The sequence below is a fragment of the Algorimicrobium echini genome (assembly GCF_900115185.1).
Classification (GTDB): Bacteria; Bacteroidota; Bacteroidia; order Flavobacteriales; family Flavobacteriaceae; genus Algorimicrobium; species Algorimicrobium echini.
Genome location: NZ_FOVN01000008.1, coordinates 1 through 56,545 on the forward strand (window position 1 = coordinate 1; position 56,545 = coordinate 56,545).

68 protein-coding genes (1 of these 68 cut by a window edge) are annotated in these 56,545 nt (G+C 33.3%); 46 read left to right on the forward strand and 22 right to left on the reverse strand.

What is annotated here, in order from left to right; translation table 11 throughout:
- The 3 genes from BM239_RS14170 to xerA form a co-directional block, all read right to left on the reverse strand.
- The coding region (locus BM239_RS14170) for a hypothetical protein (RefSeq protein WP_218151659.1) at positions 1–318 on the reverse strand (318 nt) is incomplete at its 3' end.
- 3 nt (positions 319–321) lie between these two features.
- Positions 322–900 carry a Panacea domain-containing protein gene (locus BM239_RS14175; RefSeq protein WP_245758246.1) on the reverse strand — a complete coding sequence of 193 codons (579 nt, stop codon included), beginning with the start codon at positions 898–900 and terminating at the stop codon, positions 322–324.
- A 66-nt stretch (positions 901–966) separates the two neighbouring features.
- Positions 967–2,097 carry a site-specific tyrosine recombinase/integron integrase gene (gene xerA / locus BM239_RS14180; RefSeq protein WP_092209795.1) on the reverse strand — a complete coding sequence of 377 codons (1,131 nt, stop codon included), beginning with the start codon at positions 2,095–2,097 and terminating at the stop codon, positions 967–969.
- Between the two features lie 84 nt (positions 2,098–2,181).
- Between xerA and BM239_RS14185 the strand changes: the two genes are divergently transcribed.
- Positions 2,182–2,574 (forward strand): hypothetical protein, encoded by a 393-nt coding sequence (locus BM239_RS14185; RefSeq protein WP_092209798.1) that lies wholly within the window; start codon positions 2,182–2,184, stop codon positions 2,572–2,574.
- A gap of 563 nt (positions 2,575–3,137) precedes the next feature.
- Here BM239_RS14185 and BM239_RS14195 read toward each other — a convergent pair.
- From BM239_RS14195 to BM239_RS14205, 4 genes are read right to left on the reverse strand one after another with little or no spacing between them, the layout of a single operon-like run.
- Positions 3,138–5,534, reverse strand: a complete 2,397-nt coding sequence (locus tag BM239_RS14195) for a DUF2309 domain-containing protein (protein ID WP_092209800.1) — start codon at positions 5,532–5,534, stop codon at positions 3,138–3,140.
- Between the two features lie 5 nt (positions 5,535–5,539).
- Positions 5,540–6,970, reverse strand: coding sequence for a proton-conducting transporter transmembrane domain-containing protein (locus BM239_RS14200; protein ID WP_092209802.1), 1,431 nt, complete (start codon positions 6,968–6,970; stop codon positions 5,540–5,542).
- Between the two features lie 44 nt (positions 6,971–7,014).
- On the reverse strand, positions 7,015–7,182 hold the full coding sequence (locus BM239_RS15460; RefSeq protein ID WP_177209056.1) for a hypothetical protein: 168 nt from the start codon (positions 7,180–7,182) through the stop codon (positions 7,015–7,017).
- 12 nt (positions 7,183–7,194) lie between these two features.
- The gene (locus BM239_RS14205) at positions 7,195–7,512 is read right to left on the reverse strand and encodes a hypothetical protein (protein WP_092209968.1); all 318 of its coding nucleotides are present in this window, start codon (positions 7,510–7,512) and stop codon (positions 7,195–7,197) included.
- Positions 7,513–7,615: 103 nt separating this feature from the next.
- Between BM239_RS14205 and BM239_RS14210 the strand changes: the two genes are divergently transcribed.
- Positions 7,616–8,539, forward strand: a complete 924-nt coding sequence (locus tag BM239_RS14210; RefSeq protein WP_092209804.1) for a LysR family transcriptional regulator — start codon at positions 7,616–7,618, stop codon at positions 8,537–8,539.
- Positions 8,540–8,670: 131 nt separating this feature from the next.
- Here the strand turns inward: BM239_RS14210 and BM239_RS14215 are convergent, their stop codons facing one another.
- Entirely contained in the window at positions 8,671–9,180 is a 510-nt protein-coding gene (locus BM239_RS14215; RefSeq protein ID WP_092209806.1) for a GreA/GreB family elongation factor, read from the reverse strand.
- 76 nt (positions 9,181–9,256) lie between these two features.
- Positions 9,257–10,222 carry a tRNA dihydrouridine synthase gene (locus BM239_RS14220; RefSeq protein ID WP_092209808.1) on the reverse strand — a complete coding sequence of 322 codons (966 nt, stop codon included), beginning with the start codon at positions 10,220–10,222 and terminating at the stop codon, positions 9,257–9,259.
- A 110-nt stretch (positions 10,223–10,332) separates the two neighbouring features.
- Between BM239_RS14220 and BM239_RS14225 the strand changes: the two genes are divergently transcribed.
- Entirely contained in the window at positions 10,333–12,189 is a 1,857-nt protein-coding gene (locus tag BM239_RS14225) for a B12-binding domain-containing radical SAM protein (RefSeq protein WP_092209810.1), read from the forward strand.
- A 185-nt stretch (positions 12,190–12,374) separates the two neighbouring features.
- On the opposite strand, the gene BM239_RS14230 is transcribed toward BM239_RS14225, so the two are convergent.
- From BM239_RS14230 to BM239_RS14245, 3 genes are all read right to left on the reverse strand, one after another.
- Positions 12,375–13,067, reverse strand: a complete 693-nt coding sequence (locus BM239_RS14230; protein ID WP_092209812.1) for a CPBP family intramembrane glutamic endopeptidase — start codon at positions 13,065–13,067, stop codon at positions 12,375–12,377.
- 313 nt (positions 13,068–13,380) lie between these two features.
- Positions 13,381–14,244: a TraB/GumN family protein gene (locus tag BM239_RS14240; protein ID WP_092209817.1), complete on the reverse strand. Its 864-nt coding sequence runs from the start codon at positions 14,242–14,244 to the stop codon at positions 13,381–13,383.
- A gap of 5 nt (positions 14,245–14,249) precedes the next feature.
- Entirely contained in the window at positions 14,250–14,843 is a 594-nt protein-coding gene (locus tag BM239_RS14245) for an FMN-binding negative transcriptional regulator (protein WP_092209819.1), read from the reverse strand.
- Between the two features lie 78 nt (positions 14,844–14,921).
- On the opposite strand from BM239_RS14245, the gene radC reads away from it, so the two are divergent.
- From radC to BM239_RS14265, 4 genes are read left to right on the forward strand one after another with little or no spacing between them, the layout of a single operon-like run.
- On the forward strand, positions 14,922–15,620 hold the full coding sequence (gene radC / locus BM239_RS14250; RefSeq protein ID WP_092209821.1) for a RadC family protein: 699 nt from the start codon (positions 14,922–14,924) through the stop codon (positions 15,618–15,620).
- Positions 15,620–16,921 carry a polysaccharide deacetylase family protein gene (locus BM239_RS14255; protein ID WP_092209823.1) on the forward strand — a complete coding sequence of 434 codons (1,302 nt, stop codon included), beginning with the start codon at positions 15,620–15,622 and terminating at the stop codon, positions 16,919–16,921. Before radC ends, BM239_RS14255 begins: the two co-directional genes overlap by 1 nt.
- Positions 16,911–17,600 (forward strand): YjjG family noncanonical pyrimidine nucleotidase, encoded by a 690-nt coding sequence (locus BM239_RS14260; RefSeq protein WP_092209825.1) that lies wholly within the window; start codon positions 16,911–16,913, stop codon positions 17,598–17,600. The genes BM239_RS14255 and BM239_RS14260 overlap by 11 nt, the downstream gene beginning before the upstream one ends.
- A 32-nt stretch (positions 17,601–17,632) precedes the next feature.
- Complete coding sequence (locus tag BM239_RS14265; protein WP_092209827.1) at positions 17,633–18,397, forward strand: hypothetical protein; 765 nt, start codon at positions 17,633–17,635, stop codon at positions 18,395–18,397.
- Here BM239_RS14265 and BM239_RS14270 read toward each other — a convergent pair.
- Positions 18,394–19,671: a replication-associated recombination protein A gene (locus BM239_RS14270; RefSeq protein WP_092209829.1), complete on the reverse strand. Its 1,278-nt coding sequence runs from the start codon at positions 19,669–19,671 to the stop codon at positions 18,394–18,396. The two genes, BM239_RS14265 and BM239_RS14270, sit on opposite strands and share 4 nt — an antisense overlap.
- 143 nt (positions 19,672–19,814) lie before the next feature.
- Between BM239_RS14270 and BM239_RS14275 the strand changes: the two genes are divergently transcribed.
- The gene (locus BM239_RS14275) at positions 19,815–20,573 is read left to right on the forward strand and encodes a rhomboid family intramembrane serine protease (RefSeq protein WP_092209831.1); all 759 of its coding nucleotides are present in this window, start codon (positions 19,815–19,817) and stop codon (positions 20,571–20,573) included.
- Here BM239_RS14275 and rlmB read toward each other — a convergent pair.
- From rlmB to BM239_RS14305, 6 genes are all read right to left on the reverse strand, one after another.
- On the reverse strand, positions 20,565–21,302 hold the full coding sequence (rlmB, locus tag BM239_RS14280) for a 23S rRNA (guanosine(2251)-2'-O)-methyltransferase RlmB (RefSeq protein WP_092209833.1): 738 nt from the start codon (positions 21,300–21,302) through the stop codon (positions 20,565–20,567). The genes BM239_RS14275 and rlmB overlap by 9 nt on opposite strands.
- Positions 21,303–21,373: 71 nt before the next feature.
- Entirely contained in the window at positions 21,374–22,372 is a 999-nt protein-coding gene (locus BM239_RS14285) for a hypothetical protein (RefSeq protein WP_143094934.1), read from the reverse strand.
- Positions 22,373–22,389: 17 nt separating this feature from the next.
- Positions 22,390–23,298 (reverse strand): hypothetical protein, encoded by a 909-nt coding sequence (locus tag BM239_RS14290; protein WP_092209837.1) that lies wholly within the window; start codon positions 23,296–23,298, stop codon positions 22,390–22,392.
- An 18-nt stretch (positions 23,299–23,316) separates the two neighbouring features.
- Complete coding sequence (locus BM239_RS14295; protein ID WP_092209838.1) at positions 23,317–24,801, reverse strand: SusD/RagB family nutrient-binding outer membrane lipoprotein; 1,485 nt, start codon at positions 24,799–24,801, stop codon at positions 23,317–23,319.
- Between the two features lie 9 nt (positions 24,802–24,810).
- Positions 24,811–27,885: a SusC/RagA family TonB-linked outer membrane protein gene (locus BM239_RS14300; protein WP_092209840.1), complete on the reverse strand. Its 3,075-nt coding sequence runs from the start codon at positions 27,883–27,885 to the stop codon at positions 24,811–24,813.
- A gap of 120 nt (positions 27,886–28,005) precedes the next feature.
- Positions 28,006–29,703, reverse strand: coding sequence for a BamA/TamA family outer membrane protein (locus tag BM239_RS14305; protein ID WP_245758247.1), 1,698 nt, complete (start codon positions 29,701–29,703; stop codon positions 28,006–28,008).
- 178 nt (positions 29,704–29,881) lie between these two features.
- Here BM239_RS14305 and rpsL point away from each other — a divergent pair, with 178 nt between their 5' ends.
- The 38 genes from rpsL to BM239_RS14495 all read left to right on the forward strand — a co-directional run bounded on the left by rpsL (position 29,882) and on the right by BM239_RS14495 (position 54,016).
- On the forward strand, positions 29,882–30,256 hold the full coding sequence (gene rpsL / locus BM239_RS14310; protein ID WP_092209842.1) for a 30S ribosomal protein S12: 375 nt from the start codon (positions 29,882–29,884) through the stop codon (positions 30,254–30,256).
- A gap of 23 nt (positions 30,257–30,279) precedes the next feature.
- A complete protein-coding gene (gene rpsG / locus BM239_RS14315) occupies positions 30,280–30,756 on the forward strand; it encodes a 30S ribosomal protein S7 (RefSeq protein WP_092209843.1) in 477 nt (158 codons plus the stop codon).
- A gap of 3 nt (positions 30,757–30,759) precedes the next feature.
- Positions 30,760–32,886: an elongation factor G gene (fusA, locus tag BM239_RS14320; RefSeq protein WP_092209845.1), complete on the forward strand. Its 2,127-nt coding sequence runs from the start codon at positions 30,760–30,762 to the stop codon at positions 32,884–32,886.
- A gap of 11 nt (positions 32,887–32,897) precedes the next feature.
- Positions 32,898–33,203, forward strand: coding sequence for a 30S ribosomal protein S10 (gene rpsJ / locus BM239_RS14325; RefSeq protein WP_010181931.1), 306 nt, complete (start codon positions 32,898–32,900; stop codon positions 33,201–33,203).
- Positions 33,204–33,371: 168 nt separating this feature from the next.
- Positions 33,372–33,989 carry a 50S ribosomal protein L3 gene (rplC, locus tag BM239_RS14330; protein ID WP_092209847.1) on the forward strand — a complete coding sequence of 206 codons (618 nt, stop codon included), beginning with the start codon at positions 33,372–33,374 and terminating at the stop codon, positions 33,987–33,989.
- Positions 33,989–34,618 (forward strand): 50S ribosomal protein L4, encoded by a 630-nt coding sequence (gene rplD / locus BM239_RS14335; protein WP_092209849.1) that lies wholly within the window; start codon positions 33,989–33,991, stop codon positions 34,616–34,618. The genes rplC and rplD overlap by 1 nt, the downstream gene beginning before the upstream one ends.
- Positions 34,619–34,625: 7 nt before the next feature.
- Entirely contained in the window at positions 34,626–34,916 is a 291-nt protein-coding gene (gene rplW / locus BM239_RS14340; protein ID WP_066252504.1) for a 50S ribosomal protein L23, read from the forward strand.
- A gap of 16 nt (positions 34,917–34,932) precedes the next feature.
- The gene (gene rplB, locus BM239_RS14345; RefSeq protein ID WP_092209851.1) at positions 34,933–35,760 is read left to right on the forward strand and encodes a 50S ribosomal protein L2; all 828 of its coding nucleotides are present in this window, start codon (positions 34,933–34,935) and stop codon (positions 35,758–35,760) included.
- Between the two features lie 6 nt (positions 35,761–35,766).
- Positions 35,767–36,045, forward strand: coding sequence for a 30S ribosomal protein S19 (gene rpsS, locus BM239_RS14350; RefSeq protein ID WP_092209853.1), 279 nt, complete (start codon positions 35,767–35,769; stop codon positions 36,043–36,045).
- 6 nt (positions 36,046–36,051) lie between these two features.
- Positions 36,052–36,459 carry a 50S ribosomal protein L22 gene (gene rplV / locus BM239_RS14355; protein WP_092209855.1) on the forward strand — a complete coding sequence of 136 codons (408 nt, stop codon included), beginning with the start codon at positions 36,052–36,054 and terminating at the stop codon, positions 36,457–36,459.
- A 6-nt stretch (positions 36,460–36,465) separates the two neighbouring features.
- On the forward strand, positions 36,466–37,185 hold the full coding sequence (gene rpsC, locus BM239_RS14360) for a 30S ribosomal protein S3 (protein ID WP_066252512.1): 720 nt from the start codon (positions 36,466–36,468) through the stop codon (positions 37,183–37,185).
- 20 nt (positions 37,186–37,205) lie between these two features.
- Positions 37,206–37,625, forward strand: coding sequence for a 50S ribosomal protein L16 (gene rplP, locus BM239_RS14365; RefSeq protein WP_092209857.1), 420 nt, complete (start codon positions 37,206–37,208; stop codon positions 37,623–37,625).
- A gap of 13 nt (positions 37,626–37,638) precedes the next feature.
- Positions 37,639–37,830 (forward strand): 50S ribosomal protein L29, encoded by a 192-nt coding sequence (gene rpmC, locus BM239_RS14370; protein ID WP_092209859.1) that lies wholly within the window; start codon positions 37,639–37,641, stop codon positions 37,828–37,830.
- 12 nt (positions 37,831–37,842) lie between these two features.
- Positions 37,843–38,100 carry a 30S ribosomal protein S17 gene (gene rpsQ, locus BM239_RS14375; protein WP_040492188.1) on the forward strand — a complete coding sequence of 86 codons (258 nt, stop codon included), beginning with the start codon at positions 37,843–37,845 and terminating at the stop codon, positions 38,098–38,100.
- 2 nt (positions 38,101–38,102) lie between these two features.
- The gene (gene rplN, locus BM239_RS14380; RefSeq protein ID WP_066252521.1) at positions 38,103–38,471 is read left to right on the forward strand and encodes a 50S ribosomal protein L14; all 369 of its coding nucleotides are present in this window, start codon (positions 38,103–38,105) and stop codon (positions 38,469–38,471) included.
- An 11-nt stretch (positions 38,472–38,482) separates the two neighbouring features.
- Positions 38,483–38,794 carry a 50S ribosomal protein L24 gene (gene rplX, locus BM239_RS14385; protein ID WP_066252580.1) on the forward strand — a complete coding sequence of 104 codons (312 nt, stop codon included), beginning with the start codon at positions 38,483–38,485 and terminating at the stop codon, positions 38,792–38,794.
- Between the two features lie 2 nt (positions 38,795–38,796).
- Positions 38,797–39,348 carry a 50S ribosomal protein L5 gene (gene rplE / locus BM239_RS14390; protein ID WP_092209861.1) on the forward strand — a complete coding sequence of 184 codons (552 nt, stop codon included), beginning with the start codon at positions 38,797–38,799 and terminating at the stop codon, positions 39,346–39,348.
- A gap of 3 nt (positions 39,349–39,351) precedes the next feature.
- The gene (gene rpsN / locus BM239_RS14395; RefSeq protein WP_092209864.1) at positions 39,352–39,621 is read left to right on the forward strand and encodes a 30S ribosomal protein S14; all 270 of its coding nucleotides are present in this window, start codon (positions 39,352–39,354) and stop codon (positions 39,619–39,621) included.
- A gap of 75 nt (positions 39,622–39,696) precedes the next feature.
- Positions 39,697–40,095 (forward strand): 30S ribosomal protein S8, encoded by a 399-nt coding sequence (rpsH, locus tag BM239_RS14400; protein WP_092209867.1) that lies wholly within the window; start codon positions 39,697–39,699, stop codon positions 40,093–40,095.
- A gap of 19 nt (positions 40,096–40,114) precedes the next feature.
- Complete coding sequence (gene rplF / locus BM239_RS14405; RefSeq protein ID WP_092209870.1) at positions 40,115–40,657, forward strand: 50S ribosomal protein L6; 543 nt, start codon at positions 40,115–40,117, stop codon at positions 40,655–40,657.
- A 10-nt stretch (positions 40,658–40,667) separates the two neighbouring features.
- Positions 40,668–41,024, forward strand: coding sequence for a 50S ribosomal protein L18 (gene rplR / locus BM239_RS14410; protein WP_092209873.1), 357 nt, complete (start codon positions 40,668–40,670; stop codon positions 41,022–41,024).
- 6 nt (positions 41,025–41,030) lie between these two features.
- Complete coding sequence (rpsE, locus tag BM239_RS14415) at positions 41,031–41,555, forward strand: 30S ribosomal protein S5 (protein WP_092209876.1); 525 nt, start codon at positions 41,031–41,033, stop codon at positions 41,553–41,555.
- Positions 41,556–41,560: 5 nt separating this feature from the next.
- Positions 41,561–41,743, forward strand: a complete 183-nt coding sequence (gene rpmD / locus BM239_RS14420) for a 50S ribosomal protein L30 (protein ID WP_092209880.1) — start codon at positions 41,561–41,563, stop codon at positions 41,741–41,743.
- Positions 41,744–41,755: 12 nt separating this feature from the next.
- Positions 41,756–42,208: a 50S ribosomal protein L15 gene (gene rplO / locus BM239_RS14425; protein ID WP_092209882.1), complete on the forward strand. Its 453-nt coding sequence runs from the start codon at positions 41,756–41,758 to the stop codon at positions 42,206–42,208.
- Between the two features lie 14 nt (positions 42,209–42,222).
- The gene (secY, locus tag BM239_RS14430) at positions 42,223–43,569 is read left to right on the forward strand and encodes a preprotein translocase subunit SecY (RefSeq protein WP_092209886.1); all 1,347 of its coding nucleotides are present in this window, start codon (positions 42,223–42,225) and stop codon (positions 43,567–43,569) included.
- A 7-nt stretch (positions 43,570–43,576) separates the two neighbouring features.
- Entirely contained in the window at positions 43,577–43,792 is a 216-nt protein-coding gene (gene infA / locus BM239_RS14435) for a translation initiation factor IF-1 (RefSeq protein WP_007094967.1), read from the forward strand.
- A gap of 19 nt (positions 43,793–43,811) precedes the next feature.
- Positions 43,812–43,928 carry a type B 50S ribosomal protein L36 gene (gene ykgO / locus BM239_RS14440; protein ID WP_013305171.1) on the forward strand — a complete coding sequence of 39 codons (117 nt, stop codon included), beginning with the start codon at positions 43,812–43,814 and terminating at the stop codon, positions 43,926–43,928.
- A gap of 2 nt (positions 43,929–43,930) precedes the next feature.
- Entirely contained in the window at positions 43,931–44,305 is a 375-nt protein-coding gene (rpsM, locus tag BM239_RS14445; RefSeq protein ID WP_092209890.1) for a 30S ribosomal protein S13, read from the forward strand.
- 106 nt (positions 44,306–44,411) lie between these two features.
- Positions 44,412–44,795, forward strand: a complete 384-nt coding sequence (gene rpsK, locus BM239_RS14450; protein ID WP_066252543.1) for a 30S ribosomal protein S11 — start codon at positions 44,412–44,414, stop codon at positions 44,793–44,795.
- 177 nt (positions 44,796–44,972) lie between these two features.
- Positions 44,973–45,578 (forward strand): 30S ribosomal protein S4, encoded by a 606-nt coding sequence (gene rpsD / locus BM239_RS14455; RefSeq protein WP_092209894.1) that lies wholly within the window; start codon positions 44,973–44,975, stop codon positions 45,576–45,578.
- Positions 45,579–45,671: 93 nt separating this feature from the next.
- Positions 45,672–46,664: a DNA-directed RNA polymerase subunit alpha gene (locus tag BM239_RS14460; RefSeq protein WP_092209896.1), complete on the forward strand. Its 993-nt coding sequence runs from the start codon at positions 45,672–45,674 to the stop codon at positions 46,662–46,664.
- Positions 46,665–46,722: 58 nt separating this feature from the next.
- On the forward strand, positions 46,723–47,199 hold the full coding sequence (rplQ, locus tag BM239_RS14465) for a 50S ribosomal protein L17 (RefSeq protein WP_092209898.1): 477 nt from the start codon (positions 46,723–46,725) through the stop codon (positions 47,197–47,199).
- Between the two features lie 87 nt (positions 47,200–47,286).
- Positions 47,287–48,003, forward strand: coding sequence for a hypothetical protein (locus BM239_RS14470; RefSeq protein ID WP_092209900.1), 717 nt, complete (start codon positions 47,287–47,289; stop codon positions 48,001–48,003).
- Positions 48,004–48,176: 173 nt separating this feature from the next.
- Entirely contained in the window at positions 48,177–48,917 is a 741-nt protein-coding gene (locus tag BM239_RS14475; protein WP_092209902.1) for a hypothetical protein, read from the forward strand.
- Positions 48,918–49,004: 87 nt separating this feature from the next.
- Entirely contained in the window at positions 49,005–50,108 is a 1,104-nt protein-coding gene (gene carA, locus BM239_RS14480) for a glutamine-hydrolyzing carbamoyl-phosphate synthase small subunit (RefSeq protein ID WP_092209904.1), read from the forward strand.
- A gap of 156 nt (positions 50,109–50,264) precedes the next feature.
- Positions 50,265–51,560, forward strand: coding sequence for a phosphopyruvate hydratase (gene eno, locus BM239_RS14485; protein WP_092209906.1), 1,296 nt, complete (start codon positions 50,265–50,267; stop codon positions 51,558–51,560).
- Between the two features lie 194 nt (positions 51,561–51,754).
- Positions 51,755–53,044, forward strand: coding sequence for a citrate synthase (locus BM239_RS14490; protein ID WP_092209908.1), 1,290 nt, complete (start codon positions 51,755–51,757; stop codon positions 53,042–53,044).
- Between the two features lie 57 nt (positions 53,045–53,101).
- The gene (locus tag BM239_RS14495) at positions 53,102–54,016 is read left to right on the forward strand and encodes a dimethylarginine dimethylaminohydrolase family protein (RefSeq protein ID WP_092209910.1); all 915 of its coding nucleotides are present in this window, start codon (positions 53,102–53,104) and stop codon (positions 54,014–54,016) included.
- A gap of 8 nt (positions 54,017–54,024) precedes the next feature.
- Here BM239_RS14495 and BM239_RS14500 read toward each other — a convergent pair whose 3' ends face one another.
- The 3 genes from BM239_RS14500 to BM239_RS14510 form a co-directional block, all read right to left on the reverse strand.
- Positions 54,025–55,191 (reverse strand): M28 family peptidase, encoded by a 1,167-nt coding sequence (locus BM239_RS14500; protein WP_092209912.1) that lies wholly within the window; start codon positions 55,189–55,191, stop codon positions 54,025–54,027.
- Between the two features lie 67 nt (positions 55,192–55,258).
- Positions 55,259–55,789, reverse strand: coding sequence for a YceI family protein (locus BM239_RS14505; RefSeq protein WP_092209914.1), 531 nt, complete (start codon positions 55,787–55,789; stop codon positions 55,259–55,261).
- Between the two features lie 168 nt (positions 55,790–55,957).
- Positions 55,958–56,545, reverse strand: partial view of an HD domain-containing protein gene (locus tag BM239_RS14510; RefSeq protein WP_092209916.1) — the 3' portion only. Its footprint extends 3 nt past the window's final position; 588 of the gene's 591 nt are visible here — the last part of the coding sequence; the start codon falls outside the window, past its right edge; the stop codon is at positions 55,958–55,960.

The following is a 56,545-nucleotide window of genomic DNA, read 5'->3' on the forward strand; positions in this document are numbered from 1 at the left end:
TAGATTTTTTAATATTATTGCCATCATTCCAATTACATTAGCAGTAGTTGTAATTAGTAGGGTATTTAACACACTATCACTTAATTTATAATTATAAGTATTTCCTACTAAAAGTAGTAACACAGCCAATAACCAAAAAGTTATTATTATAGTGAAAGCAATTGCTAAATTCTCACGTAATATTGTTTCTCCCTTATATCGCTCATCTTTTGGTGATATATCATTGTTCCAATCTTTAACATCCGATATTGCTTCATCTATATCTGCGTCATTAAATTGGTCAGGTCTGTCGTCTGGAAGTTTATTTAAATCAGCCAATATTTATGCAGTCTTTAATTTTGGTTTGTAGTGGTTGATTATAGACTCATCAGGTATTTCAGAGTTACAATCTCTACAATAAACTTCTCTCCAAGGTGTTCCTTCTGCGTGTGTCATTGCACTTAATTCAACTCCATTATATTTTCCGTATAGTTCCCAAATCCTATCTAAAAATTCTGCATCTTCAGATACAATCACCTCTTCTTTACTATTTGGTAAAGGTTTGTCTATATTTATTTTTCCCTCTTGCTTTATAATTTTATAAAGGGAAGGGAAAACAGGCCCATATTTCCAAGCTTGACTTTTTTCCTCTGTAAGTCTTTTTTCTCCGTTTGATAGTGTTATATACCAAGCATAAGCTAAATAAACTAACTTAATTAATTTCATTGAGGTTAGTGTTCCAAGTTTAGCTTTTTCTTGAATATAATAATTCGCTATTGTTGTTGGACTGTAAGCCATAATATCATTAGTTTTTTGTACCGTTTTTTTTAAGTAAACTATTTTTTCTTTAGTTCGCTCAATAACATACAAATATACGAAAATTATAGTTGATAAAAGTAATATTATAGTTAACGTGTTCATTTTGTTCTAATTACCGCCAACGTATGTGTATGTATAATGGTGTGTATATATCTATTATATCTACACCTACAAATCTAACGGATTTTTAATAGAATCAAAACTACTTTTTGCAACATGGGTGTAAATTTCTGTGGTTTTTGTTGAACTGTGCCCTAATAAAATTTGAATGTAACGTATGTCTGTTCCTGCTTCAAGTAAGTGTGTTGCAAAACTATGTCTTAAAATATGTGCACTAACTTTCTTTTTTATTTTTGCTTTAATGGCAGCAGTAGTTACAATTTTGCCAACACTGTTCGGGCTATATTTGCCTTTGTTGGGACTTTCAAAAAGGTAGTTTGTTGGTTTCCATTGTTTATAATAGGTTCTTAGATCATGTAAAGTATTCTTCGATAGCAGTGTGTATCGTTCTTTATTGCCTTTAGCATCCTTCACATGTATCAGCATTCGCGAGCTGTCAATATCACTAATTTGCAGATTTAGTAGTTCACTTCTACGCAGTCCCGCAGAGTAAAGTAAACTAACAATACAACGATGTTTTATGTTTGGAGTGCAGTCAATCATTCTTTTAATGTCTTCCTTAGCAAGAACAACAGGTAATTTCATTTTTACTCGTGGTCGTTCTATTCTATATAGCCTATTGGGCATTCCTAGGACAATTTCGTAATAAAATTTTATGCTATTTATGGCAATGTTATTATAGGAATTTGAGCGTTTTTCTTGAGTTAATACTTGTAAATATTCTCTTATATCATTTTCGTTTAGATGATCAATCTCTTTATCATAATAATAATTAATAAATGCTTCAAAGGCCTTTATATAGGACTTTACAGTGTTATTAGCATACTTCTTTAATTCAAGTTTTTGTAAATAGGATTCAGGACAATATTTATAGTTTTCAGACTTTCCGCGCTTTCTGTACCAATCAATATTAAACGTTTCATCTAATTGTTTTGAGCGTGTATGTTGGAAAAAATATTTGGAGTCTATCCACGCCACTCCCTTAAATATGTTATAAATGTTATCTAAATTGGGTTTGTTGTTCGGCACGTAGTACATGTTGAATTCTTCACTCCATTTAATATCTTGAAGCTCTTTAACAAGTATGTCCAGTGCCTTATTTGCGTAAAATTGAAGACCAATGAACTTTTTATCATCAATTAAAATATGCTTTAGGGTAATGTGTTGACTGAATTTCATTTGGTTTTATTTATTAAAGCTACTAATTTCAAATCATCAAGTAGTTTCTTATTCGTATATTAAACGTTTAAATAACGCTTATATATGAATAACAATGAAAACCCAAAATCATGTCTTTCTTGTGAAAAATTAATTGTTGGACGTTCTGACAAAAGGTTTTGTGACTCTTATTGTAGGAGTTCGTATCACTATAAAAAAAATTTAGATGAAGCTCCTCGATTTTATAATTTGGTAGATAATCAGTTAAAGAAGAATCGGCGCATACTTAAAAGTTATAATAAATCAGGTTTGGCTACAGTTAGAAGTCAGATATTATTAGGTCAAGGATTCAATCCAAATTTTTTCACTCATTATTGGAAGAATGCCAATAACGATATTTATCTATTTGTTTACGAATTTGGGTTTCTTAAAAAGGACGAGAAATTTATTCTCATTAAGTGGCAGGATTATATGCTAAAAAAAGTACCTTTGGGTTAATATATTGTACAATCATGTGAACAAAATCAGGAACACGATTTGGAACACGATTTCATGAAAGTAACAGCTCGAACCACCAGTGTTTGTGTTGAAAAAGCGGTCGAGGTCGGGCTCATAACCCGAAGGTCACTGGTTCGAGTCCAGTTCCCGCTACAAATTTTAATCGTATTGAAAACAGCGGTTTGACGAAAGTCAAACCGTTTTTTTATGCATACAATTTTTGATTATCTTGCAGGCGAATTGCAAAGTGAATACGATTTCCATTTGAAAAAAAATTTTCCGCTCCAAAATCTACTTGGCCAACGGCAATTTAAAAAAGTTTTGGTACATCTTTTTTTCTTATCGCGACTCCAATTCTGGGAAACTTGTTAGGTAAACTCTGGTATTTGCCAATAAATTTAAAAAAGACACATTTTAATTCTATTCGGAAAACTCCTTATTTATACACAACAAAAAAAACCAGAGATAATAGCTTCTCTGGTTTTTTTTGAGTTTATTCATATTTGTCTCCCTATTTTAGGACGACTCACTAATAATTATACTAAATTATATTAACGTTATCCTCATATGAGAACTTCTATTTTCTTATTTACAAAATTGTTTTTTAAGGAAACCTTGTTGTTTTTCTTTTCAGTTGCAGTTTTCCAAACTAAATTTTTATGATAAGTATGAATTATGTTTTCAGATTCAGGGTCCATTACCATTAAATAAATCCATTCATTATCTATTAAGCTTTTTAGATTTCCGTTTCTTTCAAGGATAGAAGTTACCCTATCTAGAGGTGCATGAATAACGACTGATAATCGAAGTGGTTGATGATACATTTCTAGATCTGTTTGGTTTATGGATTGCAGGGGAAGTCCCATTTTAAGGTCGCCTCCATTTCCTTGAACAACTCCAAATTTTCCAGTGATATTATGTGTTATTTTTGTTCCACTTCCAAATAGCTGGTTGTCAACGGTTGAAAAATAGTAGTGGTTATTTATCCACTGCGTTACTACCATGGGGCCTTGCATAATTCCTTCCAGTGCTTTCCCGGTTTGATCTAATTCCCAATTGTAAGAGTGTAGAAAACAACGTCCATCTAAATTATGATTTTTTGATAAGTTTCTTGACCCAATAATAAATCCAGCATTTTTAGCCAAACCCCATTCAGGTCTAGTTTCTCCCCAATTGTTTGCTTTTGTATGTGCTTCACGTACACTGTTGCTTGTAACCCCTAATCTTTCTTCTGTAGCTGTTTGTTGTGCTTTTTTTAAATTTGTTTTTAAGGTTTGCAAAGCATTTTTGTGAGAATCTGGAACATCTGAATCAAATAATAAAATCTCATCTGTGGTAGTATTGTGCTCACCTCCAATAAATATGGTGTTGTTCGGAATGGCAATACCTTCTTGAGCTCTTAATGCATGTTTAACTTCTGGAAGGTTTGCTAATTTTGCAAGCATTCTAGCATTATGTCGACCTGGACTAGCCGCACAGGCTCCACAATCTAAACTTGATCCAAAGGGATTGTTAGCAGTGTGACTACCATGACCCACAAAAAGGATAATTGGTGCAAATTTGTCCCATCCCATCAAATCAAAAGCAGATTTTACAATGGCTACCTTTTCAGTTAAAGGAATATCAATTTCAGATTGAGGTACGTTGCTCGCTTTTTTAATTTCTGGCTCACAAAGCGTTTCGTGTACAGGTATTTGTTTCGTGTTTATCTTGTTTGTAAAACTAGGAAATAGCGTTCTAGCTAATAAAGAGATACCATAAAATAATCCAGAACCTTCTACATAACCAAAGGCTGATGGCAACATGTTTTTCATTCTTTTGAAAAAATACGTGCTAAATTTTATAATTTCATTTTTTTGTTTGTATTTAATTATTTTATCGGATTGATATTCACTAGGTGTTTCCGAAACATGATAAGCTGAACTTACAATAGGTGGGCATGACTTTCTAGTTAGTCCATTGTTTAGATTTTGATAATCCATGGCAATTCCAAAAAAGCCTGCATATCCAAAAGTTTCGTATGCTCCATTTTGCTCCACATGTCTTCTAATTAATTCCGATCTGGTATCGATACAGAAAACAAATTGGGCATCCAGATTATTTTGAGTTTGTTTGCGAGTCTCTGAAAACGCTATTTGTTTCGTTTTTAAAATGGTTCCCAATTCGTTTTGCCAACTTTTTTCCCAAGCTTTTAGCCAAATATGTTGCAGTTTAGATATCGTAGTGGGTGTAGTAGTTAAAGCATTTTCAGGTAAAATAGTTGCTTTAATTTTTTTGGCAATCCACAATCTTACTGCTAAATAATCTTTTAAGGATATAGGGTAGCTCTCTTGCCATTTTGATTGCGAGGTGCTTCTATAGTTTATGTATCCTGTCCAACCTGGTAAGGCGGCTAAATGGTAAGTAAATATTTTAAGATATTGGCTGGGTTTATAATGTTTTAAAATGTCTTCAAGCGCTTCATCACTTGTGTTTGGAATATCCTTAATGCTTGTTTTTGGTAATTGGTTATCAAAAGAGGCAAGTTTTCGCCAGGCTTTATAAAAACCTTCACGTTTATTTGGCATATCCCATTCGGCTAAACCCTCATCCATAAATGCTGCTAACCATTTAGCAACGATGTTGTCTAAAGTGTTGTTTTCATTTATTTTTTCAACTTTTTTGAAAGATACCATTTCATTTAAATATGACTCGGGAGTATCAAAAAATTGGTTTTCTTCAAGTAAAAGTATTAATTCTTTTCTATCAATAAATCCCTTTTGTAAGGCCTGACTAAATTGTGCAGATTCTGGAAATACTTTCGCATTCAAAAGCTCTTCAGCTTGTTTAGTGGCCTCTTTAAAAGATTTTTGTTCATAACCAGATAATGGGTTTGACGTAACAAATGCATATAATGGCCATGTTTTTCCTATAACATGCGAAGCTTCTTCAATATTTTTTTGAATAATTTGATTTATCATGATGCTTAAGATTTATACATTAAAACAGTTTTTTTGTTAGGCTGAGAGATGTTCAGCAATTTGACATAGATCCATGGGTGTTTTCGGTAAATACCCAGTTTCATAATAAAGAACCCAATTAAGAATATTAGTCCAAAAGTAATTTCTAAATAGGATACAGATGTTGGTACGTGTACCATTGGCATATCATTCATTAAAACTGTTACACCGTTGTACATTAAAGCATAGGTAGCCATTCCAGAGATAAATAAAATAGGTGGTAAAATTGATTTTTGCAGAATGCTTAAGCTAGGCTCTTTAACAATGTTGTAAGTCAGTTGTCCGACGGTTATTGCAACAATAAGCGTTAGGAAAATACTACTGTTAACATCAAAACTTTTACCTGTTAAATAGATAAAAAGCACTGCTCCTATTGCACTATATATAAGGACAGCTATAGCTTGTAAAGGTTTTATAGTTATGTTTGTAGGGGATTGAGGCTCTGAATGTGCTATATTTTCTCCAGAGGATAGAAACAAGTACGCTTTGTAAAACCCATGAAGGATTAAATGGACTATTGCTGCATTGAAAAAACCTAAACCACATTGCATTATCATAAAACCCATTTGCGCTATAGTGGAGCAGGCTAGCTTCTGTTTTACATTAACTTGTATAAGTTTGGTAAATTGTGCTATGATAGCAGTAAATCCGCCAATTATAAATAAAATAATTAAGGTGTTAGAGGTAAATAATACCGTAGAGAAAAGTGCTAGAAGAATACCTGAACCATTTACAAAACCTGCATGCATGAGTGCTGATGCAGGTGTTGGAGCTGTCATGGCAGAAAGCAACCAGCGATGAAAAGGATATATAGCCGATTGAATGATAGCCGAAATAATAATACAAATACCAGATATAACCGTAATGGAATAGGGAATTTGATTGACTTTGGAAATCATGCCATTTAATGTAAAATCTTGCGTTTGGTATGCTAATAAGAAAACCGCTATACTTAAAAACAGACTACTAATAAGAAAATATTTAAGTGCCAGTTTTGAGGCTTCTTTAGCTTCTCCCCATGCAGCATCAACGCCTATTAGTCTGGACATAAAATAGCCCATCAACAGCCAAAAAGCGATTAAAAGTATCATATGGTTGGTCATTACAAAAAGCATTATAGACATAATAAAGCCCAAGCTTAATGTCATGAAGCTAGCGTGATACCTAAACCCTTTAAGATAATTCTTTCCAAAACTACTTATTAAAGCACTAAAAAAAGTAACAAGTGTCCAGATTAGCAGCGTAAAGCCATTAATTTTAAAAAAAGAACCGTATTGCCATTCTGGAATATGTGGGTAATTAAGTACTAAGAAAGAAAACAAACCAATACACAAAAACCATTGTATTTTAGTTATGAAATTTGAGGTGGTTTCTAATTGTAGATATTTTGATGTCATTTTTAAAAGTTTGATTGTTTATAAAGAAATCAGTAATTCTTTTTTTATTGAAACTTACTTCGTAATCTAGAAATGTATATGGTTGTTACAATAAAACCGCAAACTAATAGCTTATCAAGAAAAACAGATTCACGTACATACGCTAATATTATAAACATGATTAAAATTAGCATACCAAAAGTTGGTAAGGCATAAGGTTTCAAATTGCTCATATTTTTATAACTTTAATTGTTGGTTTCGTCTATACTTATTTCAATAATGCCATTAATATTTAAATTGCGGTTTTGGCTAATAGAGTCCGCAATAAACGCTCTAGCAATTTCTTTTTCTTTAATGAGTTGTGTTATACGGTTGTCCAAATCGACAGTATCGCTTTTATAATTACCTTCCCATTTTTGAAGTCTTTGAATTTTATGAAAATTAATTTTCTCATCAATAAGAGACATAATAACATGAGATGCTTCAGAAGGTGTAAAAGCCCCTTTTACAAGTTGAATTTTTTGTGTTTTTTTTTCGATTTTGGTTAATTCTTTTGTTTCCATTGTAATTGTTTTAAAGATTAATTTTTTATTTCCGATGCAAATATTAAACATTGAATTCATAAATTTTTATTTATATTTGTTATAGTATACATTAAAATTATTTATGAATTATACGTTGCATCAGCTTCAAATATTCCTTAAAGTGTCTGAATTAAAGAGTGTTACAAAGGCTTCTGAAGCGCTTCATCTTACACAGCCAGCTGTGTCTATTCAGTTAAAAAATTTTCAAGATCAGTTTCCTATTCCACTTACAGAAGTTGTAGGTAGAAAACTTTATATCACAGAGTTTGGTAAAGAGATTGCTCAAGCTGCTGATAAAATATTACAGGAAGTAAATGCCATTAATTATAAAACGTTATCCTATCAAGGTGCACTTTCTGGAAGGTTGAAAATATCTATTGTTTCTACAGGAAAGTATGTAATGCCTTATTTTCTTTCAGAGTTTATGAAGCTGAATTCGGGTGTAGATCTCATAATTGATGTTACCAATAAAGCTAGAGTGATTGAAAGTTTAGAATTGAATGAAGTAGATTTTGCTTTGGTTTCAGTTTTACCTAATAAATTACAAGTTCAGAAAGTAGAACTTATGAAAAACAGCCTTTATTTAGTAGGGAGTAGTCAATTAAACTTAAAAAAAGTAAAAAGTAAAAAAAACTTGTTTGAAAACACCCCTTTAATTTATCGTGAACAAGGTTCCGCAACTCGAAATGCCATGGAGCAGTTTATTACTAAAAACAACTTTTCTGTAAATAAAAAAATTGAGCTTACATCAAATGAAGCAGTTAAACAAGCAGTGTTATCAGGATTGGGATGTTCTATAATGCCTTTAATAGGAGTGAAAAATGGTATCAAAAATAATGATCTTCAAATTATACCAGTTAAAGGTCTGCCAATTGTTACTAACTGGAATTTAATCTGGTTGAAATCAAAAAAATTGTCTCCTGTTGCTGAAGCCTACCTGCGTTTTATAGATGAAAAAAAAGAGGCAATCATCCAAGAAAAGTTTTCATGGATTGCCCAGCACTAATCTCATATATAAGCCTCTATGATACAATTATTATAAACCAAATGGATTTTGGAGATGCTTCACACGTTAAATTTTAAAAATAGCATGTATTAACTTTATTAAAGTCCATTGTTTTATAAAGTAAAAAATAATTAATTATTGAGGTAAGCAATGTTTAAAATTTCAAAAATCCGATCCTCTTTGGCGAGTTTTAAAATGGCTTTTTCGCCTATTTTTTTATTAGTTAACAATTTTGCAATTGGTGAGATAAAAGAGATTTTGCCTTTAGCAATATCGGCTTCATCCACACCTACTATTTGATATTTTTGAGGTGTTTTAGCGCCTCCAACTTTAAGGGTTACCCATGCGCCAAAACGAATTTCATCTTGTGGCTGTTTGGATAAATCAACAATTTTTGCCGTTGCTATTCTGTTTATGAGTAATTGCAATTTGGCGTTAATATGGTTTATGGCTATACGCCTTTCTTTTTCGTTGGTAATGTTTAAGTCTTCTTTCTCATCAGAAAAAGCTTGTTTCTCCAATAACAGCTCATTCATACCATTTTGTGTTACATAGTTGGTTATGCCTTCCGGTAGGTGAGCTCGTGGCGCAACAAATGGTATGTCTTCTTGATCCTCTTCTTTTACAAACCCTCTACTCATGATATGTTTTGTTTTTAATTGACAAGCTATCAAACTAAAGAATTATTCTGAATAATCAAACCGAATCAAACTAATATTATAATTTGCTGGCAAGTGCCATTTCATTAGTTATAATTTTGTCAACGGCTTGTCTGTATTTTACTGGATTTGAAGCTTTTTTTATAGCTTTATAGACTTTCTGTGGGTTGGAAGTTGACTGTGAAAAGAATTCCCAAAAGCCGAGCATTTTCATTTTTATAGGTGTTGGTCCAGACAAGTATTCATCGTATTGCTGATAAATAGTATCATGAAATTTGGAGAAAATTTCCCATCTATTTTCAGGGTATGCAGTGGTGTTGTTTTTTATCATGCTGGGTAAAAATGGATCGGCAATTAGACCACGACCTATCATAAAATGATCAATACTCGGAAAGCGTTTTTCCATAGCTTTAAAAGCGGATACACTGGTAATATCACCATTATAATACAATTTGTGTTTGGTGCTACTAATGCATCTTTCAAACGCATCTAAATCTACAGGGCCTTTATAAAGTTGCTTGCCAATTCTGGCATGAATTGCAATATTTTTAAGCGGATAGTTGTCTAAAATAGGGAAGGCATTTAAAATTTCTTCAGCATGTTCATAACCCATGCGCATTTTCATAGAAACCAAAATATCCGTTTCATTATGTGCTTTATGTAAAACTTCGTCAATTCGTGATGGGTTACAAATTAAACCAGAACCCATTCCAGATTTGGTAACCATGGGATATGGGCACCCTAAATTCCAATTTAGTTCTTTGTAACCTAAACTTTGAATATATTTGGTAACAAATAAAAACTCATTAGGATCGTTAGTCATTACTTGCGGAATCACTTCTATAGTAGCATTGTTTTCTGGCAATAAATCGTTTTGATAAGATTGTTTAATCTTCAGTTTACCATTAAGCTTAATATATGGAGCATAAAAAGTGTCAATACCACCAAAGTACTCATTAAAAGCATTGCGAAACCTGAAATCTGTAAAACCTTGTAAAGGCGATGAAAGAAGCGTATGAGCCATGATGTTATTTAGTTGGGCAAAGATAGGTTTTTTGCTTTATGGTTTGGATTTATAGACATAATATGATACCATTTTAAGCAACTTATTTTAAAGTACGCTATCTTTGCAGGATGCAATCTAAAATCCTCTTTATTACGCCACCCTTTACGCAGTTAAACACAGCTTACCCTGCTACTGCCTATTTAAAAGGGTTTTTAGAAGAACATCAGATATCTGTTACACATTGCGATTTGAGTATTGAGCTGTTTACCGCTATTTTTACAGGCAAATTTCTACGTGTTATGTTTCAGGAAGCAGCAGACATGGAGAATTATTACTATCCTGAAATGAGAAGGATGAAAGAGCACTACATTTCAAGAGTTGATGTTGTTATCGCATTTCTTCAGAAGCAAGATATTAAAGTGGCTCATGAAATTTTGGAACCAAATTTTTTACCAAAAGGCCATCGGTTATCCAGAGTAAATACAGAAATTATTTGGGATGTAGGAGACATTGGTATTATAGATAAAGCCAAGCATTTTGGAACCCTTTTTATTGAAGAAATTGGCGATTTTATACAAGCCAATGTAGACGAGTTTTTCGCGTTTACTAAATATGCAGAACAAATAGGAACTTCGGCTAGCAGTTTTGATCAGCTCGATGAATTTTTAAGTTACCAACCGACAATCATTGAAGAGAAAATGCTGGATATTTTGGTCGAACAAATTGAAACCGAAGCACCTAATTTGGTTTGTTTTACCATTCCATTTCCAGGGAATTTATTTGCAGCTTTGCGTTGTGCGCAATTTATAAAACAGCTTTTTCCAGATGTTCATGTAGCTTTTGGTGGTGGCTATTGCAATACCGAATTACGATCGCTTACCGATTCACGGATTTTTGAATTTGTAGATTTTATTTCATTGGATGATGGCGAAGGTCCTTTACTTAAAATGGTTAATTATCTGGAGGGTCATATTTCTATAGATGATTTAGAACGGACATTTGTTTTGGAACAAGGTAAAGTGGTTTATAAAAATAAAATACCAAATACCATTTACCATCATAAAAATTTACCAGCACCCGACTATTCTGGTTTACCCTTTGATAAATATGTCTCTTTTTTAGATGTTGTAAACCCCATGCATAGGATGTGGACAGATGCCAGATGGAATAAACTAACCATTTCCCATGGCTGTTACTGGAAACAATGTACATTTTGTGATGTTACGTTAGATTATATTGGTAATTACCAAAATACAACAGCCCACGATTTAGTCGATAAAATAGAAAAAATAATAAACGACACTGGTATAACCGGTTTTCATTTTGTAGATGAAGCGGCTCCACCCAAAATGCTCCGTGCTTTATCCAATGTATTATTGGAGAGAGGTGTGAAAATTACTTGGTGGACAAATATCCGATTCGAAAAAACTTTCAACTTTGACTTGTGTCAGCTTATGGCAAAATCGGGTTGTATTGCGGTAACTGGTGGATTGGAAGTGGCTTCTGATAGACTACTAGCGAAAATGAAAAAAGGTGTTGATATTGCTCAAGTAACACGGGTAACTCATAATTTTTCTCAAAATAACATTATGGTTCATGCGTATTTAATGTATGGGTTTCCTACTCAAACTGAACAAGAAACAATAGACGCTTTGGAAGTGGTTAGGCAATTGTTTGAACATAACTGTATTCAATCGGCATATTGGCATCAGTTTACAACGACCATTCATAGTCCTATTGGGCAAAATCCGGAAGCATTTGGTATAGAAATAACGGGACCTGCTTTTGAAGGATTTGCTCAAAACGATTTATACCATCAAGATCCACTAGGTGCCAGTCATCCTAAATATACCAAAGGTTTAAATTTGGCCTTACACAATTATTTAAATAAGCTAGGTTTTGAAAAAAGTATGTCTAGTTGGTTTGAATTTCCAGTTCCTGATACAACCCATCCAAAAGATTTGATTGCCGGTTTTTTGGATTGATAAACTATTTTGAATATGGCTTGCTGCGTGGTTTCTCAACTAATTTAGTGAATAAATAGTACTTAATTACCGGTAGCAGATAAATTCCAATTACTATCCAACATTTTGAAGTTATTACGAAACGCGCTTATTTTTTTGTAATTAGGTTAAACTATTTTTAAATATTCTCGATGATAAGCATATTGTTATTTTGTTTCTGTCTCCTCTTTTACAAAAAATATCACATAAATTATAACAAAAATAGGAGCCATAACTAGTCCACTAGTAAAATTTAATAATGAAGCCCAATCGGTCAATTCAGTTCCACCTTTGGAAATTAGGACTAATTCGCCCAAAGGGCCTTTTGAAAAAAGCGTGTTATGAATAAAATTCCAACCTAAATGAAGTCCTAAAGGTAGCATTATTGATTTAGTTTTTGAAAATGCCCAAGCCCAAGCGTAACCCATTAATCCAGTTCCAATAAAAACTAAAATCATTGCCATAACATTACCTAAAACTCCGTATGAGAACCAATGATAAATTCCGAATGCAATTGCAGAAATTAAAATGCTTTTTCTGGAGCCTATTTTTTGAATGAGAATATACAATACTGCTCCACGAAAAATTAATTCTTCTGTCATTACAGATTTAAAATCCCACCAAAACGATTTTAGTATAATTCGGGCTGTAATATCTTTATTTAAAATCCAAGTCGAAGATGTAAGATATGATTCTAAACATTGAACAAGCACGCAAAGTATTCCAGTAATTAAAAATCCGAATAAGAATTGTTTTAATCTTTTTCCAATTGGAAAAAAACCTAATGCCAAAATGTGCTGCTTTTCAATCAGGTATAACAGCAACCACGAAATGGTAATTATGACTAAAATTCCTATCATTTACTTGGTTATTTTTTCTTTAAGTGAAAAATCAGTGTATATATCAACATTATCATTGTCGATTTCGAGAAGTTGAAAACCTAGATATCCTTTTTTATCATTACTTGAGTCAATGTCTTTCCGAGTACATTTTCCATTCATATTTTGTCCAATTATTGAATTAAAAGTCCATATTAATAATTTAAATATTAGTGTTTTTCTAATATACACTAAAACAAAAGAATACAATCAGTTAACAATACCCATCTAATCAATTTACAGCAAAAAAAAACTTATAGTTGTAATTGTTATACAACGTCACTTATAACAACTATTAATCATTACTTTTCAGTACAACAGCCTCTACTAAAAAGCCATGTTGGCTTAATTGTTCTAAAAGGCCGCAGCTATTACGTAGATGTGCATAACCAACAGCTATAAAGGTGTTTTTTGTTTTTAATAAATCTGGTATCAAATTTAGCCAATCTGAATTACGCTGTTTTATGAGTATGCTTTCTGGACAAGGGTCCTCAAACTTATAATCAAGTTCAAAATTCCTGTATTTGTTGGCAAACTCACAATAATTTGTGTTAGGTTTATTGGTGGTAAGTTCTTGTATAAGCTTTGAAATTGTTTTGCGTTCTTGTTTCCAATTAGGGTTTTTATTTTCCTTTGTTATAAATTCTAGTTGTAAACTATCCGTTTCTAAACCTAAAACTGGAATAGTATTACTTTTAGCAATATGGATCAAGTAATTATCAAAATGATCCCAAGTATCAGTAGGTTTAACAGTTTTACAGATTTCTTTTTGATACTCTTGTTGTAGTTTCCAGCGTAATTCTAATGGTTTAAGCTTATATAAATCTACCTTCCAATTTTCAGCAATTGTTTTAAGTTTTTTTAGGTCACGTTTTTTTAAACCAGATTCAATCTGGTTTGTTGCTTGCCGAGAATTAATCAGGTTACGTGCGCTATCGGTATTATCAATAGATTCAAAAACACACAGTTCAGATGCTAAAAGTGCTTTCTGTATCTGTGGAATACTATCTACAAATGAATTACCAAACTGATGAAATGTTCCAACAATGTATGAGGTTTTTTGGTTTAGCGTATCGCTTACTTTCCATAGAATGGTGTTTTGAGAGTATGCCGTAACGCATAATGTTAACAGCAAAATGATACAGACAGTTTTTTTCATCGATATTATTCGATTATTTCGTTTAAAAAACTTGTAATGTCAACTTGGTTGCGTTTTATCATTTCAGTTTTGGCTCTATTAAAGTCTTCAATACTTTTATTTTGTGAGAGTTTAAATTTGCCCTCCCAGTTAGTAATAACAACCTTAAAACTCTTAACATAAGGCAGATATTTTTCCATTCTTGGGTCTTGATAATCTAACTGAAATTTATGTTCTGGAGATTCTAAAAAAGTTGTCATGTCCACCATACTTTGCTTTATAATATTGGGATCAGTAATTTCAGTAACAGTACCTTCAATATGTACTTTTACATAATTCCAAGTAGGTAATTGTTTAGAAGAGTAAATACTAGGCGAAATATAACATTGTGGTCCTGAAAAAATAATGGTGACTTTATTTTGGTTTTTTAACAATTCTGTGTGTGGATTATTAGCGTCCAAATGACCAATTAATTCATTATTTTGTAATATTAAAGGAATATGGGTTATTACAGGCTCATGGTTAGAAACTGAAATTACGGTTGCCAGCGGATAATTTTTTATCACAGTCATAACATGCTGGATATTTGTTTCTTGATGCTCTTTTGGTGGATAGTTCAAAATTTAAGTTGCTCTTTTAATTACTATTTATGTTATTAATTTATTGCAGTTGAAATTTACAATATTTATCTTTAACAGATGCCAGAAAAAGCACCATCATTCTCCATAAAAAATTGGTCTCAAGACGATCAGCCTCGCGAAAAATTGCGGGATAAAGGCAGATCTGCTTTAAGTGATGCCGAGCTTGTGGCAATAATCATTGGTTCAGGTAGTAGAAACGAAAGTGCTTTAGATTTATGCAAGCGTATTTTAGCGAGTGTAGATAATAATTTAAATCAGTTGGGGAAATTAAGTATCAAACAACTCATGGATTTTAAAGGAATTGGTGAAGCCAAAGCTATTTCAATTGCAGCTGCTATGGAATTGGGAAGGAGACGTCGGGGAGAAGATGCTCTAGAACGAAAAAATATTACATCGAGTGCATCCGTTTTTGAACTTATGCAGCCCATAATTGGTGAATTACCACATGAGGAATTTTGGATAATTTATTTAAATAATGCGAATAAAGTTATTCAGAAACAGCAGTTAAGTAAAGGTGGTATTACAGGAACTTTGGTTGATGTACGTTTGGTACTTAAAAATGCTTTAGAGTTTGGAGCAGTAGGGCTTATTTTAGCTCATAACCATCCATCTGGAACTTTAAAACCCAGCGAAGCTGATAAACACATTACTCAAAAATTAAAAAAAGCTGGCGAAAGTTTAGATATTAAAGTATTAGATCATCTTATAATAACGGAAAAGGCCTATTTTAGCTTTGCAGATGACAACCTACTGTAATGATTCTCATATACACACATAAAATAACACCAAGAGTAAAATATGCATTTAAGCATGTTTTTACACGTATATTGAATATTCCTGTAACCTTTACAACAACAGTAGAAGAGTTTATTTCACATAATTCTATCAAAATCTCCTATGCTAAACAACCCTTAAGCAATGAGTTGTTTATAAAAAGTCATGAATTACTTTTTGAGCAAGGCTTATCCGATGTTGAAATTCAAGTTCATGATTGGGAAGATACTAAATGTTTTTTCACTACAAACGATAAGAGTTGTATGCCATTTGATATGTTTGCAGCCACTTTTTATTTGTTGAGTCGGTATGAGGAGTATTTACCGCATGTAAAAGATGAATTTGGCCGTTTTACAGCTGAAGAAAGTTTGGCATATAAATTTGGTTTTCTTCATCAGCCGGTAGTAGATATTTGGGCTTATAAATTCAAACAAATTTTACAAAATCAATATCCAGATTTTGTTTTTCCTGATAAAACGTATTCAATAAAACCAATTATAGATGTACCTTCTGCATTCAGCTTTAAATCTAAAGGTTTAATGCGGACTGTGGGTGGAACCCTTAAGGACGTTATAGGATTTAAATTTCATAGACTGTATATGCGATTTATGGTTTTATTAGGCCTTAAACATGATCCCGATGATACCTTCAAGTATATTATAAACAGACAAAAGCAACATAAAAATAAGTTTTTATTTTTTTTCTTGATCGGAGATTATTCAACTTTCGATAAAGGTATAAATGCTCAAAAAAAAGAATTTATTTCGCTTATAAAGCAAGTTGCAGACTACAGTCATGTTGGCCTAAAAGCATCTTATTTTGCATTGGATAATTTAGCTATTTTAAAAAAGGAGAAACGGCGCATGGAATCTATAGTAAACACCTCGTTAGTAGCCTCTAGACAATCGTTCTCTAAATTAAATTTACCTGTTTCCTACAGAAATTTGGTGGAATTGGAAATCCTTGAAGATTATACCATGGGTTATGTTAATCACAGTGGTTTTCGAGCCGGTACATGCACACCTTTTTTCTTTTATGATTTAGATTTTGAAATTCAAACACCTTTAAAAATAACAGCATACCATGTAATGGATTATACACTTTTAAAGCATCATTCCTTGTTAGATAAAAAGGAATCACTACAACGTGTTATTAATCAAGTAAAAGCTGTAAATGGTGAATTTGTTTCTGTTTTTCATAATTATACGTTTAGTGATATTGAACGTTGGCGTGGTTTTAAAGAATTGTTTAATATGATATTAGATTCAGTACATGAAGATTAAAGGTATAACAGATATTTTTTTTGATTTAGATCATACGCTTTGGGATTTTGATAAAAATTCAGCTTTAACATTTAATAAAATATTTAAAGCGCATAGTATTGATGTTGATTTACAAAAATTTTTAAGTGTTTATGAGCCTATAAATTTAAACTACTGGAAATTATATAGAAACGATAAAATTGATAAAGAATCTTTAAGATACAAGAGACTCAAAGAAAGTTTTGATTCTATTAAAATGATAGTTCATGATGACGTTATTAATCAATTGTCAGCAGACTATATTGTTAATTTACCAACCTTCAACCATTTATTTGATGGCACTTTGGAGTTGTTAGACTATTTACAACCTAATTATCGTTTACATATAATTACTAATGGTTTCCATGAAGCACAGGAAAAGAAAATGAATCAATCCAAAATTTCAAATTACTTTAAAACTGTTACTAATTCTGAACTAGCAGGTGTTAAAAAACCCAATCCCATTATTTTTGATTATGCACTTAATCTGGCCGTAGCCAATAAGACAACGAGTTTAATGATAGGTGATAATTTAGAGGCTGATGTATTAGGCGCTCTAAATTTTGGTATGGATGCTATTTGTTTTAATTATCATGGCTTGAAAATTGATAATAGCATTAAGCAAGTTACAAACTTGAAAGAATTAAAAGCCTATTTATAATTTTAATGTATCTTTAATTTTATTTTAAAATCATGAAAAGAAAAATCACTTTTTTATTTGTTTTATTTATTACTTTTCAATTCAGCTTTTCACAAACTGATTTGGATCATTATAAATATGTTATTATTCCAACTACTTATGATTTTTGTACAGAACCAGATCAATATCAGCTAAATTCATTAACCAAGTTTTTGTTTGAAAAGCAAGGTTTTATAGCTTTAATGAATGATGAACCTCTTCCCAATGATTTAATAAATAATGGTTGTTTGGCATTATGGGCCGATGTCTTAAATGAGTCGAGCATTTTTGTAACTAAATTCAGAGTTGAGCTTAAAAACTGTCAAAAACAGGTTGTTTACACTTCGGGAGTAGGGCAGTCTCGAGAAAAAAAATATAAAGTAGCTTATAATTTATCTTTACGAGAAGCATTTGAGTCATTTGACACATTAAATTATAGTTACAACCCTAAAATTTCAGAACAAAAGGCTGTTTCAGCAAATACAGAAAAATCTACTGCTATTGCACCATCTGTTATAGGTGTAGCGCAATCAGATTCGAAGTCTAATGGTGCAGATATGGATCAACCTTTAACAGCTAGAAAGATAGATGTTATTAATTATGAGTTATTAAACAGTAAAGGTGAAGTGGTTTATAAACTAATTTTTTCTGGTAAAGAAGAGTTTTATATGGTAGAGGGAATGCAAGCCACCGTTTATAAATTAAACGATAAATGGGTAATTGCAAAAACAATTGCTGATGGATCGCTACAAGTTCAAACTTTAAATGTAACGTTTTAATAACCGTATTTTTCTTTCCAACGCTCTTTTAGAAATTCTCTCTGGGCATTTTCACGTGAGTTATTACCAGGTTCGTAGAATCGGGTATTGCTTATTTCTTTGGGTAGAAATTCTTGATTGGCAAAATTATTTTCATAATTATGTGCATATTGGTAATTTTCGCCATAACCAATTTCTTTCATTAATTTGGTTGGTGCATTTCTTATTGATAGAGGCACACTTAAATCGCCAGTATCACGAACAATTTGTTGGGCTTTGCCAATAGCTTTATAAGCGGCATCACTTTTTGGTGAACAAGCTAAATAAGTGACACATTGGCTTAAAATAATTCGAGATTCAGGATTCCCAATCGTTGAGACAGCCTGGAAGGTGTTATTAGCAATTACTAATGCAGTTGGATTGGCGTTGCCAATATCTTCACTAGATAAAATAAGCAGGCGTCTTGCTATAAATTTTACATCTTCTCCACCTTCTATCATACGTGCAAGATAATACACAGCAGCATTTGGGTCACTCCCGCGAATTGATTTTATGAGTGCAGAAATTATATCATAATGCTGCTCACCTGTTTTGTCATATCTTGCTGTATTATTTTGAATACGTTGGGTAACAAGTTCATTAGTTATAATTATATTATCAGTTTCTTGTGAATTGACTATCAGTTCAAATATGTTTAACAATTTTCGTGCATCACCTCCAGAAATACGGATTAAAGCTTCTGTTTCTTGTAATATAATTTTTTTTTGGGATAAGTAGGTGTCTTTTTCAATGGCACGTTTTAAAAGTGCTTCTAAATCGGTTTTATTAAAGGCATTTAAAATATAAACTTGACAACGTGATAGTAAAGCCGGAATAACTTCAAAACTCGGATTTTCAGTTGTAGCTCCAATTAGCGTTACCCAACCTTTTTCTACTGCCTGTAATAAAGAGTCTTGCTGTGATTTACTAAAACGATGAATTTCATCAATAAATAAAATGGGATTTTTTGTCGTGAATAAACCGCCAGATTGTTTTGCCTTATCTATGACGTCTCTGATATCCTTAACACCAGAATTTATAGCACTCAATGTATAAAATGGCCTATTAGATTCCGTGGCAATAATATGGGCTAATGTTGTTTTTCCAATACCTGGTGGTCCCCAAAAAATTAGCGATGGAATTAAACCTTGCTTTATTTGGTTGGTTAAGGTGCCATTAGGCCCAATTAAATGTGCCTGACTTATATAGTCGTTAAGTGTTTTAGGACGTAAACGTTCTGCTAAAGGTTCATTCATATTGTAAATTTAAAAATAATTATAGGTTCTTTTAGAATGCTTTAGTACATTTTTGATTTTCAATTTGTAATTTTTTATCGTTCTTTCAGACTGACAATTTTACAGAACGTCATTAATGGTTAGTTATTTGTATTGGTTAGTTTATGAAGAGTCAGGAGGAGTTTAAATTTTCTAATCAGGTAATTTTAGTACCAGTAGCATTTATCTTGTTAATTTGGTTGGTATTTTGGTTTGAAATTCGCTTTGGTTTTGACTTTACTAATTATGGTATATTTCCGCAGAAACTGTTTGGATTGCGAGGTGTTATTTTTAGCGCTTTTATTCATTCAGGAATTACACACTTATATCATAACACCATACCATTATTTGTATTAACGGCAGCTTTGTTTTATTTCTACAGAGAGATGGCTTGGAAAATTCTTATTTTCGGTATTCTTTTATCAGGTTTGTTAACATGGAGTATAGGTAGACCTGCGTATCATATTGGAGCTAGTGGATTGATATATGTATTAGTAAGTTTTCTTTTTTTTAAGGGTATTATTGCTAAACATTTCCGATTGATAGCGCTATCGTTGCTTGTTATCTTTCTATACGGTAGTATGATTTGGTATGTTCTGCCCATAAAAGATGGTGTGTCTTGGGAGGGACATTTGTCCGGACTATTGGTAGGACTTGTTTTCGCTTTTCTATTTAAGAAGCACATACCAAAACCTAATAAATACCAATGGGAAGACCCACATTATAATGAAGATGAAGATCCCTTTTTGAAACATTTTGATGAAGCTGGTAACTTTATTGAAACTGTACCTGAAAATGAGGCCATTGATACGAAAGTAGAGGAGGGAAAACCACCAATTTCTATTAATTACATTTTTAAAGAATCTAAAGATTCATCAACTTAATCGTTGTCTAACTACTTCATAGAGAATTGCGCCACACGCAACCGATACATTTAGGGATTCAATAGAACCAAATAAAGGTAGTTTTGCTTTTTTATCAGCAAGCTTTAATACCGATGGATTTATTCCGCGACCTTCAGACCCCATGATGATGGCACAAGGCACTTTAAAATCAATATCATAAATGGTGTCATGTGTTTTTTCGGTAGCAGCGATAACCGCTATGCCTGAAGCTTGTAAATGAAACATAGCATCTTTGATATGATCAACACGGCATATTGGCATTTTGAATACTGCACCAGCACTAGTTTTAATGGTATCTCCATTTATAGGCGCACTTCCCTTTTTTTGGATAATAATGCCGTTAACTCCTGTACATTCAGCGGTACGAATAATAGCACCAAAATTTCTAACGTCACTTAACTGATCTAGTAATAAGAATAAAGGAGTTTTACCAGACTCCATAACACTTAATACTAAATTCTCTATATCGTAATAATCAATAGGTGATATTTGAGCTACAACACCTTGATGATTTTTATTTGTTAATCTATTTAGCTTTTCAACAGGAACATAGGATGCATTTATAGCCTCTCTTCTGATAAGTGATTCTAAATCGTTAGCAAGGTTGCCTTGCAATCCTTTTTGAATAAAAATTTTCTCTATAGTTTTTCCAGCTTGAATAGCTTCTATTACTGAATGTAAGCCAAAAATTTGTGTTTCCTGTTCCATGAAAACAAAGGTATAAAAAAACCGCTTCTATTTAGAAGCGGTTTTTAATATTATAATAAATAATATAGTCCCTATTCTTGAGCAACTACATTACCTAAATTGTCTTTAACAGTGTATTTACCACCAACTACATCTACAGTAGCAACAACTTGTTCACCACCACCTGTAGCAGCACTTGTATCACTATATGAGAAGTACAAACTTGGGTAAGAAATACTTGTGTGGAATTTACCTGTTTTAGCGATTTCAATTTCAAAAGGAATAGCAAAACTACCAATTAATGATTCGTCAGCAGCTAAACCTAAATTAAAATCCCATAAATCTACGATAACATCATAAGATCCATCAGCAAGAACTGTAGTTGGGTTAGATCCACCTGTGATAATGTATTCAGGGCAATCTCCTGTGAAAGCAGAAACATTTGCACCTGCTACATAAACATCATAATCTACAACACCACATAAATCTTGGTGTTCGCTTAATGTTTCATCATCATCAGGATAAGGAGCTCCTGGATCTTCATGGTTCAATTTCAAAATCTGGTAAGTTTCATCTTTAGACCAGCTTAAACGGATACCCATGTTATCATCAGTGTAATTAGCTACATCAAACTTTATGATGTTATTGCCATTGATTAAACCTTGACCATTTCTAGTGTTAGTTAATCTGAATGTATACTCTTCAGTACCTTCAACATCTAAATCTAAAATAGAATTAATTTGGAAAGTATATGAAGACGCATATGCAGGAACTTGAATTAAATACCCTTGACTACCATAACCATCATCTGGCGTAGTTGGAGCATTTGGTTCACTTGGATCACCAGTGTTATAATCTGCATTGTTTCCTCCAGAAATCATTTCTAATTTGAAATCTAAAGTCTCTTTGAAAGGGTTGTCAACTGTTAAAGTAACCATGACACTCTCTCCTTCGGTAATAGCGCTTTCAGATACGTTATCAATTGTAACTAACGCCTTTTGTGAAAATGTGTATTCCGTGTCATCATCATTACACGACGTAAAGCTAGCTAAAACTAAAGCTGATAGCATTAAGTGTTTTATATATTTCATTTTTATCATTTTTAATATTAATTTTTAATGAACGTGTAACTTAAGTTCGAGTACCAAGAGATATCCGTCATAGAAACAGATGTGAAAGTAATATTCCCATTTGGACTAACTGTTCCAGCTTCTCCTTGAGTTACATAGTAAAGAGCAGTTGAACTATTATTCTCATTAAACTGCCATCCTACAATTACTAATTTACCAGCACATGCTGTGAAATCAAAAGTATAAGTTGCAGCAAATTGAGGCATATAAGAAGCTCTATATAGACCTGGTGATAATTCACTTACTGTTACAGTTCTTGATCCATAAGAATAAGAACCAGTTAAATCTGTTCTACATAATTGAAATTTAACCACAGTCGATTTAAGTTGTTCACCAATAACTACATCTCCAGAAGATGTTACCGTTTTTAAGTTTAATACAAAGTAGCTAATTTTACCAGGGTCTAACGCATCATTATAAACATCCATATTTATAAGGTCAAATGTTGAGTTTGCTGGAATTGTAGTTACTTGAGAATTATCTTCAAAATTAAATTGAGTTCCTTGGATAGCTTCATCAACATAGTCAGACAAAACAGCAGTACCATCTTCTAAAGAAATTCTTTGAGCTTTTGAAAGTCCAAAAATACTGGCTAATTCAGAAGGGCTATAGTTTAGTTCGTTAATGTCGCCTACTTCATATGTAACTGTAATTTCAGTGTCACTTGGTGTACCATCATTACCGCCTAAAAGGTGAACTGGTACTGCAAAATCAAATGTGCCTCCAGATAATTGTTCAAAATTTCCAAGCGAAATAGTTGATTGGAATCCAACAATTCTAGATAAATCTTCATTCTGAGTTGTGTTTTCTACTTCATCATCTACTAAACAAGAGAAGCAAATTACAGAAGCGAAAATCGCTGTAAAATAAATTTTTAAATTTTTCATAATTTCTATTTTTTTTTATTATTGTGCCCAAAATGGTCCCGTTGCAAATACGTCTGCACTCACTTGAGAAGGTACATTCGCTGAATTTGAAATATACTCATCAGATGGGTACATCAAACGCATTGGTCTGGTTGAAGATTGAGCGGTTAAAGCTAAAGGAATATCGTCTGGGAAACCTGTTCTTGTGAACTCGATATACGATTCAATAGCATTAATACCATTAGTTGCAATCCATTTTTGTCTCATGATAGCTTCAAACTTATCATTATCTGTTCCAACCCATCCTAAACCTGGGAGACTAGGTGTGTAACCTGATCTATCAGCTCCTAATAGTTGAAAGGAAGCGTCAATTGCCGCTTCAAAACTAGCTTGAGCATCACCTGGTATTAAACCAAATAATTGTGCTTCAGCTTGCATTAATAGACTCTCTGCAGCAGTCATTACATAGCCATCTTGAGCAGAATCAATAATTAATCCTGGTCCAAGTGGTGATAGTCCAGCTGGTGAGTTGTCACTATCAGCACCTTGTTCGTGGCCAACAATTACACCACTTCCATCATCTGCTTCGTCATATAAAAAGTTTACACGATCGTCGGCGCTGTTTATTAAAAAGTCTACAGCATATTTCGATGCTCTGATAAAGTTATAGTTTGTTGTTGGAGTCGTTTCGTTGTTAGAATATCCATTAGCTCCATAAAATGGGTTTTGTTGAGCCGTACTTTCAGAAGAATACCCAGGGTTGATAGTTGCATCATTATTTAAAAATGCAGCTGTTTGTAATTCTGGTAATTTACTTGCAATAAAAGCAGCAGATTCAGCATCACCATTCATAGTTGCATCTGTACGCTGACGTAATAACAGACGTAGTTTTAAAGAGTTACCAAACGCAATCCAACTTGACATAGATCCATTGAATATAACATCTTCACTACCTACAGGTATCGTATTCAAGCCTGCATTGTTTATTAACTCAATAGCTTCATCAACTTGGTTGTATAACTCCTCATATATTGCACGATCATTATCATAAACAGGAGTTAAATTCTTAATTCCTTGGTGCGCTTCAAAGTAAGGAACATCACTATACAAGTCAACTACATACTGTAAGTAAAATGACTTCATAATTTTCGATATTGCCTTATGATTATCATAATCTGCGCTTGGATAGTCTATAATAGCTTGGAAGTTATATGTACCTCTATATAAACCTGTAAAAATAGTATTATAGAAGTTGTTGTCAATTGCGAGTGTGAATTCTTCAGAGAAACCACCAGTAAACGAGTTTACGTTAGCTCCCCAGTTATTCATCATCACATTTCCTAAACGATTCATAGTAATAGCTTGTGTTCTATAAGTATTACTCATAGCTCCTGCTAAAATTAAATCTGGTGTCACATCATCAGCAGAAGGTGAATTTGGGTTTTCATTTACATCCAAATAATCGCTGCATGATACAGTAATCGCGAGGATTACTAATAATAAAAATTTATATTTCGTTCTCATGTTTATTTTTTAAAAAGTTAAATTAAGAGTCATACCGTATGTTCTAGTAATAGGATACTGACCAGTAACACTTAAACCTTGATCGTTACCAGAACTTCTTCCGATTTCTGGATCTGCATAACCTCTGTTTTCAGCAGGTAATACAATGAATGGGTTTCTTGCGTTAACACCTAGTCTTAAACTTGATAATCCTACGTTTTTCAACATATCTTTTGAAAAAGCATAACTTAATGATAATTCTCTTACTTTAAAAGCAGTTGCATCTAATACAAAGTTCTCACTTACACTTCTGTACTCGTTAGAGAAATAATCTAAATAGTTAGCGTATGTTGTACCACCTGTAATAACATTGGTGTTTGCCTCGTAAACTGGGTTAGCAGCTGTACCTGTATTGATTGCCGAGTTTGGGAAAATAAATCCTCTACGACCACCATCAGCAGACTCTACTAAGTGTCCAGACCAAGATAACCAGTCTTTAGTACCTGCCCAAAATTGGTGACCTGTTCTATAATCCATTACAGCAGCAAGTCTGATTCCTTTATAATTTACAGCAGTGTTTAAACCTACTATATAATCAGGATTTGATTTACCTAACACTTGGAAACTACCAGTTTTTAATGGGTTACCTGTTGTAGGATCAATTAACACACGACCTTGAGGATCTCTTTGATAAGCAGTACCTTTAATTAAAGGAAACTCTTCACCAGCAGTAGCAAAAATACCAATATCAGCAAAAGCAGCTAAAGCAACCTCATCTGATTGGTCAGAAATTTTATCAATAATAGTTTCGTTTGTAGCGAAGTTAACATCTAAATCCCAACGGAAGTCTTTTGTTCTGATTGGTGTTAAACCTAAATCGATTTCAAAACCAGAAGTTGTAGATTCTGCAATGTTAACTGTAGTATTAGCTAAACCAGAAGCAGCAGAGGTAGTAATACCTGTTACCAAATCAGAGTTTTTACTTTCGTAGATAGAGAAATCTAAACGAACTCTATCACCTTTAAAGAAAGCTAAATTAAGGTTAAACTCATAAGACTCTATGAACTCATTTACTAATAAAGGATCAGCAATAGTTTGATCTAATACAAAAGAGTTTAAGCCACCAAAAGGATAACCAGTAGCTTGGTTTAAAGTTGAATTAATTTGGTATGGACCAACTCGGTCATTACCTACTTTAGCCCAGTTTCCAGAAATTTTAGCATAATTTAATATGCCACCTTTTTTCAAACCTGGGAATGCATTTGTAGCTACAAAAGATAAACCTACAGAAGGATAGAAGAATGAGTTACGGTCGTCTGCTAATCTTGAAGTCCAGTCATTACGTCCTGTTAGAGATAAGAATAAGAAATCCTTGTACCCTAAATCCATACTTCCAAGTAAAGAGAAACGACGATCTCTTTGGATAGTGTTAGATGTTGTAGGTCTTCCCGTAATGTTGTCAATGTTATAATATCCTGGGATTGTTAAGTTACTACCGCTAACTGCAGTAGAAGAAAACATATTATCTTGGATGTTATTACCAACTAAAGCTGTTAATGAAATATCATCAGTTAACATATAGTCAAAGTTAACAAAAATATCATTATATATATTTGTTTCTTCGCTGTTGCTTTGTCCAAATTGAGAAATTGTGGAGTGATCTCCACCACCAATACCAATAGTATCAATGTATTCATTAGTATAGTTTCTTGAGTAACTCTTGAAGTTACGAACACTACTGTTCATTACAACATTGATGTTATCATTGATATCGTACTTAATGTTAGCAACACCATTCATTCTAGTTGTATTACTTGAATTTCTAATGTTATCTCTCATCCAATATGGATTTCTGTAGTAAGATGTCCAGTGTCCTTCGTTACCAGAGTTCTCAAACAGTTCAACAGGAACGTTAGACGCTGTTTGTAATAATTCAGTAAATAAACTTGATGTTGTAGTTTTAACTGAAGACGTATTATACGTTACGTTACCACCAACATTCCATCTACCTAATTGTTTGTTACCTTTAAATAAAACCGTAGTTCTATTTAACTCATCACCTTCAACTACAAATTCTGTTTGTTGGTTATTAACAGATAGTAAAATATTACCTGTTTTATCACCAGCAGAAAGTGTTACACCGTTTTGTAAGATAGTACCTGTCTTAAAGAACTCTTTAATGTTGTCACTATCTCCCGTGTAAGGAGCCATAATGTATGAACCATCAGCTTGAGGTAAACCTACAGGCTGTAATGTCCCATCAAATTCAGGACCCCAACCTCCATTTTCGTAAGATGTATGAATACCATTCCAACCTTGACCGTATTTAGTTTGACGTTCTGGAACAAATGCAACATCTTCAAAAGAGATAGAAGAGTTTATAGATACTTCAATTTTTTCACTAGATGAACCACTCTTTGTTGTAACTATAATTACACCGTTAGAACCTTGAGAACCATACAATGCACTACCACCAGCACCTTTAATTACGTTGGTAGAAGCGATGATTTCAGGCGCTAAATTAGCAAGTGTATTTGCACTAGAGATGACACCATCAATAACAATTAACGCTTGGTTATTACCTGTTAATGAACGGTTACCTCTTAATACAATTCTAGTTGTTTGGTTAACACCGTTGTTTGTTGTGTTAATCTGTAAACCAGATACTTTACCTGTTAAACTCTGTACAACGTTAGGGTTGGCAGCTTGTGTTAGTTCTTCTGCTTCAACTACTTTAGTCGCGGCAGTTAACTCTCCTGCTGTTCTCTCAACACCTAAAGCGGTAATAATAACCTCTTCAAGAGCTTCACTATCAACCTCCATTGCAAAGCTAATGTTATTAGATGCACCAACAGTCATTTCTTTTGTTGTGTAGCCAATAAAGGAATACGATAGCACGTCTCCTGGGCTCGCGTTAATGGAGTAATTTCCATCAAAATCTGATTGAGTTCCAGTTGTAGTACCTTTTACAATAATATTAACTCCGGGAAGAGGTAGTCCGTTTTCATCGGAAATCGTTCCTGAAATTGTTTTTTCTTGCGCAAACGTAAGTTGCACAACAAACGCTAGAAATAGCGTTAAAATTCCACTAAACTTTGTTTTCATTTTGTATTTTATTTGAATTAGTCTAGGCCAAAAATCATAATAAAAAGTTAATTAAACAATAAATAAGGGTTAAAATTTTAAAATATTTTCAAAATCAAGCCTTTTTAACACCTATTATTGTTAAAAAAGTGCTGACAAACTTAAATGGATTTTTGAATTTGATAGTTTGAAACTCTGATTTTCACTTTTGCCATTTGCATAGTTAAATCGTAATAACCCTGCTTTTGTATTCAAACCAAAGCCAAAGCCAAAACTGTATAGTTTTTCTTTTTGGTCTATTATTTTATTTTCAAAGTAAGCAATGTCAATTATGGAATGAACATATAAATTAGAACTTAATGAATATCTATATTCTGTGGCCAGTAGACCATAGAAGTTAGCATTTAGACTATTCTCTTCAAAACCTCTTATGGAGTTTATTCCGCCAAAGCGGCTTAATTCGTTTTCTAAATAGCTATCCGAAAATAAACCAAAGCTGTTGGTTCGTACATAAATGCTGTTCTTGAAATTTAAATTAAAAATTTTAAAAGCATTTAAACTATATTGGTATTGTTGGTCTTTATTGGATGCAATTTCTCTATTGCCAATGCCTGTCTCTAGTTGTATGGCAGCATTTCTTTTAAAAATGGATTGTTCTTTTGAACGGTTGGAAAATCTATAGCCAACCGTGTAAAAGCTAGTTTCGTAATCTTTGATAAATGGATTGAGGTTTTCACTGCTCAATAAATTATTGGACTTTGTAGATTTTATACCTACTGAAAATTGATTTTTTGGATTTAATTGGTAGTTAATTCGTGCACTTTGGTCGGCCGTTGTAAATGAGGAGTCTTTTTTAAATATATTTAATTCCAACTCGGTACCAATTGGTGTATTAAAAAGGTATGGCAAGTTTACATTAACATTAAAAGATTTTTGGTCACTCTCATCGCTTCTGTATGCTATTGAAAGTGATTCGCCGGAATTTAAATTGTTGGTTAGTTCTAAATTTAAATATCCTGTTAATTCTAATTTGCTAGTCTCTTCATTTGTGCCAAAACCTAAAAAACCATCAAACGTATTGCTTTTTACTTTCTCTATGTACACATATAAAATAGTAGAGTCTTTGCTGAATAATATTTCTGGGTCTTTTATCTGGCTAGCAAAAGGTATTTCTTGCAATAAACTTGTTTGCTCTTTAATTTCTGATAAATTTAATGTCCTGCCTGTTTTAAGCTTTAAAAAATACGACAGGTAAGATTTGGGGAATTTTTCATAACCTTTAACAACAATTTTATCTACTGAACGCTTCTGTTCAATATTTGAAACTGTTAGCTCTGCTTTTAAGGTGTGGTGATCGGTTTTTTTTATATTGACAAGTTTTAGGGTAGTAAAGGGTAGTCCCTGATCTGAAACTTTCTTATTAATGAATTGGAGCGTTTGTTCAATTTCTCTAAATGGTACTGTAAAATATAATTTGCTGCTATGAACTTTTAGTTGTTTTAAAGTTCCTGGGGGAAGTTTTTCCAAATCATAATATATGTCTACAGATTTGTAAGGCTTCGCAAGTGTTAAATTACTTTCATAAACAGAATCATTAATTTTTTTTAAACTTTCCCATTTAGCGTCTATATAGCCTAAATTTGAAATCTTGTATTTGAGTGTGTCAATTTCAAGGCTTAATGAATTGAAGTCAGCGTGTTTTTTTTTATAGCCTATAGAGTCTAATACAAGCGTGTCTTCTTTAGATTCGTTTTGAATTTTGAGATATAAATTTTGTCCCAGTAAATCAGTAACTGATCCAGAGAGCAAGAGGGCAAATAAAAAAAGAAATCTATACACGTTTTTGTAAAAGTGTTTAAAATGTAAAACTAACGCAAAAAGATTCGTTTTGATATAATTTAAAGCGTGATTTTTAATTTGATTTGAAAATTAATGAATTAACGTTTGAAAAATTAAAATTAATTTCTACCTTTGCAGCCCTCAAATGAGAGGTTAAACATAAATTATATAGAAATATATGCCAACAATTTCACAATTAGTACGTAAAGGAAGAGCCAAAATAACCAAGAAGAGTAAATCGGTTGCTTTAGATTCGTGCCCACAAAGACGTGGAGTGTGTACGCGTGTTTATACTACTACACCTAAAAAACCAAATTCTGCAATGCGTAAAGTTGCAAGGGTAAGGTTAACAAATGGTAAAGAAGTAAATGCTTACATTCCAGGTGAAGGACACAATTTACAAGAACACTCGATAGTATTGGTTAGAGGTGGAAGGGTAAAAGATTTACCAGGAGTTAGATATCACATTGTACGTGGTGCCTTAGACACAGCAGGTGTGGCAGGTAGAACGCAACGTAGATCTAAGTATGGTGCAAAACGCCCTAAAAAGTAATTAAAAAACTTTAAGAAGAAGACATGAGAAAAAGAGCAGCAAAAAAGAGACCGCTTTTACCAGATCCACGTTTTAACGATCAGTTAGTAACTCGTTTCGTTAATATGATGATGTGGGATGGTAAAAAGTCAGTAGCTTTTAAAGTGTTTTACGATGCAATAGATATCGTAGAAGAAAAGAAAACAGATGATGAGAAAACTGCATTAGAAATGTGGAAAGATGCTTTATCTAATGTGATGCCTCACGTAGAAGTACGTAGTCGTCGTGTTGGTGGTGCTACATTTCAAATTCCAATGCAAATCCGTCCAGACCGTAAAGTTTCTACTGCAATGAAATGGCTTATAGGCTATGCACGTAAGAGAAACGAAAAATCAATGGCACAACGTTTAGCTTCAGAAATTTTAGCAGCAGCTAAAGAAGAAGGAGCGGCAGTGAAAAAACGTGTTGATACCCACAAGATGGCGGAAGCAAATAAAGCATTCTCACACTTTAGATTTTAAGAAATGGCAAGAGATTTAAAATTAACAAGAAATATAGGAATTGCAGCTCATATTGATGCTGGTAAAACAACAACAACAGAGCGAATTCTATTTTATACGGGTGTTTCACACAAAATTGGAGAGGTTCATGATGGTGCTTCTACAATGGACTGGATGGAGCAAGAAGCAGAAAGAGGTATTACAATTACATCTGCTGCAACTACTTGTGACTGGACATTCCCGAAAGAAAACGGTGAGCCAACAGCAGATGCTCAAGATTACCACTTTAATATTATTGATACGCCTGGTCACGTAGATTTTACCGTAGAGGTAAACCGTTCATTACGTGTTCTTGATGGGTTAGTATTCTTATTTAGTGCAGTTGATGGTGTTGAGCCACAATCTGAAACTAACTGGAGATTAGCAGATAACTATAAAGTTCCAAGAATTGGTTTCGTTAATAAAATGGACCGTCAAGGATCAGACTTTTTAGGAGTTTGTCAGCAAGTTAAAGATATGTTGAAGTCTAATGCAGTGCCAATTGTTTTAAATATTGGTGAAGAAGATGAGTTCAAAGGTATCGTAGATTTGGTTAAAAACAGAGCTATTGTTTGGCATGATGATAATTTCGGATCTACTTTTGATGTGGTGCCTATTCCAGAAAACATGCAAGATGAAGTTCGTAAATACCGTGCTTTATTAATTGAGGAAGTAGCTGGCTATGATGAGAACTTATTAGAGAAATTCATGGAAGATGAAGATTCTATTACTGAAGAAGAAGTGCATGCTGCACTTAGAGCTGCGGTAATGGATATGGCTATCATTCCTATGATTTGTGGTTCCTCATTCAAAAACAAAGGTGTTCAATTCTTATTAGATGCTGTTTGTCGTTACTTACCATCTCCAATGGATAGAGAGAGTGTTGTGGGTATTAATCCAGACACAGATAAAGAAGAAAGACGTAAGCCTAGTGTTAATGAGCCTTTCTCGGCTTTAGCATTTAAAATTGCAACCGATCCTTTCGTAGGTCGTTTAGCATTTTTCCGTGCATATTCTGGGCGTTTAGATGCTGGATCTTATATTTTGAACAATCGTTCAGGTAAAAAAGAACGTATCTCACGAATTTACCAAATGCATGCTAACAAGCAAAATGCTATCGATTTTATTGAAGCAGGAGATATTGGAGCTGCAGTAGGATTTAAAGATATTAAGACTGGTGATACTATGTCTGATGAAAAGCATCCAATTGTTTTAGAATCAATGGACTTTCCAGACCCAGTAATTGGTATTGCTGTTGAGCCAAAAACGAAAGCAGATGTTGATAAAATGGGTATGGCTTTAGCTAAATTAGCAGAAGAAGATCCAACATTTACAGCAAGAACTGACGAAAATTCAGGACAAACAATTATATCAGGAATGGGTGAGCTTCACCTAGATATTATTGTAGACCGTTTACGTCGTGAGTTTAAAGTTGAAGTGAATCAAGGTCAGCCACAGGTAGAATACAAAGAAGCTATTACTAGAAAAGCGGAACACAGAGAGGTTTACAAAAAGCAATCTGGTGGTCGTGGTAAGTTTGCTGATATTGTATTTACATTGGAACCTGCAGAAGAAGGTAAAGTTGGTTTAGAATTCATTTCAGAAATTAAAGGTGGTAACGTTCCTAAAGAATTTATCCCTTCAATTGAAAAAGGATTTAAAATGGCTATGGTAAATGGGCCATTAGCAGGCTACGAAGTAGATGCCATGAAAGTAACCTTAACGGATGGTTCTTATCATGATGTGGATTCGGATCAATTATCTTTCGAATTAGCTGCAAAATTAGGTTTTAAAGCTGCTGCAAAAGCTGCTAAAGCTGTAATAATGGAGCCAATCATGAAACTTGAGGTTATTACTCCTGAAGAAAACATGGGTGATATTGTAGGTGATTTAAACCGTCGTCGTGGACAAATGAGTGATATGGGTGACAGAGCAGGTGCAAAAACTGTAAAAGCTACTGTGCCATTATCTGAAATGTTTGGTTATGTAACCACATTAAGAACATTATCATCAGGACGTGCAACATCAACAATGGAATTTTCACATTATGCTGAAACGCCTTCTAATATTTCAGAAGAAGTTATAAAAGCTGCTAAAGGTATTGAATCGTAAATCTTAAGAAAATGAGTCAAAAAATCAGAATAAAATTAAAGTCTTACGATCATAATTTAGTAGACAAGTCTGCTGAAAAGATTGTAAAAACAGTAAAAAGTACAGGTGCAGTAGTAACGGGTCCAATTCCATTACCAACTCACAAGAAAATTTTCACTGTACTACGTTCTCCACACGTAAACAAGAAGTCTAGAGAACAATTTCAATTAAGCTCTTACAAGCGTTTATTGGATATTTACTCGTCATCTTCAAAAACAATTGACGCTCTAATGAAGTTAGAGTTGCCAAGTGGTGTAGAAGTAGAAATCAAAGTTTAGTTATAAACTTACATGTCCTTAACGATTGGTTAAGGAAAAACGGAAAAATACAATTCAAGGCTGAAACGTATTTTTCAGCCTTGAATATTTTACGGGTGAGTCGCGAATCATCCATAACAAACAAGCAGGACAAATCGCGAGTTGTCCATAATATAATAAAGAAAAATTATGTCTGGGTTAATTGGAAAAAAAATCGGTATGACCAGCATTTTCGATGAAAATGGAAAAAATATTCCATGTACAGTAATCGAAGCTGGACCATGTATCGTTACCCAAGTCAGAACTGAAGAAGTTGACGGCTATAATGCTGTACAACTTGGTTTCGATGACGCGACAGAAAAAAGCGCTACAAAAGCTGACATAGGTCACGCTAAAAAAGCAGGAACTTCTGTAAAACGCAAAATCGTTGAATTTAAAGGTTTTGATAAGGAGTACAAGTTAGGTGATGCTATTACAGTTGAACATTTTATTGAAGGTGAGTTTGTAGATATTTCTGGAACTACCAAAGGTAAAGGGTTTCAAGGTGTTGTAAAACGTCATGGTTTTGGTGGTGTAGGTCAAGCTACTCACGGTCAGCATAACCGTTTAAGAGCTCCTGGTTCTATTGGTGCGGCTTCATATCCTGCAAGAGTTTTTAAAGGAATGAAGATGGCTGGAAGAATGGGAACTGATCAAGTAAAAGTTGAAAATTTAAGAGTTTTAAAAGTAGTTGCTGAAAAGAACCTACTAGTTGTTAAGGGCTGTGTTCCTGGACATAAAAACGCTTATGTAATTATTAGAAAATAATGAAGGTAGCAGTTTTAGATTTAAACGGAAAAGACACAGGAAGACAAGTTGACTTGTCTAAAGATGTGTTTGCTATTGAGCCTAATAATCATGCAGTTTATTTGGATGTTAAACAGTATTTAGCAAACCAAAGACAAGGGACTCATAAAGCAAAAGAGCGTGCAGAAATTTCTGGTAGTACACGTAAGATAAAGAAACAAAAAGGAACTGGTACTGCCCGAGCAGGTAGTATTAAGTCTGGTGTTTTTAAAGGTGGTGGACGTATGTTCGGACCTAGACCTAGAAACTATAGCTTTAAGTTAAACAAAAACGTGAAACGATTAGCTCGTAAATCCGCTTTATCAATTAAAGCAAACGAGAAGTCAATAGTGGTTTTAGAAGACTTCAATTTTGAGTCTCCAAAAACAAAAAACTTCACAGCAGTTTTAAAAGCTTTAAACCTAGAAAACAAAAAATCTCTCTTTGTGTTGGGTGCATCAAATAATAATGTATATTTGTCGTCACGCAATTTAAAAGGCTCTGAAGTTGTAACTAGCTCGGAAATAAGCACTTACAAGATTTTAAATGCAAATCAAGTTGTGCTTTTAGAGAGTTCTTTAGAAGGAATTGTAACGAATTTAAGTAAATAAGAAACAGATGAACATCTTAATTAAACCTATAATCACAGAAAAAGCGACTGCTAATAGCGAGTTAAGAAACTGCTATACTTTCGCGGTGAATACCAAGGCGAACAAGGTAGAAATCAAAAAAGCGGTGGAAGCTGCTTATGGTGTTTCTGTTGAAAAAGTTCGTACTATAAATGTCCGTCCAGATAGAAGTACTAAGTTTACAAAAACTGGTATTCAACATGGTAAAACAAATGCTGTTAAAAAGGCAATTGTACAACTGGCGGAAGGTGAAATGATTGATTTATACAGTAACATGTAATTAAAGACAACAAAAAATGTCAGTAAGAAAATTAAAACCAATCACACCAGGACAGCGATTTAGAGTAGTAAATGGGTATGACGCCATTACTACTGATAAGCCGGAGAAAAGTTTATTAGCTCCGAAAAAAAGGTCTGGTGGTAGAAACAGTCGCGGAAAAATGACCATGCGCTACATTGGTGGTGGTCATAAAAAAAGGTATCGTATTATTGATTTCAAGCGTAGCAAAACTGGAATTCCAGCAGAAGTTAAGTCTATCGAGTACGATCCAAACAGAACAGCGTTTATTGCGTTGTTAAATTATCAAGATGGTGAGAAAGCATATATCATTGCTCAAAATGGCTTACAAGTAGGTCAGACTATCGTTTCTGGAGATAGTAATATTGCTCCAGAAATCGGTAATGCAATGCCACTTTCTCAAATTCCATTAGGAACTATTATTTCTTGTGTAGAATTACGTCCAGGTCAAGGAGCTGTTATGGCTAGAAGTGCCGGAACTTTTGCACAGTTAATGGCACGAGGAGATAAATTTGCAACAATTAAGTTACCATCAGGTGAAACACGTTTAGTGTTAGTTACTTGTATGGCTACTATAGGAGTTGTATCTAATTCAGATCACCAATTGTTAGTATCTGGTAAAGCAGGTAGAACAAGATGGTTAGGAAGAAGACCTCGTACAAGACCAGTAGTAATGAATCCTGTCGATCACCCAATGGGTGGTGGTGAAGGTAAGTCTTCAGGTGGTCATCCACGTTCTAGAAATGGTATACCTGCTAAAGGTTATAGAACCCGTTCTAAAACAAAAGCGAGTAATAAATATATTGTAGAACGTAGAAAGAAATAATAAGTCATGTCAAGATCATTAAAAAAAGGACCTTACGTTCATTATAAATTAGAAAAGAAAGTGGCTTCCAATGTGGAGGGTAACAAAAAAACGGTAATCAAGACATGGTCTAGAGCCTCTATGATTACACCAGATTTTGTTGGTCAAACTATTGCAGTACATAACGGACGTCAGTTTGTTCCTGTTTATGTAACTGAAAACATGGTAGGTCATAAGTTAGGAGAATTTTCACCAACACGATCATTTAGAGGTCATGCAGGTGCTAAAAATAAAGGTAAAAAGTAGTAAGCTATGGGAAGTCGTAAAAAACAAATGGCAGACGCTATTAAGGAAGCAAAAAAGGAAATCGCTTTTGCAAAACTTAATAACTGTCCTACATCACCGAGAAAAATGCGTTTAGTAGCTGATTTAGTAAGAGGCGAACGCGTAGAGAAAGCGCTTAATATTTTAAAATTTAGCCAAAAAGAAGCATCAGGTCGTTTAGAAACCTTGTTATTGTCTGCAATTGCAAACTGGCAAGCAAAAAACGAAGATGCTAGTATTGAAGATGCTGAATTATTTGTTAAGGAGATCCGTGTAGATGGTGGCTCAATGTTAAAGAGATTGCGTCCAGCACCACAAGGTCGTGCACACAGAATTAGAAAACGTTCAAACCATGTAACTATCGTGGTTGGAGCAAACAATAACATACAAGCTTAAATAGATATGGGACAAAAAACAAATCCAATCGGAAATCGCTTAGGAATTATCAGAGGATGGGAATCTAACTGGTACGGAGGAAACGATTATGGTGATAAACTTGCCGAAGACGATAAGATCAGAAAGTACGTTCATGCACGTCTATCTAAAGCTAGTGTTTCACGAGTAATTATTGAGCGTACGCTTAAACTTGTAACCGTTACTATCACAACGGCTCGTCCTGGTATCATTATTGGTAAAGGCGGTCAAGAGGTAGACAAGTTGAAAGAAGAGCTTAAAAAAATTACTGGTAAAGAAGTTCAAATAAACATATTTGAAATTAAAAGACCGGAACTTGATGCGTTTTTAGTTGCATCTAGTGTGGCTCGTCAAATAGAAAATCGTATTTCATACAGACGTGCGATTAAGATGGCCATTGCTGCAACTATGAGAATGAATGCTGAAGGAATCAAAATTCAAATTAGTGGTCGTTTAAACGGAGCTGAAATGGCACGTAGCGAGCATTACAAAGAAGGACGTATTCCTTTATCAACCTTTAGAGCCGATATTGATTATGCTTTAGTTGAAGCCCATACTACTTATGGTAGATTAGGTGTGAAAGTATGGATCATGAAAGGTGAAGTATATGGTAAAAGAGAACTTTCTCCGCTTGTAGGATTATCTAAAAAGCAAGGAAAAGGTGGACGTGGTGGAAACAGAGATTCAAAACCTCGTCGTAGAAAGTAATCGTTTAAAGAAAAGAAAGAATGTTACAGCCTAAAAGAACAAAATTTCGTAAGCAACAAAAAGGACGTATGAAAGGTAATGCCGGAAGAGGGCATTTACTATCAAGCGGAACCTTTGGTATAAAATCATTAGACACAAGCTTTGTTACAGCACGTCAAATAGAAGCAGCACGTATTGCCGCTACACGTTTCATGAAGAGAGAAGGGTCTATCTGGATTAAAATATTTCCAGACAAGCCTATTACAAAGAAACCTCTTGAAGTACGTATGGGTAAAGGTAAAGGTGCCGTTGAATATTGGGTAGCTGTAGTTAAGCCAGGTCGTGTACTTTTTGAAGTCGGTGGTGTACCACTAGATGTTGCAAAAGAAGCATTACGATTGGCAGCACAGAAATTGCCAGTTAAAACTAAATTTATAATTGCTAGAGATTACGAAGCATAATTTATTTGATACTATGAAACAATCAGAAATTAAAGAATTATCTGTAGCCGAGTTACAAGAGAAACTTGGTGAGACAAAAAAGAGTTATTCAGAAATGAAGATGGCTCATGCAATTTCGCCTCTAGAAAATCCAATTCAGTTGCGCTCCGCAAGAAGAACCGTAGCAAGAATTGCAACAGAATTAACAAAAAGAGAATTACAATAATTCTGCAGAAAGATGGAAACAAGAAATTTAAGAAAAGAACGTATAGGAATTGTTACTAGTAATAAAATGCAGAAATCTATTGTAGTTTCTGAAGTTAAGAAAGTAAAGCACCCTATGTATGGAAAATTCGTGTTAAAAACAAAGAAATATGTTGCACACGATGAAACGAACGATTGTAACATTGGAGATACTGTAAAGATCATGGAAACACGACCTATGAGTAAATCCAAATGTTGGAGATTAGTTGAAATAATTGAAAGAGCGAAGTAATTATGTTACAGACTGAATCAAGATTAAAAGTAGCTGATAACACCGGAGCGAAAGAGGTTTTAACCATTCGTGTATTAGGTGGTACTAAAAGAAGATACGCTTCTGTAGGAGACAAAATAGTTGTTTCCGTTAAAGATGCAACACCAAATGGAAGCATTAAAAAAGGTGCTGTTTCTACTGCAGTTGTCGTACGTACTAAGAAAGAAGTAAGAAGACCAGACGGATCTTATATTAGATTTGATGACAATGCATGTGTATTATTAAACCCAACGGGTGAAATGAGAGGAACACGTGTATTTGGTCCTGTTGCTAGAGAACTTCGTGATAAACAATTCATGAAAATTGTATCATTGGCACCTGAAGTGCTTTAATGAAAAATAAAATGACAAAGCTTAAAATAAAATCAGGAGATACCGTAAAAGTGAATGCTGGAGATCATAAAGGATCAGAAGGTAAAGTATTAAAGGTATTAATAGATAAGAACAAGGCGATTGTTGAGGGTGTTAATATGGTTAAAAAGCATATGAAGCCAAGCGCACAAAGCCCTCAAGGAGGAATCGTTGAAAAAGAAGCAGCTATTCATATCTCTAACCTGTCCTTATTAACCGCTAAAGGTGAAGAGACACGTGTTGGATATAGAATGGAAGGCGATAAAAAAGTGAGATTTTCTAAAAAATCAAATGAAGTAATATAGTTATGGGATATACACCGAGACTTAAAGAAGAGTATAACAGCAGAGTAATTGCAGCTCTTAAGGATGAATTTGGTTATAACAATGTTATGCAAGTACCTAAACTACAAAAGATAGTTTTATCTAAAGGTGTAGGTGCAGCAGTTGCAGACAAAAAGTTAATTGACCACGCAGTGGAAGAATTAACGACTATAACAGGACAACGTGCTATAGCAACAATCTCTAAAAAGGATGTTGCTTCATTTAAATTACGTAAAGGAATGCCTATTGGCGCAAAAGTAACATTACGTGGTGAAAAAATGTATGAATTTTTAGATCGTTTAGTAACTTCAGCTTTACCACGAGTAAGAGACTTTAATGGTGTTAAAGCAACTGGTTTTGACGGTAGAGGTAACTACAATTTAGGTATTACTGAACAAATTATCTTTCCAGAAATTGACATTGATAAAGTGAATAAAATTTCAGGTATGGATATTACATTTGTTACTACCGCTGATACGGATAAAGAAGCAAAATCACTATTAACCGAATTAGGATTACCTTTTCAAAAAAATTAAGATATGGCTAAAGAATCAATGAAAGCCCGTGAGGTAAAAAGAGCAAAAACAGTAGCTAAATATGCTGAAAAGCGCAAAGCTTTAAAAGAAGCTGGCGATTATGAAGCATTACAAAAGTTACCTAAAAATGCTTCTCCTGTACGTCAACATAACCGTTGTAAACTTACAGGAAGACCTAAAGGTTATATGAGAACATTTGGTATTTCTCGTGTAATGTTTAGAGAAATGGCTAACCAAGGTTTAATACCAGGTGTTAGAAAAGCAAGTTGGTAAAAAATATTAATTGGTTTCAGGTTTAATCTTTTAACACGAACAAAGATTGAAAACCGTTACCGCAAATTTATAATTATGACTACAGATCCAATCGCGGATTATTTAACACGAATTAGAAATGCTGTGAGTGCAAACCACAGAGTTGTAGAGATACCAGCTTCTAATTTAAAGAAAGAAATCACTAAAATATTATTCGATCAAGGATATATTTTAAGTTACAAGTTTGAAGATTCAGCTGTACAAGGAACTATTAAAATAGCCCTTAAGTACAATAAAGAAACTAAAGAACCAGTAATTAAGAAGATTCAAAGAATAAGTAAACCAGGTTTACGTAAGTACGCAAGTTCAAAAGAACTTCCTAGAATTCTTAATGGTCTTGGTATTGCTATTGTTTCAACATCACATGGTGTTATGACAGGCAAACAAGCACAAAGAGAAAATGTAGGAGGTGAAGTACTTTGTTACGTTTACTAATTAAAAAAGACTATAGAGCATGTCAAGAATAGGTAATAACCCAGTAGTAATTCCAGCAGGAGTTACAGTTGAAATCAACGATAACGTGGTTACAGTAAAAGGAAAATTAGGTGAATTATCACAAGATTTTTCTGCGGTAACTATGAAGGTTGAAGAAGGAAATGTTATAGTTGAGCGTTCTTCTGAAAAGAAAGAAGAAAAAGCAAAACATGGTCTTTATAGAGCACTTGTCAATAATATGATTGAAGGTGTATCTAAAGGATGGACAAAACAATTAGAGTTAGTTGGTGTTGGATATAGAGCAAGTAATCAAGGACAAAAACTAGATTTAGCTTTAGGTTTTTCTCATAATATTGTAATAGATGTTGCTAAAGAAGTAATAGTTGAAACAGTATCAGACAAAGGAAAAAATCCAATTATTAAATTAACCTCTCATGATAAACAACTTGTTGGTCAAGTAGCTGCTAAAATTCGTGGCTTTAGACCACCTGAGCCTTACAAAGGAAAAGGTGTGAAGTTTGTTGGCGAAGAATTAAGAAGAAAAGCAGGTAAATCAGCTTAATAAGTAAGTTATGGCATTAACAAAGAACGAAAGACGATTAAGAATAAAAAGCAGAGTTCGTAAAGTAGTTTCTGGAACAGAAGCTAGACCAAGATTATCTGTTTTTAGAAGCAATAAAGAAATTTATGCACAAGTTGTAGATGACGTTACTGGTAAAACTATCAGTGCAGCATCTTCAAGAGATAAAGACATTAGTTCTGCAAAAGGTACAAAATCAGAAGTTGCTACATTAGTAGGGAAGTCTGTTGCTGAAAAAGCCCTTAAAGCAGGTGTAGATACTATTTCTTTTGATAGAGGTGGCTATTTATATCACGGAAGAGTAAAATCATTAGCAGAAGGTGCTAGAGAAGCAGGACTTAAATTTTAAGAAATTATGTATCAAAAATACAAAAGCGCAGAGCTAGTAAAGCCAAGTGGATTAGATCTTAAAGATCGTTTAGTTGGAGTACAAAGGGTTACAAAAGTAACAAAAGGTGGTAGAGCATTCGGATTTTCAGCAATAGTTGTTGTTGGAGATGAAGCTGGAGTTGTCGGTCATGGTTTAGGTAAATCTAAAGATGTGGCTAGTGCAATTGCAAAAGCAATCGAAGACGCTAAAAAGAATTTAGTACGTATTCCTATAGTTAAAGGAACATTACCACATGAACAAAAAGGTAAGTTTGGTGGAGCACGAGTAAACATTATTCCTGCAGCTCCTGGTACAGGAGTTATTGCTGGTGGAGCTGTAAGAACGGTTCTTGAAGCAGTTGGAGTTCATGATGTTTTATCAAAATCTCAAGGTTCATCTAACCCACACAACGTTGTAAAAGCAACTTTTGATGCTTTATTACAATTACGGGATGCAAGAACAATTGCTCAAGATAGAGGTATTTCTCTTGAAAAAGTATTTAAAGGATAAGAACGATGGCAAAGATAAAAGTAACAAAAGTTAAAAGCGCAATCAATCGTACATTAAGACAAAAAAGAACTTTAGAAGCTCTTGGTCTTAAAAAAATTGGTCAAGTTGTAGAGCACGATGCCTCACCAAATATCCTTGGTATGGTAGCTAAAGTTTCACATTTAGTTTCTGTTGAAGAAACAAAATAATAATACTGAAAAATGGATTTAAGTAATTTAAAACCTGCAGAAGGTTCAGTTAAAGGTCAAGGAAAAAGAATAGGTAGAGGACAAGGTTCTGGTAAAGGTGGTACGGCAACTCGTGGACACAAAGGAGCAAAATCTCGTTCTGGTTATTCTAAAAAGATAGGTTTTGAAGGTGGTCAAATGCCACTTCAAAGACGTGTTCCTAAATTTGGCTTTACAAATATCAATCGTATAGAACATCAAGGTGTAAACCTAGATACACTTCAACAATTGGTTGACGATAAGAAAATTAAAGATACAGTAGATTTTGAAACTCTAATGTCTTTAGGTCTCGTTAACAAGAATGATCTTGTTAAAATTATGGGTCGTGGAGAATTAAAAGCCAAATTAAAAGTATCTGCACATAAGTTTACCGCTTCAGCAAAAGCTGCTATAGAAGCTGCAGGAGGTGAAGTAGTAACTTTATAATCTAATTTAAGCGCATGAAATTTATTGAGACATTAAAAAATGTTTGGAAAATAGAAGAATTAAGAAACAGAATTGTTGTTACATTAGGTCTTTTATTAGTTTATCGTTTTGGTGCACAGGTAGTTTTACCTGGTATTGATGCGGCGCAATTAGAAGGTTTACAAGGTAGTACTGAAGACGGTTTATTAGGTTTATTAAATGCTTTTACAGGAGGTGCGTTTGCAAATGCTTCTGTTTTTGCATTGGGTATTATGCCTTATATCTCTGCTTCCATTGTAGTTCAATTAATGGGAATAGCTATTCCTTATTTACAAAAACTACAAAAAGAAGGTGCTAGTGGGCAAAAGAAAATTAATCAAATAACACGCTGGTTAACCATAGCTATTTGTTTGGTTCAAGCACCTGGCTATTTAGCAAGTTTACCTGCTTTAGGAATACCTCAATCGGCATTCTTATTAGGGCAAGGAGGTTTGTTTTATTTCTCATCAGTTGTCATTTTAGTAACAGGCTGTATCTTCGCGATGTGGTTAGGTGAGAAAATTACAGATAAAGGTATTGGTAACGGTATTTCTTTATTAATTATGGTGGGTATTATTGCAACACTACCTAAAAACTTCCTACTTAATGCATCCTCTAGGTTGGAATCAAACAGTGTAATGCTGATTCTTTTTGAATTAGTAATCTGGTTGTTAATTATTTTAGCCTCTATCATGTTAGTTATGGGTGTTAGAAAAATAGCCGTACAATATGCAAGACGAACCGCTTCTGGTGGTTATGAGAAAAATGTATTTGGATCTAGACAATACATTCCCTTAAAGCTTAATGCTTCTGGAGTAATGCCAATCATCTTTGCACAAGCTATTATGTTTGTTCCAAGTTTAATTGGAGGGTCCTCATTTTTAAAAGATACCGCAACAGGTCAATGGATGGCAACAAATTTTCAGGACATATTTGGTTTCTGGTATAATTTAGTGTTTGCGTTATTAATTATAGTATTTACATATTTTTATACAGCAATTACGGTTCCTACTAACAAAATGGCAGATGACCTTAAGCGTAGTGGTGGATTTATTCCAGGTATTCGTCCAGGAACAGAAACATCGGAATATTTAGATAAAATTATGTCTCAAATTACATTGCCTGGTTCTATATTTTTAGCACTTATTGCTGTGTTCCCAGCTATTATTGTTAAACTTATGAGTGTACAATCAGGGTGGGCATTATTTTTCGGTGGAACATCCTTACTAATTATGGTAGGAGTTGCAATCGATACAATGCAACAAGTAAATTCATATTTGTTAAACAGACATTATGATGGCTTGATGAAAACAGGTAAAAATAGAAAAGCAGTAGCTCAATAATTATACCATGGCAAAACAAGCAGCAATTGAACAAGACGGAACAATCATTGAAGCATTATCTAATGCCATGTTTCGTGTTGAATTAGAAAACGGTCACATCGTGACAGCACATATCTCAGGTAAAATGCGTATGCACTACATTAAGTTGCTACCTGGAGATAAAGTGAAATTAGAAATGAGTCCTTACGATTTAACGAAGGCTCGAATAACTTATAGATACTAATCTAATAATAAAGGAACAGATGAAAGTAAGAGCATCAGTTAAAAAGAGAAGTGCAGACTGTAAAATCGTCCGCAGAAAGGGTAGACTTTACGTGATTAACAAAAAGAATCCTAGATTCAAACAAAGACAAGGATAATTATGGCAAGAATTGCAGGTGTAGACATACCAAAAAACAAAAGAGGTGTTATCTCGCTTACGTATATCTATGGAATAGGTAGAAGTAGAGCAAAAGAAATTTTAGCACAAGCTAAAGTTGAAGAAAGTACTAAAGTTCAAGATTGGACAGATGACGAAATAGGAAATATTCGTGAAGCTGTTGGATCATTCACTATTGAAGGTGAATTGCGTTCTGAAACACAATTAAACATTAAGCGATTAATGGATATTGGATGTTACAGAGGTATTCGTCATAGAGCTGGACTACCATTACGTGGTCAACGTACTAAAAACAACTCTAGAACAAGAAAAGGTAGAAGAAAAACTGTTGCTAACAAAAAAATGGCAACTAAATAATAAATAGACATTAGTCATTAGAGTTTAGCCGTTAGATGAATCTGTTTGAAATAGCAATGTTTAGGATTCTAACAACTAAAAACTAACAACTAGAAACTATAATCATATGGCAAAGTCAAGTACAAAAAAACGTAAAGTAATCGTAGACGCAGTTGGTGAAGCTCACATAACGGCTTCATTTAACAATATCATTGTATCTCTTACCAACAAAAAAGGCGATGTAATTTCATGGTCATCAGCTGGTAAAATGGGATTCCGTGGATCTAAAAAGAACACACCATATGCTGCGCAATTAGCTGCTGAAGACGCTGCTGCTGTAGCAACAGAAGCTGGCTTAAAGAAAGTGAAAGTGTATGTTAAAGGTCCAGGTAATGGTAGAGAATCTGCTATTAGATCAATTCATAACGCAGGTATAGAAGTAACAGAAATTATAGACGTTACGCCATTACCGCATAATGGATGTCGTCCTCCTAAAAGAAGACGCGTATAATTTACAGATAGTATATTATTTGACATCAACTATATTTTTATAGTTGATGTCAATATTTATATGTAAATTTGCAAACTGAAAAAAATAAATTTTAACAAGTATCAACGAGAGACTAACGGTTATCGAAGGATAAGATTAAGACCTTAATTCATAATCACTCTCATAACAAATTTAATTATGGCAAGATATACTGGTCCTAAAACAAAAATAGCTCGTAAGTTTGGCGAAGCTATCTTCGGAGAAGATAAATCTTTTGAAAAAAGAAATTACCCTCCAGGTCAACACGGAGCTAATAAGCGTCGTGGAAAAAAATCTGAATACGCAATCCAATTAATGGAGAAGCAAAAAGCAAAATACACCTATGGTATTTTAGAAAAGCAATTCAGAAATATGTTTAAGAAAGCAACAGCAGCTCCTGGAATTACAGGTGAGGTGTTGTTACAATTATGTGAATCACGTCTAGATAACGTTGTTTTCAGAATGGGAATTTCTCCTTCTAGAAGTGGTGCTAGACAATTAGTGTCTCACAGACATATTACGGTTAACGGTGAAATAGTAAACATTCCATCTTACCAACTTAAAGCTGGTGATGTTGTTGCTGTTAGAGAAAAATCAAAATCACTTGAAGCCATCACTAACTCATTAGCAAATTCAAGTAACGTTTACGAATGGATTACTTGGAATAATTCTACATCAGAAGGAACGTATGTATCGGTTCCTGCAAGAATTCAAATTCCAGAAAATATCAACGAGCAATTCATCGTCGAACTATATTCTAAATAATAATTAACATATTGGTATTTAGCCAAAGGATTTATTAGTCTTCTTCATACTTTTAAATCGCGCAACTGAATAACAATTAAAACGAAGAACAATATGGCAGTATTTAATTTCCAAAAACCTGATAAAGTAATCATGATCGATTCAACTGATTTCGAAGGTAAATTCGAATTCAGACCTTTAGAACCAGGTTATGGTTTAACAGTAGGAAATGCTTTACGAAGAGTTTTATTATCCTCTTTAGAAGGTTTTGCAATTACATCCGTTAGAATTGAAGGCGTAGATCACGAATTCTCAACAATAGCAGGTGTGGTTGAAGACGTTACAGAAATTATTTTAAATTTAAAACAAGTCCGTTTTAAAAGACAAATTGAAGATGTAGATAACGAATCTGTTTCTATTTCAATTTCTGGTCAAGATCAAATTAAAGCAGGCGATTTTCAAAAGTTTATTTCAGGGTTCCAAGTATTAAATTCAGAATTAGTAATCTGTAATTTAGATCCTAAAGTAAATATCAATATGGAAATTACCATAGAAAAAGGTAGAGGATACGTACCTGCTGAAGAAAATAAAAAAGCTTCTGCACCAATTGGTACTATTTTTACAGATTCTATTTACACACCAATCAAAAATGTTAAGTATAGCATTGAAAATTTCCGTGTAGAGCAAAAAACAGATTACGAAAAATTAGTTTTCGAAATTATTACTGATGGTTCTATTAGTCCTCAAGATGCTTTAACTGAAGCCGCTAAGACACTTATTCACCACTTCATGTTATTCTCTGATGAGCGTATTACATTAGAAGCTGATGAAATTGCACAAACCGAAACTTATGATGAAGAATCACTTCACATGAGACAATTATTGAAAACCAAATTGGTTGATATGGACTTATCAGTCCGTGCATTAAACTGTTTAAAAGCAGCTGAAGTTGATACGTTAGGCGATTTAGTATCATTTAACAAAAACGATTTAATGAAATTCCGTAACTTCGGTAAAAAATCATTAACAGAGCTTGAAGAGCTTGTTAATGTTAAAGGCCTTAATTTTGGAATGGATTTATCCAAATATAAATTAGATAAAGATTAATTAATCATATTTTGCTCCTCGATGTCGAGTTTGGTAGCAAGATGATAAAACAAAGGTCATGAGACACGGAAAAAAAATAAACCACTTAAGTAGAAAAACGGCTCATAGAAAGTCAATGTTAGCTAATATGGCATGTTCTTTAATAGAGCACAAGCGTATTAACACAACAGTAGCAAAAGCAAAAGCTTTAAAGCAATTTGTGGAACCATTGATTACAAAATCAAAGGAAGATACAACTCATAACAGACGTATTGTAATGGCTCGATTAAGACAAAAAGAGGCTGTTGCTGAATTGTTTAGAGATGTAGCACCAAAAATTGCCGATCGTCCAGGTGGTTACACACGTATTATCAAGTTAGGTAATCGTTTAGGTGATAACGCTGATATGGCTATGATAGAGTTAGTTGATTACAACGAAATCTATAACGCAGATAAAGCAACTAAAAAATCAACACGAAGAAGTAGAAGAGGCGGTTCTAAACCTGCTACTGCACCAGCTGCAGAAACTAAAGCTTCTAGTGAAGAAGAAGAATAAACGTTAATATTTGTTAACGAATGCTATCAATAGGGTAAATTGTAAAAATTTACCCTATTTTTGTTTCTTTTAATTTAAAAAAATTTTATGAAAAACGTTTATTTATTAGTAGCAATTAGTATAATATCATTATCGTCCTTTGCTCAAGGTGCAAATGGAGGTTTATCCAACTTACAAGGAACACAAAGTAATACTTTAGGACAATCCATGGAAGCCTTAAATTCAAGAGGAAGCTGGTTACCAACCGTGAATAGATATTCAGTTGACGGTACTCCGTTAGCTTTTGAAGAAGGTAATAATAAGTTGGTGTTAGTAGCAAAAGATGGTACAAAATTTAATATCCCAAATGGAAATTATAACGCCCAAACGGATCAGTTTGTTTCAGTTTTAAGTAAAGACTCTGTCTATGTTATGAACTCACTGACTATTGATTATGCTTTATTAAATAACAAAAAAATGAAGCGTTTCAGTGGAGAAAATGGTAGAGCACGTTATTATGAAGTGTTAGCGTCTAATTCCAAAGACGATATGTTTATTTTAAGAAATAGAGTAGCTAAAATTAAACCTGGAGGTATAAATAAAATGACTCAAGAACGAACATCTAACGATCGTTATTATTTAGTTGAAGATTTATATATTAAAAACGGAGACGTTTTAGAAGAATTGAAACTTAAGAAAAAACTTATATCTCAATTATTTAAAGATAAACAAGTAGAGGTGAAGAAGTTCATAAAGGATAATGACTTGAATATAAAAGATGAAACAGATTTCTTGAAAATATTTAATTATTATGCAACCTTATAAAAATTGTAGTTTTTAAAAAAAAAGGGATAAATCAAGAATGGTTTATCCCTTTTTTTATACAATATATCCATTTAAAACATTACTGTTTTCAACAGATGTTTAAGTGTCGGAATTTTTGCTTATGTAAAATTTTATAGCTATCTTAAAGTATTATAAACTAATAAACTTTATTCATGAAAACTTCAGTAATTACCTTGTTTTTTTTAAGTTTTTCCATAATTGGATATACACAAATAACTGAAAGCGGATATTATTCAAGTTCACCTTCTGAGTTATTACCAAATCAAACACTTGCACCGCAAGACTTTTTCGGTTCGGAATCTTTTTTAACCGATGCTTTAAATCCAGTTAATTTAGACCCAGATTCACCAGATTTTGTTGAAGGTTCTCCTTTTGGTTTTGAAGGAGACGACAATACATTAATTATTCATACTGTAGATGATAAATACTATAAATTTGAAAATGGTAACTATAATGGAATTTCAGACAAAATGGTCGTTAAGCTAGAAGAGGGGCGTTTTTATGAATTTAATGATAATGATTTTGACTTTGCCTTAATAAATAATATTAAAGCTATTAGACTGAAAGACGAAAATAACCAAATGAAATATTTTTTTGTTTTGGATGAAAGCAAAGAATTTACCATTTTAAAGCGAATTAACGCTAAAATTATAGAAGGTGCTGTTAGTAAAATGACCAAGGAGAAAATAAGTAAAGATCGTTATTTTGTTTATCATGACTTTTATATTCTGGAAAATGATAAAATTGAGGAAATTAAACTAAATAATAAAACCTTTAAAACCCTCTTCAAAGAGAATGAAAAAAAACTAAAAATGTTTGTGGATGAAAATAACTTATCAATAAAAAATGAAGAAGATTTTTTAAAAATGTTACGATACAATAAAACACTTTAATTTTTTTATAATTTAAAGACTTAAAAAAGGTTAAACATTTTAGTTTATCCTTTTTTTTATGCAATTTTGCAAAACCTTTTTTTAGAAATGAAATATAACAAAAGAGAAAAAGCTATAGTTTTATTAGCAGACGGAACCATCTTTCACGGTAAATCAATTGGAAAAAAAGGAACCGCTTTTGGCGAAGTGTGTTTCAACACAGGAACAACTGGTTATCAAGAAATTTTTACAGACCCTTCTTATTTTGGACAATTAATGGTTACTACCAATGCTCACATTGGTAACTATGGTACCCATGTTGATGAAGTTGAGTCAGATTCGGTTAAAATATCGGGTCTTATTTGCAAAAACTTTAGTTACAATTATTCAAGATCTTCAGCAGAAGGAAGTTTAGAACAATTTTTTGAAAAAAATAATGTACTAGCAATTTCAGATGTAGATACACGTGCATTGGTTAGTTACATAAGGGATAATGGCGCAATGAACGCCTTAATTTCTACGGATGTTGATAACATTGACGCTTTAAAAAAACAATTGGCAAACGTACCAAATATGGAAGGGCTTGAGTTAGCTTCAAAGGTGTCTACAAAAGAACCTTACTTTTATGGTGATGAAAACGCCACTTATAAAGTAGCAGCTTTAGATATAGGTATTAAAAGGAACATACTTAAAAATCTAGCTGATCGCGATGTGTACATAAAAGTATTCCCTTACAATGCAAAATTTGAAGATTTAGAGGCTTTCAAACCAAATGGCTATTTCTTATCTAATGGACCTGGAGATCCCGAGCCACTTATAGAAGCACAAACATTAGCCAAAGAAATTATTAAACGTAATTTACCTCTTTTTGGCATCTGTTTAGGGCATCAAGTTATTGCTTTAGCAAATGGTATCTCAACCTATAAAATGCATAATGGGCATCGTGGAATTAATCATCCCGTAAAAAATTTACTAACTAGCAAAGGTGAAATAACATCTCAAAATCATGGTTTTGCAATAAATCGGGAAGAAACAGAACAACACCCTGATATTGAAATAACCCATGTTCATCTTAACGATAATACTGTAGCAGGTATTAAAATGACGTCTAAAAACTGTTTTTCAGTTCAATATCATCCAGAAGCAAGTCCTGGACCACATGATGCCACATACCTTTTCGATCAGTTTATTGAAAACATCAAAAAGGCTTAAATTAATAAACCTCAAAGAATGTAATAATTCTTTGAGGTTTATTGATTACGAAAACATTATCGTAAAAAATAATCATAATAATAGTAGTTACAATTTACCAAAGTAGTGGGATTTTGTAAATTTACAACGCTAAATATTAAACTTAAAATCAACCTTATGAGCATAATAATAGATATTCACGCTAGACAAATTTTAGATTCTCGTGGTAACCCAACTATAGAAGTAGATGTAACAACCGAAAATGGTTTTTTAGGACGTGCAGCAGTACCTTCGGGAGCGTCAACTGGAGAACATGAGGCTGTTGAATTACGTGATGGTGGAAGCGCTTTTATGGGTAAAGGTGTTACTAAAGCTATAAAAAATGTGAATACCATTATTGCTCAAGAGTTATTAGGTACATCTGTGTTTGAACAAAATACCATTGATCAAATCATGATAGATTTAGATGGAACACCCAACAAATCTAAATTAGGCGCTAATGCTATTTTAGGAGTTTCTTTGGCGTCTGCAAAAGCGGCTGCCAATGAGTTAGGTTTGCCTTTATATAGGTATGTTGGTGGTGTATCTGCCAATACCCTTCCAGTTCCTATGATGAATATTATAAACGGCGGTTCTCATAGTGATGCACCAATAGCTTTTCAAGAATTTATGGTCATGCCAGTTAAGGCGAAGAGTTTTAGCCATGCTATGCAAATGGGAACTGAAATTTTTCATCATTTAAAAAATGTTTTACATAATCGTGGCTTAAGTACCGCTGTTGGTGATGAAGGTGGATTTGCACCCAATTTAGAAGGTGGCACCGAAGATGCTTTGGACACCATTAAAAAAGCTGTTGCAAATGCTGGTTATACATTTGGAGATGATGTAATGATTGCATTAGATTGTGCAGCTGCCGAATTCTATAAAGACGGTCAGTACGATTACACAAAATTTGAAGGTGAAAAAGGTCAAGTAAGAACCAGTAAAGAACAAGCTGATTATATTGCTGCTTTATGTGATAAATACCCAATTATTTCTGTAGAAGATGGTATGGATGAAAACGATTGGGATGGTTGGAAATACTTAACAGAATTAATTGGTGATAAGGTGCAATTAGTAGGTGACGATTTATTTGTGACCAATGTTGAGCGTTTATCCAAAGGTATTAATACGCAAACGGCTAACTCAATCCTAATTAAAGTCAACCAAATAGGAACATTAACAGAAACTATTTCAGCTGTAAATATGGCCCATAATGCTGGTTATACATCAGTTATGTCTCATCGTTCGGGTGAAACAGAGGACAATACTATTGCGGATCTAGCAGTAGCTCTGAATTGTGGTCAGATAAAAACAGGATCGGCTTCTCGTAGCGATCGGATGGCAAAATACAATCAACTATTACGAATAGAAGAAGAATTAGGTGGGACAGCTTATTTTCCTAAAGATAAAGCCTTTAAAGTAAAACGATAAATACATTACTTTTATATTGACAATGCAAAATACAGCGATTATTAATCACCTAATAATCGCTGTTTTTTTGCATCAATTTTACCAATATCTTTATTGATAAAACCTTGTTAATTGACTTTAAATATAGGTAGATATTTCGTATTTTCGTAATCCTGAAAGAATTCAATTAAACATTATAATAATTATATAGATATATGGCAAACACAGCTACTTTAGAAGTTAATGGCGAAAAGCACGAATTTCCTTTAGTAAAAGGAACAGAAAATGAAGTTGGAATCGATATTAAAAATTTAAGGAGTGCAACCAATGGTGTTGTTACAATAGATCCAGGCTACAAAAATACAGGCTCTTGCGAAAGTGCTATTACGTTTTTAGATGGTGAAAAAGGAATTTTAAGATACCGTGGTTATTCCATTGAAGAGTTGGCTGAAAAAGCTGAATTTTTAGAGGTTGCTTATTTATTAATATTTGGTGAATTACCAACGCAAGAACAATTAGATAAATTCCATAAGGATATTAAAGCACAATCTGTTGTAGATGAAGATGTGCGTAAAATTATTGATGCCTTCCCAAAATCAGCTCATCCAATGGGTGTTTTAGCATCTTTAACAAGTGCCTTAACAGCATTTAATCCATCTTCTGTGAATGTAAATTCAGAAGAAGATATGTATAAGGCTATCGTTAAAATATTGGGTAAATTTCCAGTTTTAGTGGCATGGACCTTACGTAAAAAACAAGGCTTACCACTAGACTATGGTGATAATTCTTTAGGGTATGTTGAAAATGTTCTTAAAATGATGTTTAAACAACCTAATTGTGAATACGAATTAGACCCAATTGTTGTAAACGCATTAGATAAGTTATTAATTTTACATGCAGATCATGAACAAAATTGTTCAACATCTACTGTTAGAATTGTAGGTTCTTCACACGCTGGATTATTTGCATCTTTATCAGCTGGTATTTCTGCACTTTGGGGACCACTTCATGGTGGTGCTAATCAAGCTGTTTTAGAAATGCTAGAAGGTATTAAAGCAGATGGTGGTGACACTAAAAAGTACATGGCAAAAGCTAAAGATAAAGATGATCCGTTCCGTTTAATGGGGTTTGGACATCGCGTTTACAAAAACTTCGATCCACGTGCTAAAATCATCAAAAAATCTGCCGATGATGTTTTAGGAAATTTAGGTGTTGAAGATCCTATTCTTGATATTGCTAAAGGCCTTGAAAAAGAAGCTTTAGAAGATTCGTATTTTGTAGATCGTAAATTATATCCAAATGTAGATTTTTATTCTGGAATTATTTATAGAGCTATGAACATTCCTACAGACATGTTTACAGTTATGTTTGCATTAGGACGATTACCAGGTTGGATTGCGCAATGGCGCGAAATGCGTTTAAATCAAGAACCAATTGGTAGACCAAGACAAATTTATACAGGTGAGACACATAGGCCATTTAAGGCTATAGATAAGCGCTCATAAATAACATTTCATTTCAAAAGCTTCATAATTTTTATGAAGCTTTTTTATATTTACACTATGCTAAAATTAAACGTTAAAAACGAAACTTCAAGATTACGTGCCGTAGTATTAGGTACAGCTATCAGTAATGGGCCAACTCCAACAGAAAGTGAAGCTTATGACCCAAAATCATTGGAACATATAAAAGCAGGAACCTATCCTGTAGAAGCTGATATGGTGAAAGAAATGCAAGCTGTAGCCAATGTGTTTGAGAAGTATCAAGTTAAGGTGTACAGACCGGAATTAATAGAAGACTGTAATCAGATTTTTACTCGAGATATTGCCTTTGTAATTGATGATGTATTTATTAAAGCGAATATCTTACCTAATCGTGAAGAGGAACTTGAAGCTGTTCAGTATATTATAGATCAAGTAAATCCAGAAAAAGTAGTCAGACCTCCAGAAGAAGTTCATATTGAAGGAGGGGATGTCATGCTTTGGAATAACCATATTTTTGTTGGAACCTATAAAGGCAGTGATTATAAAAACTATATTACCGCAAGAACTAATATGGCAGGTGTACAGTATTTAAAGGATTTATTTCCGAATAAAATTGTTAAAGAATTTGATTTGGTGAAGTCTAAAATTGAACCTCGTGATAATGCTCTGCATTTAGATTGCTGTTTTCAACCTGTTGGAAAAAATAAAGGCATTATTTATAAAAGTGGTTTCCGTGAAGAAAGTGATTATATGTATTTGGTAGATTTATTTGGAAATGAAAATCTATTTCATATTACGCGAGATGAAATGTATCATATGAATAGTAATGTATTCTCTATTTCAGAAGATGTTGTGATTTCAGAAAAGAATTTTACACGTTTAAATACATGGTTACGAAGTATTGGTATTACCGTTGAAGAAGTGCCTTATGCTGAAATAGCCAAACAGGAAGGCTTGTTACGTTGCAGTACCATGCCATTAATACGTGATTAATCGTTTCCTTATTTAAGAATAATTTTTTTGGTAGTTGTCCTTGAGTCGTTTTCAAAAACAGCCAAATAAACGCCTGGTGATAAATTCTTTAAATTTACAGACGAATTCATTTGCGTAAGTTTTGTGTGAAACACGTTTTTTCCAAGCATATTATAAACGGTCATTAAAGCCATTTCATTTTGAAAGTTTGCAATTTTAATAGTCAGCTTTCCGCTTGAAGGGTTAGGGAATAGTATCACTTCAGTATCTAAATGATTGGAGTCTATGCTCAAAGGATTTGTTGAAATAGCAAATTCTAAAGCAGCTCCTAGAGCTCCTTTTGTTACCTGAAATAAGTAAGCAGGATCCATATTTACTAATAAATCATTTGCCGTGTGGGCATAGGGAGTTTCATTTTTTTCATATAAACCTGTTATTATTTCACCATTATTTTCAAAAGGGATATAATCTGATGCATACGCATAAGATATTTCTGTATTTAGATTAGAATACAATTCCATACAAGCAGCTAAAGTTTGTGTAGCAATTGATGAGGCTGAATTATTAGCAGGTGGGTTACTTCTATCTTCCTCGCATACAATAGTCGTGTTATTGGCGCCATTCACACCACCTACTTCATCAATATTAAAAACTAATCTAATATCTAAATTTTGAGGGTTAACCGTATTATCTACATAATAATTGCTACCAATTAATCCCAATTCTTCGCCACTGAAATGAATGAATTTTATGGAGTACTCGGTATCCACATTAGCCAATAGTCTAGCTATTTCCAATAATAAAACAGTTCCAGAACCATTATCGTTTGTACCGGTACCATTAATAGTATCGTAATGTGCATCAATAATGATATAAGTATTGGGGTAAACACGGCCTGTTTTAGTAACAATAATGTTGTATGATGTATTTCCAGAATAAGAAAAAGCTTGTTGTTCAATAGCCGTATAACCCAAACTTTGATAACGTGAAACCAGCCAATCTTTAGTATTGCTTAACTCTGAAGTGCCAAGTTCTTTAACTCCATAGTTCTCAAAGGTTGTTAAATCTGATAAAATATTCGATTCCGAAACCTGATCTACAACACTACCATAATAGGTGTTAAATGTTTGGGAAAATGTGGTTTCAACGTTTACTACAAATAAAAATACGGTAATAATTAGGTAAGTTTTCTTCATGATTTGAGCTTTGTAAAAAGCTAAAATAGTGTAAATTATATAAGCAACGAAAAAAGTAAGTCCCGATTTAAATTACCTGACAAATTATAGATACTGTAGCCGTTTCTCCAACACGAAAAGTACCATAGTCTTCACCAATGTTATAATCAAATCGGTTAATTTCAAGCTTCCCCTGGAATGTATTATTTTTAAACGTAAACGGAATGGTTACCAATTTGGTAATACCATGTAGAGTTAAGTTTCCAGAAGTTTCAAAACCTGTTTTTGTTTTAGAAACTGAAACAGACTTAAAACAAATTGAAGGATAGGTTTCCACGGCAAAAAAATCGTCAGATTTTAAATGCTTATCTCGTTTGGCATTATCAGTATCAATAGATTTTGAATTTATACAAATATCAAAATTGGAATTCTGAATGTCAGTTTCATCAAAATTAAAATCACCTTGCATACCAGTAAAAGTGCCATCAACACTAAAAATAGCACCTGCTGAAATATTAAAATTAACTTCAGATTTATCAGTAACTATCCGTTGTGCATTCATCTGAATACTAGCTAGACCAACACAAATAATGTAAATAAGGTTTTTAATATATTTCATAGAATGTTACAAAAGAGTTTGATGAAATTTTATTCTTTTAAAGTTAAGAGTTTTCAGTATTAACGACTAAAAAAGCGATAAATTTTATCAGGCTGAAGGGCTAATACTATTTTTAAAAATAACCATTTTTTAGCACAAGCAAAAGCGTTATACTGGTAAAAATCCTGTTTATTTTAATAAAAACCCCTTTTCTACACTATCAAGAATGAGCTTTTTAGCATATTTCCATAATTCTGTCGATCCTTTTTTAATTACCTTTTTTTTGTTGTAAACCGTTTCATAGTTTACTCCAAATTCTTTCCATGTACCACCATTATTTGAGACATTTTGTAGTAAAGGCTCCAGCCTGTCCATTGATTTTGCAAATTTTGCCTCATTGGAATTACCTTCCTCAAATTCGGTCCAGATTTGAAAAAATTCCTCTGCTTGTTTGTCTGGTAAGATTCCAAAAATCCGTTTGGCTGATTTCATTTCTTCTACAGTGTTTTCATGATTTTTATTCTGATCATATAGAAAAGTATCACCAGCATCAATTTCAACTATGTCGTGGATTAAGAGCATTTTAATTACCTTCAATATGTCAACATCACAATTTGCATGTTCGCTTAAAACGAGTGCCATAATTGCCAAATGCCAGCTATGCTCTGCGTCATTTTCACGCCTATCACTGTTAAATAATTTCGTTCGTCTTTGAATATATTTTATTTTATCAATTTCTTTAATGAATTCAATTTGCTTTCGTAGCTTTTCGGTTGT

Coding starts and splice junctions, on each gene's coding strand:
- BM239_RS14175 (WP_245758246.1), bottom strand. CDS start 900: ATGAACACGTTAACTATAATATTACTTTTATCAACTATAATTTTCGTA.
- xerA (WP_092209795.1), bottom strand. CDS start 2,097: ATGAAATTCAGTCAACACATTACCCTAAAGCATATTTTAATTGATGAT.
- BM239_RS14185 (WP_092209798.1), top strand. CDS start 2,182: ATGAATAACAATGAAAACCCAAAATCATGTCTTTCTTGTGAAAAATTA.
- BM239_RS14195 (WP_092209800.1), bottom strand. CDS start 5,534: ATGATAAATCAAATTATTCAAAAAAATATTGAAGAAGCTTCGCATGTT.
- BM239_RS14200 (WP_092209802.1), bottom strand. CDS start 6,970: ATGACATCAAAATATCTACAATTAGAAACCACCTCAAATTTCATAACT.
- BM239_RS15460 (WP_177209056.1), bottom strand. CDS start 7,182: ATGAGCAATTTGAAACCTTATGCCTTACCAACTTTTGGTATGCTAATT.
- BM239_RS14205 (WP_092209968.1), bottom strand. CDS start 7,512: ATGGAAACAAAAGAATTAACCAAAATCGAAAAAAAAACACAAAAAATT.
- BM239_RS14210 (WP_092209804.1), top strand. CDS start 7,616: ATGAATTATACGTTGCATCAGCTTCAAATATTCCTTAAAGTGTCTGAA.
- BM239_RS14215 (WP_092209806.1), bottom strand. CDS start 9,180: ATGAGTAGAGGGTTTGTAAAAGAAGAGGATCAAGAAGACATACCATTT.
- BM239_RS14220 (WP_092209808.1), bottom strand. CDS start 10,222: ATGGCTCATACGCTTCTTTCATCGCCTTTACAAGGTTTTACAGATTTC.
- BM239_RS14225 (WP_092209810.1), top strand. CDS start 10,333: ATGCAATCTAAAATCCTCTTTATTACGCCACCCTTTACGCAGTTAAAC.
- BM239_RS14230 (WP_092209812.1), bottom strand. CDS start 13,067: ATGATAGGAATTTTAGTCATAATTACCATTTCGTGGTTGCTGTTATAC.
- BM239_RS14240 (WP_092209817.1), bottom strand. CDS start 14,244: ATGAAAAAAACTGTCTGTATCATTTTGCTGTTAACATTATGCGTTACG.
- radC (WP_092209821.1), top strand. CDS start 14,922: ATGCCAGAAAAAGCACCATCATTCTCCATAAAAAATTGGTCTCAAGAC.
- BM239_RS14255 (WP_092209823.1), top strand. CDS start 15,620: ATGATTCTCATATACACACATAAAATAACACCAAGAGTAAAATATGCA.
- BM239_RS14260 (WP_092209825.1), top strand. CDS start 16,911: ATGAAGATTAAAGGTATAACAGATATTTTTTTTGATTTAGATCATACG.
- BM239_RS14265 (WP_092209827.1), top strand. CDS start 17,633: ATGAAAAGAAAAATCACTTTTTTATTTGTTTTATTTATTACTTTTCAA.
- BM239_RS14270 (WP_092209829.1), bottom strand. CDS start 19,671: ATGAATGAACCTTTAGCAGAACGTTTACGTCCTAAAACACTTAACGAC.
- BM239_RS14275 (WP_092209831.1), top strand. CDS start 19,815: ATGAAGAGTCAGGAGGAGTTTAAATTTTCTAATCAGGTAATTTTAGTA.
- rlmB (WP_092209833.1), bottom strand. CDS start 21,302: ATGGAACAGGAAACACAAATTTTTGGCTTACATTCAGTAATAGAAGCT.
- BM239_RS14285 (WP_143094934.1), bottom strand. CDS start 22,372: ATGAAATATATAAAACACTTAATGCTATCAGCTTTAGTTTTAGCTAGC.
- BM239_RS14290 (WP_092209837.1), bottom strand. CDS start 23,298: ATGAAAAATTTAAAAATTTATTTTACAGCGATTTTCGCTTCTGTAATT.
- BM239_RS14295 (WP_092209838.1), bottom strand. CDS start 24,801: ATGAGAACGAAATATAAATTTTTATTATTAGTAATCCTCGCGATTACT.
- BM239_RS14300 (WP_092209840.1), bottom strand. CDS start 27,885: ATGAAAACAAAGTTTAGTGGAATTTTAACGCTATTTCTAGCGTTTGTT.
- rpsL (WP_092209842.1), top strand. CDS start 29,882: ATGCCAACAATTTCACAATTAGTACGTAAAGGAAGAGCCAAAATAACC.
- rpsG (WP_092209843.1), top strand. CDS start 30,280: ATGAGAAAAAGAGCAGCAAAAAAGAGACCGCTTTTACCAGATCCACGT.
- fusA (WP_092209845.1), top strand. CDS start 30,760: ATGGCAAGAGATTTAAAATTAACAAGAAATATAGGAATTGCAGCTCAT.
- rpsJ (WP_010181931.1), top strand. CDS start 32,898: ATGAGTCAAAAAATCAGAATAAAATTAAAGTCTTACGATCATAATTTA.
- rplC (WP_092209847.1), top strand. CDS start 33,372: ATGTCTGGGTTAATTGGAAAAAAAATCGGTATGACCAGCATTTTCGAT.
- rplD (WP_092209849.1), top strand. CDS start 33,989: ATGAAGGTAGCAGTTTTAGATTTAAACGGAAAAGACACAGGAAGACAA.
- rplW (WP_066252504.1), top strand. CDS start 34,626: ATGAACATCTTAATTAAACCTATAATCACAGAAAAAGCGACTGCTAAT.
- rplB (WP_092209851.1), top strand. CDS start 34,933: ATGTCAGTAAGAAAATTAAAACCAATCACACCAGGACAGCGATTTAGA.
- rpsS (WP_092209853.1), top strand. CDS start 35,767: ATGTCAAGATCATTAAAAAAAGGACCTTACGTTCATTATAAATTAGAA.
- rplV (WP_092209855.1), top strand. CDS start 36,052: ATGGGAAGTCGTAAAAAACAAATGGCAGACGCTATTAAGGAAGCAAAA.
- rpsC (WP_066252512.1), top strand. CDS start 36,466: ATGGGACAAAAAACAAATCCAATCGGAAATCGCTTAGGAATTATCAGA.
- rplP (WP_092209857.1), top strand. CDS start 37,206: ATGTTACAGCCTAAAAGAACAAAATTTCGTAAGCAACAAAAAGGACGT.
- rpmC (WP_092209859.1), top strand. CDS start 37,639: ATGAAACAATCAGAAATTAAAGAATTATCTGTAGCCGAGTTACAAGAG.
- rpsQ (WP_040492188.1), top strand. CDS start 37,843: ATGGAAACAAGAAATTTAAGAAAAGAACGTATAGGAATTGTTACTAGT.
- rplN (WP_066252521.1), top strand. CDS start 38,103: ATGTTACAGACTGAATCAAGATTAAAAGTAGCTGATAACACCGGAGCG.
- rplX (WP_066252580.1), top strand. CDS start 38,483: ATGACAAAGCTTAAAATAAAATCAGGAGATACCGTAAAAGTGAATGCT.
- rplE (WP_092209861.1), top strand. CDS start 38,797: ATGGGATATACACCGAGACTTAAAGAAGAGTATAACAGCAGAGTAATT.
- rpsN (WP_092209864.1), top strand. CDS start 39,352: ATGGCTAAAGAATCAATGAAAGCCCGTGAGGTAAAAAGAGCAAAAACA.
- rpsH (WP_092209867.1), top strand. CDS start 39,697: ATGACTACAGATCCAATCGCGGATTATTTAACACGAATTAGAAATGCT.
- rplF (WP_092209870.1), top strand. CDS start 40,115: ATGTCAAGAATAGGTAATAACCCAGTAGTAATTCCAGCAGGAGTTACA.
- rplR (WP_092209873.1), top strand. CDS start 40,668: ATGGCATTAACAAAGAACGAAAGACGATTAAGAATAAAAAGCAGAGTT.
- rpsE (WP_092209876.1), top strand. CDS start 41,031: ATGTATCAAAAATACAAAAGCGCAGAGCTAGTAAAGCCAAGTGGATTA.
- rpmD (WP_092209880.1), top strand. CDS start 41,561: ATGGCAAAGATAAAAGTAACAAAAGTTAAAAGCGCAATCAATCGTACA.
- rplO (WP_092209882.1), top strand. CDS start 41,756: ATGGATTTAAGTAATTTAAAACCTGCAGAAGGTTCAGTTAAAGGTCAA.
- secY (WP_092209886.1), top strand. CDS start 42,223: ATGAAATTTATTGAGACATTAAAAAATGTTTGGAAAATAGAAGAATTA.
- infA (WP_007094967.1), top strand. CDS start 43,577: ATGGCAAAACAAGCAGCAATTGAACAAGACGGAACAATCATTGAAGCA.
- ykgO (WP_013305171.1), top strand. CDS start 43,812: ATGAAAGTAAGAGCATCAGTTAAAAAGAGAAGTGCAGACTGTAAAATC.
- rpsM (WP_092209890.1), top strand. CDS start 43,931: ATGGCAAGAATTGCAGGTGTAGACATACCAAAAAACAAAAGAGGTGTT.
- rpsK (WP_066252543.1), top strand. CDS start 44,412: ATGGCAAAGTCAAGTACAAAAAAACGTAAAGTAATCGTAGACGCAGTT.
- rpsD (WP_092209894.1), top strand. CDS start 44,973: ATGGCAAGATATACTGGTCCTAAAACAAAAATAGCTCGTAAGTTTGGC.
- BM239_RS14460 (WP_092209896.1), top strand. CDS start 45,672: ATGGCAGTATTTAATTTCCAAAAACCTGATAAAGTAATCATGATCGAT.
- rplQ (WP_092209898.1), top strand. CDS start 46,723: ATGAGACACGGAAAAAAAATAAACCACTTAAGTAGAAAAACGGCTCAT.
- BM239_RS14470 (WP_092209900.1), top strand. CDS start 47,287: ATGAAAAACGTTTATTTATTAGTAGCAATTAGTATAATATCATTATCG.
- BM239_RS14475 (WP_092209902.1), top strand. CDS start 48,177: ATGAAAACTTCAGTAATTACCTTGTTTTTTTTAAGTTTTTCCATAATT.
- carA (WP_092209904.1), top strand. CDS start 49,005: ATGAAATATAACAAAAGAGAAAAAGCTATAGTTTTATTAGCAGACGGA.
- eno (WP_092209906.1), top strand. CDS start 50,265: ATGAGCATAATAATAGATATTCACGCTAGACAAATTTTAGATTCTCGT.
- BM239_RS14490 (WP_092209908.1), top strand. CDS start 51,755: ATGGCAAACACAGCTACTTTAGAAGTTAATGGCGAAAAGCACGAATTT.
- BM239_RS14495 (WP_092209910.1), top strand. CDS start 53,102: ATGCTAAAATTAAACGTTAAAAACGAAACTTCAAGATTACGTGCCGTA.
- BM239_RS14500 (WP_092209912.1), bottom strand. CDS start 55,191: ATGAAGAAAACTTACCTAATTATTACCGTATTTTTATTTGTAGTAAAC.
- BM239_RS14505 (WP_092209914.1), bottom strand. CDS start 55,789: ATGAAATATATTAAAAACCTTATTTACATTATTTGTGTTGGTCTAGCT.